The organism is Metabacillus malikii (assembly GCF_030813355.1).
Lineage (GTDB): Bacteria > Bacillota > Bacilli > Bacillales > Bacillaceae > Metabacillus > Metabacillus malikii.
Genome location: NZ_JAUSUD010000023.1, coordinates 1 through 57,254, shown reverse-complemented (window position 1 = coordinate 57,254; position 57,254 = coordinate 1). Strand labels below are relative to the sequence as shown.

The following is a 57,254-nucleotide window of genomic DNA, read 5'->3' as shown; positions in this document are numbered from 1 at the left end:
TGATTACGATTAAGGAAGATAAGATTGTAGTTGAAGGAGTGGGGATTTTTAAGGACGATAAATTAAAGCTTCAATTATCACCGGATGAAAGCATATTATTATCTTTTTTAATAGATAAGCGCTCTGAAGGTACTTATACAATGGAAGATTCCGACCATAATCGAACAGAATTAATATCTGTTCAAAACTTTAAAAGTGATAGCAAGTGGAGATGGGAGAAGGGGAAATTAGATTTGCGTTTTCAGCTAAAAATGACCCTTACACAGTTTCCAGATCGTTTTGATATTAAAAAAGTTGAAGATGTGATGAAGATAACAAAGAAAGTTGAGGACAAGCTAGAAAAGGATATAGCCGATTTATTGACAACTTTTCAAGAGGAAGAGGTTGACCCAATTGGAATTGGCAATATTGTCCGTTCAAAGGACAGGTCTTGGAAAAGGGAAGCCTTTTATGAACAATATCCTTCCATACCAATTGATGTAAACGTAGATGTAGAAATTATACATGCTGGCCTTGAAGGCTAATCAAAATAGGATGATGAGAATGAAATCAATCGTCAAAGAAAATAAAATGGTCTCGCCATATTTTTTGTTTTTCCTGATCCATTCTACACAGACTGGGGTTGCTGTTTTATCGTTTCAAGTCAATATTATCGGCGGTGCAGGTCAAGATGCGTGGATTTCTGTTTTCGCAACCGGATTATTTATGCATGTAATTTTATTTATGATGCTATACATCTTGAAGCATTCAAGTACAGGGGATATTCTTTCTCTCCACAGAGAAGTTTTTGGAAAATATCTAGGTGGACTGATTAGCATCACGATTGCAATTTATTTAGCATTGATTAGCTTAAATTCATTACATACCTACATCGATCTTTTGCAAATATGGGTATTTGATGGAATTGCAAGCTGGGAGTTTTCTTTGCTCTTTTGTGTACTGATTTACTATGTAGTGTCTGGTGGATTTCGAATCATTACCGCGATTGCCTATTGGGGCGTAGTTATACCAAGTTTTTTACTATTATCCATATTATATTTACTGAATTACGCAGAGATCTCTTATCTTACACCAATATTCAATTATCACTTAAACGACTATCTTATCTCTGCGAAGGAAGTACTCCCAGTATACATGGGATTTGAATCTGTGCTTATTTTCTATCCCTTTATAAGCGAACGCGAAACGTCACATAAATGGGGACACATTGCCACCCTTTATACGACTTTGCTATATACAGTCATAGCGGTTATCACTTTTCTATTTTTCACACAAGGGAAGCTGGAACATTTAACATGGCCAACCTTGACGCTCATTAAAATTATTCAACTACCATTTTTAGAACGCTTTGAATTTATTTTTATCTTCACATGGTTATTAGTTGTCATGCCTGTAGTGTGCATCAACCTTTGGGCAGCGGTTAGGTCATTTAAGCTAACGATACCAAAGCTTAAATCGACGTATATCTTAATCGCATTCCTTACCGTGTTTCACATCGTCAACAGCCTATTCATTGAAATCGGATTCTCACACTTACTAGATAAAGTCGTTACAACTTGCGGAATCACCTTTATCTTTTGCTACATCCCAATCATCTTTCTCATTACCGTCATCCGAAAAAAATGGAAGCAGAGGGACGGTTCCTCTGCTTCCATGGACTAGCAATGAAGCAGACAGGAAGCACGGGGACGGTTCGAAGCCACTGAAAAAGTATACTGATTTCAGATAAGTATCTACTCTTAAACAATTTATTGTACATTTAATGTGCTTATCCTACGTATAGTTTGGTTGGAGCTGACCTGAGAGACTCCTGCGGGATGCGTGGGAGAGCTGAGACGTGAGCAGGCGTTTGCGCTGAGGAGTACGAAAAGCGTAGGCGGCTTGCCCATCGACGTACAAACTGGAGGGGCATCGACTAAGACCAAAGGAATCACGATGAGCCGTATGGCGAATCGATGATGACTTATCGTAGGGAGGTGACCTGAAGTTTGCTTGTTCGTGCCGCAAGGAGCTATGAGGCTCAGCACCCACCCCGCGGAAAGCGAGTACTCGTGCTGCAATCAAACTGAACGTCAACTTTGTACGATAAATTCTATTTTTCTTTTAACAAGACTTTTTCAGTGGTCTCGGACGGTTCCTCTGCTTCAATTAAAAGAAACCTAGGAGGTACAAGATGGAAACAACAAACTATAAAGGCACAAATAAAATGATTACCGGGATTGTCTTTGGCGTAATAACGTTTTGGCTCTTTGCCCAGGCGATGGTCAACGTCGTACCAGCCGTTCAAAAAGATTTAGGAATTTCACTTGGAACATTAAACATCGCGATTAGTTTAACGGCATTATTCTCTGGGATGTTTATCGTGGCAGCAGGAGGACTCGCAGATAAAATCGGCCGCAAGAAAATGACCTATTTCGGACTGATTTTAAGCGTAATCGGGTCGCTATGCCTCGTTTTAGCACAAGGAGCTGTATTATTAATCATTGGCCGCATCATCCAAGGAATCTCAGCTGCATGTATTATGCCGGCAACGATTGCGCTAATAAAGGCTTATTTTGAAGGGGCTGACCGTCAGCGTGCACTTAGCTTCTGGTCGATCGGCTCTTGGGGTGGCTCAGGTGTGGCTTCCTTCGCAGGAGGATTCATTGCAACCTATCTCGGCTGGAAATGGATTTTCATTTTTTCTATTTTATTTGCCTTACTAGGAATGTGGCTTATTAAAGAGACGCCGGAAAGTAAAGGGCACTCATCAGGTGCATTTAAATTTGATTATACGGGGCTAGTCATTTTTGTCATCACAATGCTTGCACTAAACGTTTTCATTACATTTGGTTCAGACTTAGGATGGACAAGCTTCATCACGATAGCTCTTGTCGCAATCACAATCATTGGTGCTTTTATTTTCATTAAGGTCGAAAAAAGCAAAGAGGTCGTCCTCATTGACTTTGCGTTATTTAAAAACAAACCGTATTCCGGGGCAACGTTTTCTAATTTTCTCCTAAATGCGATTGCCGGTACTCTTGTTGTCGCAAATACGTATGTTCAAGTTGGCAGGGGCTTCAATCCATTTCAATCAGGAATGCTTTCTTTAGGTTATTTAGTTGCCGTATTGGCAATGATTCGTGTCGGAGAGAAAATTTTACAAAAGGCAGGGGCAAAATCACCGATGATTTGGGGCGCGCTCATTACAACAATTGGCGTCGCGATGATGGGATTAACATTTTTATCGGATTTTATATACACTGTCGTCGTTTTTATTGGCTTCGCATTATTTGGACTAGGACTTGGGATTTACGCAACACCATCAACAGACACGTCGGTTGCCAATGCGCCTGCAAACAAAGTAGGTGAAGCTGCAGGCATTTACAAAATGGCGAGCTCGCTTGGCGGAGCATTCGGTGTCGCCATTTCGGCAACCGTATATAGTTCAATTGCTGCATTTAGCAGCCTGGAAATTGCCGCAACAGCAGGGATTATCGTCAACGTCATTTTCGGTATCCTTTCCATCCTTTCGATTATTTTTATGGTCCCGAAAGATGCCGGAAAAGCAACAGCAGAAAAAACAACACCTAATCGTGAGCCGATACCCGGCCAGCCAAATCCAACACATTAAGTGTGTGAAAAAGTGAGGGAACGTTCGATGTTAATTGATGACTTAATGAAAACTTTAGAGGAAAAGGAAGAGCGGATGATTGAGATTCGCCGCTACTTGCATGAACATCCAGAACTTTCATTCCAAGAAGAAGAAACAGCAAAGTATATCAGCGATTTTTATAAAAATGTACCGGTCGACTCAATTGAAACGAACTTCGGTAGTGAACGTGGAATTGTCGTCACGATAAAAGGTGCAAAACCCGGAAAAACGATTGCAATTCGCGCCGATTTTGATGCCTTGCCAATTAAAGAGGAAACAGGTCTGCCCTTTGCCTCAAAAAACGAAGGAGTAATGCACGCATGTGGTCATGACGCTCACACCGCATATATGCTCGTATTAGCGGAGACTTTAGCGGAGTATAAAGACCAATTATCTGGAACGATCCGTATCATCCATCAACCAGCTGAAGAAATGCCTCCAGGTGGTGCACTCGGAATGATCAAGGCAGGTGTACTAGACGGAGTTGAGGCAATATACGGCATCCATGTGATGAGCACGATGAAAACAGGTCATATCTATTACCGAAGCGGGAACACACAAACAGGTCGATCATATTTCAAACTAATTGTACAAGGGAAGGGCGGTCATGGCTCCTCACCACATTTAGCAAACGATGCGATTGTAGCGGCAAGCTCCTTTGTCATGAACGTCCAAACAATCGTCAGCCGCCGGATTAACCCATTTGACACTGCTTCGATTACAATTGGAAACTTTGATGGAAAAGGCTCGTTCAACGTCATTAAAGATGCCGTTACAATAGAAGGGGACGTACGCACCATGTCAGTCGAAACACGAGATATCGTGGAAACAGAGCTCCAAAACTTTGCGAAAGGATTAGAAGCAACATATGGTGTCAAAGCGATTTTTGAATATAAGAATGATTATCCGGTCCTATATAATGACCCGGAAATAACAGAACAAGTAAGGCAAGCACTCGAACAGGCAGCAATAAAAGAAGTGGAGGGTGTATTAGAAACACCACCACAGCCGCCATCAGAAGACTTTGCCTACTATCTCGAAAAAGTACCAGGCTGTTTCTTCTACGTCGGAGCAAGCCCCGAATCAGGAGAGACCTATCCACATCACCATCCAAAATTCAACATAAACGAAAAAAGCCTCCTCATCAGCGCCAAAGCAATGGCTGCCGTCATCGCTAGGAATCAGGGGGGCGACTCTATTGCTACTTAATGTTTAACATCTAGCATCCTAAAGATAATAAAAAGACCGATTTAGGAGGAAATGAAGTGAGTACGATACACCTAACTGCATCAGAGAAAGCATATTTATGGACAAATTATATGGTTGATAGTATGGCTGTTTGCTGTTTAAAGTATTTTATCGAAAAATGTGAAGACGAAGAGATTCAGGAAGTGCTTAAGTATGCACTTGATTTGTCGGAAATACATACGAAAATAACTTCTGACATTTTTGCAAAAGACAACCATCCGATTCCATTTGGTTTCACGAACGAAGATGTAAATCTATCAGCACCAAGGTTATTTTCAGATGAATTTGTTTTGTTTTATACGTCTCACTTAGCGAACCTAGGATTGTCATTTTATTCTAAAGCCCTTTCGATGGTATCACGTAAGGACGTTCATGAATTTTATCGGGAATGTATCAGCTCTTCAACAGAGTTAAACTCAAGAACGAAGCAATTATTACAATCGAAAGGTTTATACGTCAGACCATCATATATTCCAGATCTACCCCAATCGGAAATGATAAGCAAAATGGGCTACTTAAAAGGATTTTTAGGCAAAAAACGCCCATTAACAGCATTAGAAATAGCAAATCTTTTCTTCAATATCCAAACAATAGAAGTAACGAAAACATTGTTAATTGGATTTGTACAAGTAGCGAAAGAAAAAGATGTAAAGGACTTTTTGACAAGAGGGAAAGAAATGAGTACAAAAACATTGAAAGAACTGCGCTCGTACTTAGAGGAAGACGAGCTATCAACTGCAACTCCTTGGTACACATATGTCTCAGACTCTACCACATCACCATTCTCAGACAAGCTGATCATGTTCCATGGCGCGATTCTATCAGGTGGTGGAATTGAACAATACGGGTTCAGTCTAGCGACAATCATGCGCAGAGATGTTGGACTTGAATACTCAAAGCTTATTGCAGAAATGATGACTTATGCGGATGATGGCATGAACTTAATGATTAAAAACAACTGGATGGAGCAACCCCCAATGGCTAGTGAGCGAAATTAGGGAAGCAGGCAGTTGGCGAAGCAGGGGGACGGTTCTTCTGCTTCCTAGCTAGGCAGACAAAGCAAGGTTGTGGAAACCAACCCGCAAGCTGTAGCTAAAATCATACAGAGCTCCATAACCTTGGGAACGGAATAGAACAACATATGGCCTGCTTATCACTCGAGTGCAGTTGAAATCATTTCATTCTAAAAAAATGATAAATAATAAAGCTTTATATACTAAATCCCATAAAAGTGACCGCCTAACGTCACTTTTTTCGTTCTTTACTTATTACATAGGCAGTTTTTATAGCGAACCAGGGTGAAATCTGTCAACTTTGCAAGTTTATCTCTCAAGATTCGGTAAAAATCTGTCAACTTTTTTAGAAAATCTGTCAACTTCAAACGAAAATTTGTCATTCGATAAAATTCGACAAACGAAGCAGGGGGACGGTTCTTTTGCTTCCAATAGGCGATGAAATGTTTTGATGAAACTAAAAAAGAGCGAAGCCTCATATAAAGACATTCACTCTTCTGCCAAAAATATTAAAACGCTTTGCGGTCGTTTAACGTTTAGAGAAAACTTGCTTTTTAGTTCCGCTTTTAAGAAAGACTAAAACCCACCATAATACCAATAATGAATATCCAACAACTGTGTAGATCGACCAAATAGCACCGTGCTGCAATTGACTAATGAAATGTGCAAATTCATTCATACTTTCAGCTCTGCCTATACTATTAATCAGACTAACGATTGGAACTGTCACAGCTAATAAAATAACTAAAAAGGATATTCTCCTATATTTCTTTTTTAAAACACTAATTATTGCAAGGCCTAAGGTTGAGACGAAAAACAAATAATAGATAACCCAGAACCAGTTAGGAATAGTCTCCAAATCTCTAACCCCCTATAATATCGTGGATTCCATTTTCTGTAATGATAACATATTATAACAGAAAAGTAGTGTTGTATTTTGTATAGCAGCATACTTTTTGAATCGGCCTTAACAGCTAAACAAAATTAAGTGCGGCATCATAAATGGCTTATCAATAAACCTCGAAAAAACACTCACTTTTAATCTCCTAACAAAAAGAAGGAATCTCAACTCGCACAGAGAACTAATTAACAACCTTGAAAAACTGGAGCTGAGAAATTGAATAAACGACAACACATCCGCAGAGAAGAAAAGAAATACCATGACTTTTGCTATGATAACTACAAACTATTTGCAGAAGGCTCTTGGTTACACAAACCAGTAAAAACCGTTATCGAGTTACTGCCACACATCGTACAGAAGGATAATGTCCGCGTTCTCGATTTAGGGTCAGGAGTCGGGAGGAACAGCATCCCGATTGCAAAAGCAATTCAAAATAGAAATGGGATAGTCGATTGTGTGGACCTTTTAGATTCCGCACTCGAAAAGCTAAATCTCTATAGTAAGGAGTTTAAAGTAAAAGAAACGATAAATCCGATAAAAGCCGATATTGGTCATTACAAGATCCCTCTAGATAGCTATGATTTCATCGTCGCAGTCTCATCGCTTGAACACGTTGAGTCCGAGGAAATGTTTGAAACAGTCATTGCTCAGATGGCACAAGGAACGAAAATGAGCGGAATTAACTGTTTAATTGTCAATTCAGAAGTAGAAGAAACCGAAATCGAATCTAATCAGAAACTTAAGGCATTGATGGAAGTAAACATGAAAACGGAAGTGCTGCTCGCAAAACTACGTGATGCATACAATGGCTGGGAAGTGTTAACGCAACTCGTTAAGCCACTACAATTCAACATTCAACGTGATGAGAAAGACGTCCTTCTAACAACAAATGCCATTACGTACGTCGCTAAAAAGAGGTGAGAAACATGGTCCGCTGCAACACGTGCAGACAATCCACAATCGCTACTTTAAAATAAAAATGTCTTAGAAGTAGGTATGGAACACATGTAATGCAAAAATTTTTTGGGAAAAGTCGAAAACAACAACAGATTTTATGAATCTAGTTCAGCTCTTCATTTTGTAATGGAAGAAAACGAGAAAATCATTGCCTGTGCCAGTGCATTCATTAAGAAGACCTCAGTAATAAAATTGAATAAAGGATTAATTAATATAAATTATTTTGAAAGGATAAATGTCTATGAAAGTGAAGCTTGAAAATATAATAGAAGGAATAGAGATGCAATCAGATGAAATCCGCTCATATCTTAATTTAGATACTGGGGAAATTGCTTTTGTCTCAGAAGATGCACGATTAATTGCAGAAGATGGAGAGGACTATGACCACTTATCTGAATGGCAACAGGATGAAGTGACGTTAGCCTTGGATATAGTAGACAATTTTGAAAAGTATGTAGAGCTTCCATCTCAATATGAAATCAATGAGTATGATATGATGGAAAGTTATTGTTATAGCTTAACTGATCTTAAACTTCAGGATGCATTACTCAAATCAATTCATGGAAAGGGAGCATTCAGACGATTTAAGGACAATGTCCAACGCTTAGGAATAAGTGAGAAATGGTATGATTACAGAGATATGAAATATAAGGAATTTGCTAAAGAATTTTGTGAAAGGAATGGTATTGACTATATTAAATGATAGTCGTTAATCATTTGGTTCTTATGTGAAATTCTTTGATATAAAACAAGATAGGTGTCTGATGATAATTAGCTGAATAATAAAGGAGGGGAAACGAGTGATTGTTATTGCACTAGACAAAAACTTCGTAACCCCTTGAATTTGATATTGCACTTGCCCCAGACGAAAGCTACACCTTCATATGCTTTAATTTCCCATATCTCGTAATCTCATCTATAATAAAAAAGATAGCCGAACAAAAGAGCGGAATCACTACACCAAGGCCAATAAAATACGCAAGCAGCCCAACCCCAACATGAATCACACCAGCTAAGTAGACTCGTAAAAACATAGCCTTCTCAGTTACAAAATCTGAAAAGGCGGATACAGGTATCCCAAACACAGATACACCTAAGAAAATACATAAATAAATGAAAACGAGACTAGGAAGTACAGCCAAATCAATAGCTAGTCCATCCTTAGTGAATATCCACTCATAAATGTACAGAAGAAGGAAACACACTGCCGAACTATAAAAAGCGACCTTCAATTTCCTTTTAAGTGAATCTTGATATAACTTTATCCGAATCTTCGGAATAGCAAACGTAAGCAAAATAAAAGATATTACTATCTGAATCGGTAAAGATTCCATCGACACCCAAACAATCGTAAATAGCAAAGCAAAAACTGAACCATACAAACAATATTTATACATAAGCATCACCATTTTTCTTTACAGTATATCAAACTAGTAATCATATTCCTATAATCGGAGGTACCACAAATGGAAATTGCTCTTTTTATCATACTCATCCCATTCCTCGTTCTCGCAACAATCTTTTCAAAGGGCAAAGGGGCAGTGTTGATAGCAGGTTATAATACAATGTCTGACAGTGAAAAATCACAATATGACGAAGTCGCTTTATGCAAATTCACAGGTAAAATTATGTATGGCGTAAGCTTTTGCATTCTGTTACTAGCAATAGCTGAACTATTGAATCTACATTTGCTCATGATTATCGCGGTCATTCTCCTTATTATCATTATTACCGTTGCGCTCATTTACACAAAGACAGGAAATCGATTTAAAACGAAATAAAGGAATGATACGAAATGTGGCAAGATAAATTAATCGAAATCGAAAAACTCGAAGCAAGATTTGGAGACAAATTAAATAACGGTGCTTCTGCACAAGAATTACGAATCTTCACCAAGGCCGTAAAAGAACGGCTAAACATTGATTTACTGCCAGAGCATCTGCAGCTGCTTAGAAATATAAACGGCTTGGAATTCAACGGATTCATCATATACGGAATCGATGAGGAATTTTTAGACAAAGCCCCAAATGCGAGTATCACAGGCTTAATCGATTCAAATGAAATTTGGTATGAAAATGAACACCAAAAACAATATTTGTTTATCGGTGACAGCACATCACCTGGTACGTTTACGATTTCGTATCAAAAACATATCGCGAATTAGACAAACCATCTGGTAGTGAAGTAGAAGAATATGCAGCATTAGACGAGTTAATTGATAAGTTACTAGCAGATGCATTAATCTGAAAAGTCGACACTTCCTAACAGAGTCCAAATAAGTTACGTATATTGCCGCGTACCTATATGGACTCGCACTTCCCAAAGTATCACTAGAAAATCTTAATCTCTTACACTCCTAATAAAACATCCATTTCTTTCACAAAAACTGCATTACCCGTTATCTCAATCTCAAATGATTCATTACCTTTTGAAACGTTAACCGCAACACGACCATCTTTTCCAATCTCATGTCCTTGTTCAACGACAAGGGTGAGGGAATCTCCAATGTTATTGTTTATGTATGTCGCATAATAAGCACCCATTACTCCTGAAGCAGTACCCGTTACGGCATCTTCAATCGTTCCTGAATAAGGAGACGAGAAGTGGCGTGCGTGCATATCAGTATTTGAATCAAAGGTTTCCAAACAAAACGGATGCACAGACGATTTCGGCATTTCCGTTAAAATACTAGGAAACTCCTTATTGCGAGGCATCATTTTTTGAAAAGCATCAAGCTGTTTAATCGGGATGAGCAACGTCCACGTGCCTGTACTTCCATAGACAATTGGTAACTGTGGGTGAAGGTCTGAAGCGTTCAAACCGATTGCGTGCATTAAAGCTTCTTTTGAACCTGCAAACTCTTTAAATTGTGGGGCAGCTTGTTTCATTGTTATATAGATTTCATTCTCATCGGTTGTATCGAGGTTAATCGGCAGGATGCCAGCATTCGTTTCAATTGTTAGGTCTGTTTTATCACCGAGTAGGCCTTTACTTTTTAAGGCGTAAACCGTTGCCATCGTCGCATGCCCGCATAAATTCATTTCATGTCCTGGAGTGAAAAACCGAATTCGAAAGTCAGCGCGATCCGATTTAACTGGAAAAGCCGTTTCATTAAACCCGACTTTAAACGCAATCTCTTGCATTTCATCTTCTGTTAACTCATCGCCAGTTAACACGACACCCGCAGGATTCCCTTTATTCGGTGTGCTGCTAAACGCATCATAATGATAAACTTTTACCTGTTTCATGTTTAATACCACCTAAACAAAAGATTTTTTACCATGTAGTTTCTTAATTAGCAGATAAATAAACTCCAATAATTCATGCATTTCTTGAAAGAAAATATGATTAAAAGAGTATGATTGCTTATTCATCAGGAGTAATAGGTTATTTCACCTTTAAATAAGCTCATTAACTATCTAATTCGGCCTAATTTTACAATTTCCTTCAATTGGCAACAGCTTTTTAGTCGTTTATAATGGATTTAAGAATAGTAATCTAGTAATAATCGTGAACAATAAGAAGGACTTAAAAAATCAATGAAACTTATGATAACTTAACTCGTATTGATAAGTAGTTAAACCACATCCTAGGGGGCTATTATGTCTAGAAAAGTTTTTGGAATCATCCTAACCATTATCGGGGCACTGGCAATGATTATCAATGTACTGTTTTTAAAACAAACCGATACCTATGACACAGTCCGCATCATCTCATATGCAGTATTTATTATCGGAATTCTGTTTATACCGGATTACACAAAGCCGAAGTCTAAACAAAAAGAGTAACAAGGTACATAAAAGATGCGTTACCACTATTGCGGTAACGCACTTTCATATCAACGTCGCTTCTCAAAAAAGCTCAAGGAAAGCCGTTCATTAACAGTGACTTCTCTGACGACTACAAAACCATTCTTTAGATAAAAGCGAACCGCAGGAGTATTTTTTGACCCTGTTGCAACCTTAACCAAGCTCGAGTCAACATGACCTTCTAAAAAGTCAAAAAGCTCTTGTGCAATTCCTTTTTTAAAATAGTTTGGATGTACAACGAGACGATGAATATCTATTATATTGTCATCTTTTTTAAACGATATAAATCCACACAATTCTTCATCTGAAAAGTAGCCAAAAAACGATTCCCCACATTGTTGTAAAGTACTAACTGTATCCTTTAACGGGGGAATGTCATCAAACCCTATAATTTCTGCTTCGACTTTATAGGAGGGAAGTTGAATCGCTAAGACTTTTTCAGCGTTTTCCCGGTTACTTATGTTTATCTCTTTAATCAAGGTCATCCCTCACACAACGAAAATGATAGTTCATCAATAATTATAGTAATCAACGCTGTGCAAGTACATAGACATAATTAACTTAACTTGTAGCAGCATCCTTCTGAAACCAAACAAACACATTCGTTACCCATTTAGACAAGATTCCTCCGACAAAGTACCATAAAAACAACTGGAAATAACTAGATTCATTTGATAATTGAAATAAGTGCAAGGCGGATAAAATCGGCTTAAAGACAAATGCAAAAAGTGCCGCCAAAATGGTCATGAAGATATAATAGTTCTTTTGATGATTAACTGTCCATTGATAGACGAGCATATAAGTAACAGGTATGAGTGAAGTATCGAGTCCAAAACTAATCGGAAGAATGGGAAGGACTTTATAAGGATATTCCCAGTGGCCCATTCGAGTGGAGTACGCATCAATATAGGTCGATAATACGTGACAACTATACCCAAAGAAGCCAATTTGAAAAGCTTTACGTCGATCTAATGTGAAAAACAAAATGACTAACGGTACAACTAAAAACAACACATTGACCCAAAATTGCCAAGTAGTAAGACCAGAATACGTCTGCCAATATTCATTCCAATTTCGTGCTAATTCCTTAGAATGTTCTTTCAGTGAATCCAACTCGTGTGATTGTTCTGTATTCATAATCAACCTCTTTTAGAAAATATTTACATCTAACAGTATCATGTCTTATTAAAATGTATTTATTCCTCTTTTTTCAAAAAAATGTAAGAGGACAAGGAGTCTGCTAGAAATAAGAGTATTTATTGAGTTTCCATTCATCAATAAAATGTGAAAGCTCTGTTAAGTTTCATCAAATTAGTTGTATCTTTTAAACTTTAAGAATATAATAAAACTATCACGTTATGGTTTGGAGGTTTTCTATTTGGGACTGAAAAATTAAAAATTGGAGAACTCGCCGAAAGAACGGGTGTGACGAAGCGCACGATTGATTATTATACAAATTTAGGTTTGTTAAAAGCAGAACGTTCAGCTTCAAATTACCGCTATTACGACAGCTCAGCAGTTGAACAATTAAACAAAATTGAACAGTTAAAAGCAGAAGGCATGTCATTAGATGAGATAAAACGTAATATGATTGACGATCACGCAGAGGAAATTGATGTATTAGAGCTGCGGCTAAAAATCGCGGGACTTGAGAAAGAAGTATCCGAAGTGCTATCTCAGCTAGATAACGGTAATCTCGAAAATCAAGAGTTCGTAAAAAAGAATATTTCAAAAGAGAGTCTCTCATTAATTCAATCTTTGTTACTATTACTCAATTAACTTGAGATTGGTTTTTGAGGCTCAAATAAACAGGAGGTGTACGTCTTACTTTTGTAAGACTACTTATTGACGACGCTTAACATATTTTTGATTATTTTATTAATTGCATTAACAGGATTTTTCGTTGCGACAGAGTTTGCCATCGTGAAAGTTAGGATGTCAAAAATCGACCAATTGATTGCTGAAGGAAGAAAAGGGGCAAAGGCTGCGAAAAAGGTCGTTACCCATTTAGATGAATATTTATCAGCATGTCAACTTGGTATCACGGTAACAGCTTTAGGATTAGGTTGGCTCGGGGAACCGACTGTTGAAAAAATCTTGCACCCATTATTTGAGAGCTTGAGCCTTAATGAAAATGTTACACACATCTTATCATTCGGGATTGCGTTTGCGCTCGTTACCTTTTTACACGTAGTTGTTGGGGAGCTAGCACCTAAAACAGTCGCAATTCAAAAAGCAGAAACGGTAACGTTATTATTTGCAAATCCGATTATTTGGTTCTATCGCATCATGTATCCATTTATTTGGTTCTTAAATGGTTCAGCGCGTGTCTTAGTCGGCATGTTCGGTCTTAAGCCAGCATCTGAGCATGAATTAGCCCACTCAGAAGAAGAACTACGTATTCTCCTTTCTGAAAGCTATAAAAGTGGAGAAATCAATAAAAACGAATTAAAATATGTGAACAACATTTTTGAATTTGATGAAAGAATCGCCAAAGAAATCATGGTACCACGAACAGAAATCGTGACCATCTCAATAGATGATACATCTGATGACATCTTTGAAGTCATTAAAAACGAAAAATATACGAGATATCCGGTTGTCGACGGTGATAAAGATAACATTGTCGGATTCTTAAACATTAAAGAATTGTTAACAGAGCGCTATACAGCTGGTGACCGATTCAAAGAATTCTCAATTAAATCCTATATCAACCCAATCATTACCGTAATCGAATCAATCCCGGTCCATGACCTATTGTTAAAAATGCAAAAAGAACGAACACACATCGCGATCCTCATTGATGAGTACGGCGGTACATCAGGCTTAGTAACCGTTGAAGACATCCTCGAAGAAATCGTCGGCGAAATCCGTGATGAATTCGACGAAGATGAAGTAGCCGAAATCCGTAAACTAAATGAAGGTCACTTTATTTTAGATGGAAAACTACTATTAGAAGATGTAAACAATCTACTAGGGACAAATTTCATCGATGAAGACATTGATACAATCGGTGGCTGGTTCCTCACACAAAAATTCGACCCACATGTCGGCGTCGAAGTAGAAGAGGACGGCTACTTATTTAAAGTCCACGAAAGCGACGGACACCACATTCACTATTTAGAAGTTATGAAAGTGAAGGGGAAAGTTCTCTCGTTTCAGGACGCGTAAGAATGAAAGGATAGATTTTCAGGAGGTATATCCTGAGAGCTATCCTTTTTTTTGTGGGGAAGCACTAAAAACTTTAGCAAAAAACAGAACTTTTTTAGTACACTTCCGTCTAAACAGTGACTTAAAAAAAGGGGGATTAAAGACTGTGAATAGAGATAAAAACAAAGCAATCATTGCTTGGTATGAGGAATTCAATGAATCCATCTTCAAATTTATTTTTATGATGGTACAGGATTATCAATTGGCAGAAGACTTAAGGCATGAAACGTTTATAAAAGCGTTTGTTCACTATGATTCGTTTAGAGAAGAATCCAGTCCAAAAACTTGGTTATACTCTATAGCACATAATGTTACGGTAGATTGTCTCCGTAAAAGAAAACCAATTATATTGCTGAAAAACACTTTTCAATTGCATAAAGATCCTTCTAAACTACCTCACGAACACTTGGAATTAAAAGAGGATTTAAATGAGCTATACCATGTACTTAGTGCATTAAAAGAATCACATCGAAAAGTCATCATTCTTAGGAAAATAAAAGAGTTTTCTATTGAAGAAACGGCATTAATTTTAGGTTGGTCTGAAAGTAAAGTAAAATCGACACTTTATAGAGCGATTCAAAGATTAGAAAAAGATATGCTGAAGGAGGGCTATTTTAATGAAAAAACAGTCTGAAGTATCTATATTTGACAGTGATTTAAAGAAACTAGAATCTGAGTTTGTTTGGCATCATGCGAAAAGCCCAGACCTAAAAGCAAAGTTACTAAAAGATATGAATAAGATCGAATTAAGAAAAAAGGTTACGATTCCACTTGGAATTTTATTAAGAATAAGTGCAGTTGGAGCTTTATTGTTGATCGTGTTTATAATTGGAAAGCATGAACTAATAGTTAATCAAGACGCGAAAACGGGCAGTGGCACTGAAAGTATTGAACACTATTTGTTAAAACAAGAACAAGCCAACCAAGATACAAAAGTTACATATACAGCTAGTGAACAAAATCAATTTGAAGGGCTAGATGGAAACGAGGCAAAGATTCCCTTAACAATTGATTCATCTATACCAAGGGACTTACGAGATGATGTCGAATTTATAAGTGGTGAACCAGAGATTACTGTAAGTAAGAGCGATGGACAACTATTTGCTGAAGCAACCTACCCTTTGTTTAACGGAGAGTCTATTACGGTTAAAGCTATTGAAAATTTATATGGTTCAATAAATGAAATAAAAAAAGTACTAGAACCAACGAAATTAAAATCGGAAAAAATCTCTATATCTCATTTAGACGCACTTCTATTTGAAAATGGGGATAAAGCGCAATCTGAATTACTCCTTATTACAGAAGGGAATTTATATGTAATAAAAGGTGGAAATGAAGACTCAGCTTTAATTAAAGTTGCTGAACAAATAGAATTAAGTAAATAATTGTTTGCCTTTGAATACTGATGACTTCTCATGAGGAAGGTTATTATTTAATAAAAGTTTTGGAGATAGGAGAAGAATGAAATGGAATGTGAAAATTCTACTACTTTATTCGCAAATTTTAAAAACTGCTTAAAAGTATTGAGGTTATTAAGATGATTCGGTTTATTATACAATTCAGTGTAGTCTCCATATTTCTTTTATTTTCCACAGTTTTTGCTTGGTATGAGGGAAGTGCCATTTTAGATAATCCTTGGGAATGGAAATATTCTACACCATTTACACAGCTATTGTATGGAGTTGTAAGTAATAAAAACGATATTTCACAGCTGGATTACTTTGTTTATGCTGCTAAATTTCAACCCACTTTCCCGATAATAATGGTTTTGTGTTGTTTATATTTGGTGATTCTTATTGGGTTTTATATCTTGAAGCAAAAAAATTATTGGTTTGCTTATTATCTATACTTTTTAAGTGGAGTATTATTTCTATTTTATTATTTCACTTTGCATTCTCCTACTATAGGTGGTCACCTACTGGCTTCGATATTTTTAATATGTGGAATATCTTGCGGATTAACTTCCTTACTAGTGCATCTCAAGTTAATTAGGAATAGCAAGTTACCAAATTAAATTATTGAGCAAGGCAATACCTCTGCTTATTTTATAAGAAATGAAAATTACTTAAAATAAAATTTAATAATATAAAAGGAGATTCAAATTTAATGAATCTCCTTTTAATAGTATTTAATCAAAAACATAAAAAATTCGTGACGAACTACTTTTATATCGCGTCTAAGTATGTAGTAAAGGGGGGAGAAAGTTGGAAAAAGATGAACTAACAGATTGGTTTGATCAATATGGTCAAGCAATTCTTACTTACATACTTTTAATGGTAAGAGACTATCAGCAAGCGGAGGATTTAACTCAGGAAACTTTCATAAAAGCGTTTAGAAACCAACACAAATTTGAGCAAAAATCATCAGTGAAAACGTGGTTATATGCGATTGCGCATAATGTGACAATAGACTATTTTCGAAAAAAACACCCATTACAACATTATTTAGGTTTAACCATGAGAGAAGCAGATGACAAGCCTATACCGGAGCAAATTGTAACAATGAATGTTCAAAACGAGCAATTATACAAGGCAATTCAACAATTAAAACCAACATATCGGCAAGTCATTATACTAAGGAAGCTAAAAGAATTTTCGACAACAGAAACAGCACGCATCTTAAACTGGTCAGAAAGCAAAGTGAAAATGACACTAAAAAGGTCATTAGTAGAATTGAAGACTGAATTAGTAAAAGGAGGGATCACGATTGAACTTTTCCGATGAACAATTTAGAGATTTAGAAGAAGAACTTAATTTAACAGAAAAATCGAAAGCTCAACTTAGAAGTAGAATTATACATTACGTTGATCAAAGTAAAAAGCGAACGTTCAAAGCATATAAATGGATTACTGCTACTATATGTATTTTGCTTATTTTCACATCTCCATTCTATTCGAAGACAATGGCAAAAATCGTTGAGAAAATTTTACCAATTACAATCAATTCAAGTTATTCAAATGAACAAGATCATTCTGATATAACCACCCAAGTTTTTGAATTAGTCGAAAAGGAAGGGTATACAGTTAATTCTGTTGGGGCATTACCATCACCATTTACAATTGATATATCACTCTTTTTGGACAATACCACTTTGAAGCAAGCTAAAGAATTCCTCGAACCAAAAGTAACAAAACTATTGTCTGATAAAGGCTATGATGAATATAAGTTAAAGTTTATAGAAGCACCTGCAATGTCTGAAACACATTCAGAGGAGGAATTTAAAGAAAAATATCATTTAGCTGAGAAAGTACATGAAATTGTAAAGAATGTATTTACGTCACATGGATATGCTGAGGAAGTTGATGATATATTAATAGGGTTTGAGTCTAAAAATTTTACAATTGAAGTACCAAACCATGTTCAGGAATTAACTAACATAGCAGCGGATATAGAAAAAGAAATAGAATCAAAACATTTAGATGTAAAAGATATTGAAGTTACTACTTACAATCTTGAACATCGTAGACAAGATAATCGCTGGGGTACTATCGCATCTGATATTTATCATTAAATGGAAGGAAAATCGACCTATCAACTGACAGGATTTTCTTATAAGGTAGAGAAAGGGCATACTGATGTTAAGATGAAAACGGACTTTGAGGAACAGCCTTCAGAAGAAATTAGAAGTTATATTGAAATGAAGATACAAGAATATTTTTCTTTACAGGAAACTAAAGAACAAATAGAAAATGATAAATATACAATTCGGTTCTTATTAAAGAATGGCGAAGCTTTTTTGACTATTAAAAATTGAATACAGACCAAACGTAATCTTAATGGATAGTGTTTACTATAGTTCCAAATAAAGAGATTGTGTTTGGTTTAGGTAGAAGGTGCGATACATCAATAAGGAGGTATCGCATTTTTTATTTACTAAAGTTAGTATTATAACACTTTAATAATTACCTAGAATAACTAAATATATTATGTTAATATATACCTAAAAATGGAATAAAGTAGTTTATATTATAGTTGTAAAATGAGGGATATTTGTTGCTAAAGAAGAAAAAGAATATTTCGTTATATTAATTGCAATACTCCTACCACTATTAACAGGTTGCCCAGGTCTGTCAGAATATGGCCTTGAACTACCCGGAGTATATTGAGATATCATCAAGAATATATACTATAGGGTGCAAATACTTCAACAAAGGAGTATAGAATTTCTTGTGTACTAAGGAAGAAGTTTAGTAGAATAACACCTTAAAATAATACAATCCTCCATCCAATATGGATGAAGGATTCATAGAAGGAGATTGAAATCTAATAAGGACTTGGTCATCGACCTTCCATTGCTAAAGATGGTTATTGGTTACAGGTAACGATGTAATAGGTAATTGGATGATTGGTTTGCCATTCGCCATTACAATTCTACTTGAGAACACAAAAAACATCTCCTTCTACGCCTTGAAGCGGAGTCTCACCACTTCAAGGTTTAGAAATACTTTTCACTATCAAAATCTAATTCTACAGAGTAGTTTTTCGCATTAATTAAATTTGACAATCGATTCGCTTGACGCTCAATTTCTAAACCTTTTAACCGATACGCTTCTGGATCAAACATCGCCACTTTAAGAAGGGTTACACCTTCACTATAAGAAAATGAAAACTCCTCTTTAGGTGCTGCACCATATTCCTTATATTTACGAGCTTTTGCCCGTAACTGCGTAGCAAGTTCGATTGCTTCTACAATCGTAAATGATTCATCATTAAAAACAATTTCGTTTTCAATATTCGCTTTATACATAAGTTTGTCAAGCAAACGAAAATCCTTGCGAACTTCTTCTAAATCTACTTCGACTTCAGTCAATCTGCGAATCTGTTCTGGTATGTTACTTCCTTTTTCAATGTCTATAAAAGCGACACGATCCATTTCTTCTTCTAACTCATGGATTCTTTTCGATAATACGCTCTTTAACTTAACAGCTTCAGCAAGAGAAATCTTAGGCATGGCATAAGCTCCTTCTATCATTTACATATTCTGTGATATGAGATTACTATTCTATCAAAAATCTTTCAACATTAAAATTTTTAATACAAAAAGATTATGAAATTATGTGCTCAAACGCAGGGGGTTGGTACTTCAGATAGGAGGTATCGCTTTTTTAATTGCACTTAAGGTGGAGTAGTTAAATAGATAATATTTGTCGTCAATATTGACCAATAGGAATGTATGTTCTATAATTTTACAGTACGAACTGGGAATTAAAGGGGGAATTGGATGTACCATCCACGATTAAGAGGAGATTATTACGATGTAGGAAAACATTATGGAAGCATTTTATATAAGAATGGATTTCGATTTCCTGATGTTTCGAATGAAAAGATGGATTATGGAAATGATAGTTTACCGTATCTACAAGACTTCTATCCAGATATAATCAACGAGATTAAGGGATTTGCTGATGCTTGTCACACTCCGTTTGAGCAAGTAGCTGCTTTTATTCTATCTATCGGGATCTTCGATATAAGTGCCCAATGTAGTATATTCTCTTATTATAGTAATGGTGAAATGATTGTTGGCAGGAACTATGATATGTTAACGAGCGTTAAGAAGTTAACAGAAAGCTCTTTAGTATGCATGAAAAATAAATATCGTTTTGTCGGTCATTCTGATGTGTTTATCGGAAAAGTAGACGGAGTAAATGAAAAGGGTTTATTTATTGGTATGACCTTGGTACCTGATGAAAAAGTTAGACCTGGTGTTAACTTTTACTTTACTGTTCGATATATTTTAGAGCATTGCCAAAATGTAAAAGAAGCAATTGAAGTACTTAGACATTTTCACACTTCTCTTAGTAATAATTATCTCATTGCTGATAAAAGTGGCGAGATGGCTGTTGTTGAAATCGGACCAAATCACTTTAACGTACGGACACCAAATGCAAATGAATCATACATAGTTTGTACGAACCATTTTAAACATCAAACGTCTCAACCAATTGCCACATGGAGTAAAACGACCGAGCGAAATACAAATATCGTAAATGAGTTAAATAGTAAAGAACAACTAACAGAAGAGCAAGCAAAACAAATTATGTCAAATAGCGAGGGTTTCGTTTGTTTGAATTTGAAGAAATACAATTTTGGAACTCTGTATTCACTCGTTCTAAATCTAAATAAGTTAGCAATCAAAAGAGCAGAGGGAGCACCAAACAGGACAAAATATAAAGATGATAATAGATTAATAGATGAAATATTGAAACTATAGTAGTTTATCCATTAAAGTTAATGAACTAAGTGAGCGGTACTTTAATAAAAGTATCGTTTTTAATATTTAGTAAAATATTAACAAAAAGTTCCGCTCTATGTGTAAAAAATGTTTGACACTAAATTGAGGATTTATTATGATAAAGGTGTAAAGGATATTTTACAGGTAATTTATGGGGGTGGTTACTCTTTGCAAAATAAGATTAAGGAGTATCGTGAAAAAAAAGGGATTTCACAAGGAAAGTTAGCTGAACTTTGTCATGTAACGAGGCAGACGATAAATGCGATAGAAAATCATAAATATGCACCAAGTTTACAATTAGCTTTTGATTTAGCAGAGCAACTTGGAGTAAAGATTGATGAACTTTTTTACATTAAATAGAAATTGAAGAGGTGTGTAAGATGGGGAAATTAAAGAAATTTAGTATTATTTTATCTTCTTTGTTATTGGCGGTAATTTGTGGTTTCGGCGTGTTTGAATGGTTAAAAAATGGAATCATTAGCCTCAATGCAATATTTGCAGGATGTCTTTCGTTAGCATTTTTATTTAATTCATTAACCTGGGGAGATATGCAAGGAGACCATGCAAAGGATGAATTGGACATGCACATAAAAACGCAAAGTGCAAAAATAGGTTATTTTATTTTAATGATTCTTTCTTTAATAATCTTAGTCATTTCCGAGGGGGTAGGTGTTGTGAATAATTTCAATGAAATTAAAAATCTCCCTTTGGCATTGGTTGTATGTTTAGCCTTTACCGTTCTTCCGATAACAGAGTATCTATATGCAAAAAAGTATAAGTAAACAAAACTACACGATCGATTTAATATTTTATTAGGACGCAGGTTAATTTTATAAATATAGGAAAATTCTGTAACCCCTTTGCCGTATCCTCGTATTACTATATGTAATCTATAATAAGAATAGAGAAACTAAAGTGGGTAACATCTATTCTTGGTAATTGTTTTAATGGGAACTAGAAGGATATTACGTGTAAATATGATTAGAACCGGATACCCAAGATGTGCAATTAGCAGTATGTAGTAGGATTACAAGATGATTCTGTCCAACTAATGAGGTCTTACCTATGAGGAGGAATTCAATGCATTTAGGTACTCCAATCGCAAAAGGAAATACAGCAGAAGTTTATCTTTGTAATAACAAAATTATCAAAGTGTTTAACGATTATTTGCCAGATACGGAATCGATAAAGGAAGCGAATAAACAAAAATATGCTTATTCTTGCGGGCTTCCGGTACCTAAGGTTTTAGATGTTACTATAATTGCCGGAAAACAGGCAATAATTATGGAATATGCGAAGGGAGAAACGTTAGCTGATTTATATTTAAAGGATAAAAACAAAGCAGTGTTTTACCTTACGATTTCAGTCGAAGTGCAGCAAGAAATTCATAACATTATTCCAATTGAAATCGAGAGTATGCATGATAAATTATCCAGACAAATTCAGGCCGTGAATTCTTTAGATAAGCGACTAAAATCGCATTTAATAAGAAAATTGGAATCGATGACATTTGAAAATAGGCTATGTCATGGTGACTTTCATTTATATAATTTGATTAAGACCGAGAACCAAGTAGTAGTTATTGATTGGGTAGATGCGAGTTCAGGAGATATTCGTGCTGATGTATATCGCACATATCTTATCTATTCACAATATTCAATTGAATTAGCAGAATTACATTTGAAAATTTACTGTGATAAGAGTGGATTGGTAAGAGAAGAAATCTTTCAATGGGCACCTATTATTGCTGCTGCAAGATTATCAGAACATGTCACATCGGACCATTCAGAACGACTTATGGAGATTATAAATAAATTATGCTAATTTAAGAGTTTATTAATCACATTCAAGTATTAAATCACATGGAAGATTTTAAGTTAACGTTGTGAAGTTAAGTAATTAAAAGATTAAAAAGATACGCATTTAAATAATCAGCATTGTTTTAATATGAAATATCACTTTTCTATTCAACTTTGATATATATACGTAATAAATTACTAAAAATAGGATGATTATGTAATGATTATTAGAGAAATTAGAACTTCCGATGCAGAAAAATTAACATCTCTTATCCAGCAGGTTGAGGAAAACTCTCAATATATGCTTTGGGAAGAAGGAGAAAGAAGTCTTCAACCTGAAAATCAACTAAAGATGATTGAGATAATGAAGAAAAGCGAAAATTCTACAATCCTTATCGCTGAAGATGAAAATAAACTAGTAGGCTATTTATTAATTAATGGTGGGAAATCTAGGAGAAACAAACATTCTGGTTATATTGTTATTGGAATTCATAAAAAGTTTAGAGGAAAAGGAATTGGAACATTATTATTTGAAGAATTAAATCAATGGGCTTTCAAGCACAACCTACATCGCTTAGAATTAACCGTCGTCACTCGAAATAAAGCAGCCTTAGCTCTATATCAAAAAATAGGTTTTGAAATCGAAGGAACAAAAAGAGATTCACTGTTTATAAATGGTGAATACCTGGATGAATACTATATGTCAAAAATATTATGAGTTACATATCTTAACTGGTAAGTGCAATAAGATATACTTTTATTGTTTTCGAAATAGTTTTGGTAAAATTCCTTCCTTAAAGTCGATTTTGATTAGGCATATAGCTTACATTTGATTAATATAAAGGAAGATTTATTTATTTGAGGAGGATTAGTAATGTTGTGGGATAAACCTAAATGTATGGTTTGTGATAAAGAAATTAATGAAGATGACGTTGTTTTAGTGAAAATGCGTTACCCTAAGCGAAAGGGATTTACAGAGATAAAAGCATATTTAAGAAACGAAGGCAAATTCATTTGTGAAGCTTGTTATAAAAATAAATCCTAATAAAACTTTTATTTTAAGAACGATAACAGGATAGTTCAAAAAACTAAATAGATAAAGAGGAAATAGATTGAAAAAAACGATATTACTTTTTACCATACTAGCTGTTCTTTTCATGACTTCAGGTTGTTTAAGCGAATTGAATGGACAAAAAATAACTGTACAGAAACGAACCGGTGAAGAAAATATTTTTGAAGACTTTAACGAAATCACTCAAAAAAACCAGGTAAAAAAAGCGATAGATATCGTTAATAACGCAAACTGGGAACATGTAAAAGTTGAAATGGCAGAATATGCAGACTACCAATTTCAATTTCCACCAAAAAATCGTAAATCTAATGAACATAAAATAGCCTCATATTTACTATGGATTAGCCCAAATAGTGAAAATGTAGAGTTACATACCGATAGCGATAGACACGTGAAATTAAATAGGCAAGATTCAGCAGACCTATATGAAATTTTAACAGGAGAAGCGTTGATAAATTAATTTCATAACTATAAAATTATTTTTCTTCAACTAACAAATAATTTAAGGTTAGGGATTGCTGCTGCATTTATTTACGTTAACTAAATATTATTAAATGAGTTGGACACAAGGTTTGAAGATGAACACTCGATTCTAAAGTGCATTAACCTAATATTTGGATACAAGATAAGTGATTAAACAAATTGAATTCAGTCGACTTGTGAACAGATGAAATAATTCGATATCAGGGGCGTTATTTAAATAGATAAAGTAAGGAGTAGAAGAGCTTGGCCATTTTTGCAGAAACCTTACGGACAATTTCTACCGTCATACTAATTATTAGTTCCGCTATCTATTTATTGCATTTGGAAAAAGCAAAAAAGCAACAAAAACTATCAACAGTGGATTTTATCATGTACATAATAATTCAGGTTGCTTATTGTTTGTGTGCAATCAGTTTATTGATTTTTGTATTTATTTTGTGATTCTTTTTTTAAATACTCACTTTTAAACGAATTGCTGCGATGCTTTTGCGAAGTATTATCGCTTTTTTATTGCACTATAGATGCAAGTACACTGAAAAAATTTAAGAGTAGGAGATAGATAATGACGAAATACATATTATTAGTTTTCCCACTTATTTTTTACGGGGAAAGCCTTTGGTTTTATTATAGAGAGGGGCATGTTGAATCTTTAATCCTAGAGGTTCTTCTCCATTTTGCTATTATCTCAATTTGTATGATTTTTCTATTAAAACGCACAAGATTACAAAATGTATTTGATTGGTTTATTGGTATCTGTTTCACTGTGTATTTTTGCATATTGTATCAAAATACGGTTGAATATACGCTCTATTTGGAAAATGCACATTATTCATTAGAAAATTTAAGCTTCATAGTTCATTCTGTAAATTTATTACCTATAAAAGGAATGATAGATGTTATCCGTTATAGCCCAGATGCTTTGTTTCAAATAATTGGGAACCTAATCATGCTTACTCCATTTGCCTTTGCAATGCTTTATTTCAAGTGGGCAAACAGTGCCAAACAAACGATTTTGTACTCATTTCTTTGTACTACTGGAATTGAAATCGTACAGTTAGTACAGAGTATGTTAGGGACCATGTTTGACATAGGGATGGGAAGAAGTACTGATATTGATGATGTAATATTAAATACAACAGGTGCTGCGATAGGTATTGGCTGTTATTTTCTATGGAGAAAAATTGAGCAATTTTTTAGTGGAACGAAAAAAAAGTCTTATGTCGCTAATTATATGAAATAGACAATTTAGTTAAATCAGTTCTATGGGTATTCATACAAAACTGGTCTGGTGGCTTGTTTTAAAATCGATAGACAAATGTATCTTGAGAACGGAGGCACTCGAGTGTTTTTATACCATATGGTCATTCAAAACGAGCTTGGGGGAAATATAAGTCCGAACAGGGTTTTAAAAGAAGGATTAAATCATAGAACAGCAACAAGATGGTATTCAAGGGGTGCTAATTTCTTTCCAGAACTAACAGAACGTTGTAGACCTGTAAATGTACCAAAGTGGATTGATTTTAATGTTGCTTTCGGCGCAGATTTGGAACCACATGAAAAACCATATTATCGTTTCCCTGTATTTAGTGAAAAGATTTTGGTTTTTAACTTTGATCTATCAAGTGATTTATTTTCTTATATTGAAGATAGCTATGATGGAGGCAGGGGCTACTTTGTTGAAGGATTACCATCAAAAGAGAATTTAATGAAACAGTATTGGGATAGTATGCTTCCGTTGTCAGAGTATTTAGAGCAGAAACCTTATAATAATCCTGAACTTTATATTTTTGAAGAAGTTCCAGCAAAGTTAATTAGCTATATAGAGTAAAAGAATGTTCAACTAAAGGGTACCAGTAAAAGAAGGTAACTTTATTTCTATCAAAATTATTAGAAAGGAGAGTTTATGACAACAAAGCAATTAATACAAAAAATAGAGGAACTTTCCATGAATGCCTTACCTGCATTGCAGACGAATGTTTATGATGGTTGGATCGTACGGTTTGCAGATGGATATACAAAGAGAGCAAATTCAATCAATCCTATTTATTTTTCTAAGGAAGACCTGAATAGCAAAATAGAAAGCGCTGAACAGCTCTACCGTAAAAGAAATTTAAAGGTTGTATATAAGATGACTCAACAGGTATTTCCTGAAAACTTAGATAAAACTCTCGAAAAGCATGGATATTTCATTGATGGGTTGACAAGTGTTCAAATGTTACCATTGCGTGATAGTAATATTGAAATAGGACATAAAGCAATTGTTTATGACACTTTACACGATAATTGGTTGATGAATTTTTATAGATTGAATAATATCTGTGAAAAAGACCAACGTACGTTAAAGCAAATGTTACTTAATATCATACCTAAGTCTTGTTATTTTTTGTTAAATGATGAAAACGATGAAACACTTGCTTGTGGAATGTGTGTATTAGAAAGTGAATACATCGGCTTATTTGATATAGTAACAACTGAAAAGTACAGAAATAAAGGTTTTGGAAGTAAGCTTGTTCAACATATTTTACAATGGGGTAAGGATAATGGAGCAAAATATGCTTATCTTCAGGTGATGTTAAATAACCTTCCAGCATTAAAGCTTTACTCAAAATTGGGGTTCGAGGAAATATATAGATATTGGTATAGAATAAAAGAATAACCGATTTCCCATTCGAGTAACTGGAAAAGTTATTTATAGTCATTTTACACCTGTTGATGACATCAATAATGGATTTGTTAGAGTTAACACAGTGGAACCGCAAAAGATTCAATCAAGAAATGAAATGCCTTTTGAAGAAATTGATAAATAAAAATATTTAAAACTCCCAACTATCGTATTTACTAATTTTATGACACAACTAAAGGAGCAAGTTTCTTAAAGAAAGACTTTGGATCTTTAAGGTATGTAAAAGAGGGGGATATTATGGGGTTAATGAATCCTGCTGGAATGATAATAGTTTTAGTGGTCATTTCTTTGATTGGAATTCTGATATATAAGATTGTTAAGTCTATGAAGAAATCAGATGATGATTCAAAAGATGTGAAATTAAAAGAACTAGAAACAAGAGTGGATAAATTAGAGAAAAATAATTAGGTGTATTTTTTTGAACTAAGGATGCGATACTTCAATAATAAAGAGGTATCGCATTTTTTGTTGTCCGAAATATACAGGTTACTTGAAGAAAATAGGGTATTTTATAAATAACTGAAGAAAGGAGACTAGATATGGAGGAAAAAGAGAAAATCTACTACGAACGAGGTACGGATGAACTAAGGTTGAAAAATATCATTGCCCATAAACTTGTTCAAGAGTTTAATCATTGTCCAATAGAAGATTCAGAAAGAAAAAAGGAAATTATCAATGAATTATTCGGTAGTGTCGGAGTAAATCCGAGTATTGAGCATAATTTCCACTGTGACTTAGGATACAACATCCATATTGGAGACAACTTCTATGCTGGTTACAACTGTACGATATTAGATATGGCAGAAGTAAAGATTGGTGACAATTGTATGATCGGTCCCAATGTTGGAATATATACGGCTGGTCATTCAATCGAACCAAAAGACAGGTATAAAAGTGGTTATGGCATACCAATTACAATTGGTAACGATGTTTGGATTGGCGGAAGTTGTGTTATTTTAGCTGGAGTCACGATTGGCGACAATTCAATTGTTGCTGCCGGTTCTGTCGTTACAAAAGATGTTCCTGCTAATACAATAGTGGCTGGTAATCCAGCAAAGATATTGAAAAATATATAAAGTTAAATCAGACAAGTAATAGAGGTTTTAACACATATGGAGTATCCTTGCTGAAAAACGCACAGACTCTCATGGTGATGCGGGTTGCAGTTGGGTAATAAATACACGACATTTATCATTTCTTCGATTAACTGTGTATCGAACATAATAATTACAACAAGCCTTTGGAATTAGTTTAGCTCCAAAGGCTTTTAATTACGATCACAAAGATTATGTTTGCTCCGTCTGTACCTGCATTTTTTGCGGCTTCTCTAACTAACGGAGCAGGACAGAACACAAGTTGAATGGATGGGTTAATGTTTCAGAGCATTTCGTTGTTGAGAGACGTTTTACCCCGGCTACCGTTAAGAAATATTTTCATATCCGATTGACCTTATAATACGAACGTTTCAGTTTAGTTCAATTAAAATAAATCGATCACTTTAAAAAAAGTGTTCATTTTTTTACTTTCAAAAAGGATTTGGATAATAAACAATAATAATATAATGTAAATGGGTAATTTTTTATTGAAAAACAATAAACGATGTATTAAAATTATTATAATTAATATCGATGTGATGCTAACGAAAAGAAAAATGAGTGTAACAGAATTATCTGAAAGAGTTGGAATAACAATGACTAACCTTTCTGTTCTGAAAAATGGAAAGGCGGAGGCGATTCTATTATCAACTTTAGAAGCTATTTGTAAAGCTTTGGAGTGTCAACCTGGTGATATTTTTGAATACCAGAGTGAATCGACTTCAAACACAAAGAATAGATTTTTTTTAGGGGGAGAGATATGGATATTTCAAAACGTATCTTACTAATAGGTAATTTAGCTTACTCCATGCCAAATTTAAGGCGTAGTTTATGAAATATTCTTTATTTAGATTTTTCGACGTTTTTGAGGCGTTTGCTATCTACCTAATCTGTTTTGCTTCAAACTTAATATTTATTTATGTAAAAACTTTGAATTTAGAAGGTTCTTTTATTTTAAAGTCTTTTGTTAAAAGTATTATAGACTATCAATTTATAATAAATATTTTTCTTACATTTATTGTAATAGTCTTTCACTATCAATTTTTAAACCGTAGGAAAACAGAAATAGCCTGCCGAATACTTGTAGGAGATACAATGGTCAATATTATAATCCGATATATCTTGAATAGTCTTACTATATTATTGTTTAGCTTTTTACTATCACTTTCATTAAACTTCTATTTACGGCTGAATGTAACCAGCAATCTCTACTTAGTATTTATTTTTATTATATATATATTAATTAGTGCAGGTCAGGTGAAAAAAGAATGAGAATTTTACAATTTTTTATAACGAGAATATTTTTAAAAAGATGGATACTTGTTTTGGGTATGATAATATTACTTTTTTTAGCTAATTATCTTTCTTTTACTACTGCTCGTTCAATTATTTCAACTTTTCAAGGTTATCAAGAAATAGAAACTCTGAATAAAGAAGGGACTTTTATAGCTAATCTGGACCCAAATAGTGAAGCTGATTTTGATAAAATTAATATAGATGATACTCAAAAAGTATATGAATATTTAAACAAAAATTATACTTATGCTTTGCAAGCCGATGGTTTTGTCACTTCATTACATAATAAATATGAGATGAAAGTTTCTATCAGTTATATCAACGAAGAGGCTTATAAGATAAATCAATTTAGATTATCTCAAGGAAACCACTTAAACTTCAATTATAAATTTAATAATGAAAAAATACCTGTTTTAGTAGGTGCAGGTCTAGCCACAAACTATCCTATAGGGTCAAATATTGAGATTACAGATCCTGCCACCCAACAATTAGTCATTTTAAAAGTTCAAGGAGTCTTGAAGGAGAATACTCATCGTTCTAATTTTTATGCTCCCAATTCAAAGAACTATTTCAATTTTTCAATTTTATTACCTGTTAATGAAGAATTTATTCAAAGTGCTGGTCTTGACTTCCACGTTAATGGTTTGATGGACATTGCGCTTCTTGATTCGACTGAAGAGATAGCAATAAATTTAAAGGTACATATCCAGGAAAATCTAGGTTTAGAATTTAACTTTTTTAATCAACAAGAAAACTTTAATTACTTTGAAGATTACTATGTATATTCATTAAAAATCATCTGTACTATCACCTTTATTTTACTCATAATCATTGTTTGTCTAGCTACCTGGAATACTTTGATAAGTATTCGATTAATGATAAAAGATTTTACAATCAATTTATTAGTTGGATTAAGTTATTCAAAACTAAGATCAATTTTTTATCGTTATTTTGGAATATTGTTTTCTATTAATTTAGTCATATTATTTGTGATAACCGCTTTCAATAGGTACGGCTTTTGGTTAAGAAAAGACTCAATTTTTGCTACTTACGGAATATTTGGCTTAATAAGTATGGATTGGATTGCTTTACTTATTGTTCTTTTTATAGATTTTATTATCGGGTTTACGATTGTTGAACTTACGCTAAGAAAAGTTAAAAGTATTCCGATCTCCATGGGGGTGTTAAAATGACTAGTTTAATTAAACTAGAAATCCAGAAAAAAACATTCAAGAAGAAAGGTTTTTCTATTTTAAATGATTTTGAGTTGAAAGTTGAACCTGGGGAAAGACTTTCTATTATAGGGGAGTCTGGAGTTGGAAAAACTTCTTTGCTTAATATTATTGGTCTACTTGATACACAATATCAAGGGAGCTATAAGCTTTTTGATTCATCTGTTAAGGAATTATCACGAACTAAACTAGCTGAGTGGCGTAATCAAAAAATTGGTTTTGTTCTTCAGGAGTCCGCACTAATTCATTCTCTGACCATAGAGGATAATATTAAATTGCCCCTTATGTATGCCAACATTGAAAAAGACCCAACTGTCCAAGATCACTTTAAAAGAATTATTAATAAAATTGGAATTGAGTCCATTTTGAACAAAAAACCGCTTGAGTGTTCTGGTGGCCAACGATCTAGAGCTGTTTTTGCTAGGGCTGTAATTATGAATCCCCAAATAATTTTATCAGATGAACCAACTGCGTCTTTAGACTTAGCAAATAAAGAAAAAATGATCAATCTACTTTTTGATATGAATAAAGAGTTTAATACTACACTTATTACAGTGACTCATGATTTAGATTTAGCCAATCGTCATCAACGAGTAATTACTCTCGAAAGGAATGAATAAAATGGGATTCTATACAATGATCATGTCATTCATACTTGGTATATTCTTTACCATTCTTGGTGTTTCTCGTAGGAAACGTAACTTTTTATACAAGTTTTACCTAGTTCTAGGAATCATTCTCATTCTTTTTGCTGTTTATCTAGCAAGGCCTCATTAAGAATCATAGTTATATAAATCATAAATGAGTTATATTTGGTATCTGAGTCTGAATTTGTTAGAAATCACCTGAATTTGCCAATGCATAACAATATAATCAAGAAAGAGTAGTGTTGTTTGCTTATTAATTTAATTACTACCGTCAACACTTATTTTTAACATAAAATTTCAATGCTTCTTAAAATAAATTGGAGATAACTGTTAATGTGATAATTTTCCTTATTTTAGAATTTAATAAACGCTCAACTTACGATGAAGAGATGTCTAATCTAATTGAAGGAAAAACTGTTAACGAGATTAGTATAATGGATCTAGAAAAAGTAATAGGCAGCTTATATCACTGATACTAATAATCTAGAATCAATACTTAAAGTTTAAGCTCAAAGAAATGGAGAATTTCGAACGTCCAGTCTATACTTTTTTCCTTAAAACAGGTAAATACAGTACCTAACGTTTATGATATAAGAATTAGAGAAGAAATGGTTATCTTTTGTGGTCATTTATGTTCTGTTAGGGATGACAATTTACATTACGAGGTTGTTAATGATTTATTTGAAAACCACCGCATAGAATAAAATTCCTTATTTATTAATCGAACGGGTGCGATACCTCACCAAAGAGGTATCGCTATTCATATTGAACTAAAATGTAGAATCGTGAAAGAAGGAATATACAATTCGAATGGAGAATATTCAGTCGTAAGAAGGTATTGGAGCAATTAATATTATATTGAGGAATTATTAAAACGTCTTCTCATAGGTATATTGATTATACTGATTGGAATGTATTTTTTAACTAGTACTGGTGATTAGATATTCCACTTATCAAATAATGGTGGAGCAAATGTACAAAAAGAAAAAGCTAATTCGAGATATACAATAGTGCCGTTAGGTTAGTATTCAATGAAAGTATGGTGTACTAATGGATGTAAAATCATTATGGGATTTAAGGGTTCAGGAATTTTATCGGAAAATGTTCAGATACTACTCCATAATTGGTGCGAATGTTGTTTATTTTTTTTTGATTATTGGTAGTATCTTTATTTATTATTTTCATTCATTTCTTCAATGGATACCTCCTCAAATCTCAGTTGAAGGAATTTTATCGCTATTTGTAACCTTCCTTTTAATACCGACAAAAGTTCGTACATTTATGAAAAGGGCTGATATAATCTTTTTGTTGCCATTAGAATGGGGATTAAAGCCGTATTTTATTAAATCACTTGTATATAGTTTTGTTATTGATGTTATGAAATTGCTTAGTTTCATTACTGTTTTCATATCCCTATTTTTACACACAACAAATATAAAACCTCTCCTTCTTCTTTTTATAGTGGGGATTGCCGCTAATAACATTTTAATGAAGTGGACAGAACAATGGTTAGAGAATCATGTGCAATTTGTGTTACATAGGTTGAATAGGTTTTTTTCAATATATTTAATGTGTTATTTTATGTTAAAAAATGACTGGATGTTCGTGCTTATTTTAATGAGTGTAAATGTCGTCTATTTCATTTTTTCTATAAGAAAAAATAGAAGTCTGAATTGGCAGTGGCTAATAGAGGAAGAAGAAAGTGCCTTATTAAGAAACTTTAAATTTATAAATATGTTCATAGATGTCCCTAATCTTAAACGTTCTTTTCGCAATAGGCGTTTACTTACTATGGTTGTAAAAAGATGTATCCCATATAGTCAGAGCCGTACATTCGTATATTTATACTCACATTTGTTTGTAAGATATAATGATTACTTTTACCTTTATATAAGACTGACCGTAATTGGTATCTTTGTTAATTATGCTGTGCCAACAAGTGGTTGGATTTTTAATCTCCTAATTATATTTATAACTGGATTTCAATTAATTCCTTTACAACATGAAATGAAACAAAGTGTATTACTTTATCCTATTTCTAAATCCCAGATGAAAGATTCTTTCTTAAAGTTTGTCTTAGTTATATTATATGCACAATCATTTATTCTATTTTTCGCCATGTTCATTCATCCTTCCACTGCTAAAATGTGCGCGATCTGACGGGCTGATCATTCGTCCTCTTGGTCCCCCCAGATCGCTTGGGCCTTTTTTCTTAATAGTAATAAGGCTGCAGCTTCTGCCAATGCTTTCTCTTTTTTTCGCAAATCTTTTTCTAAGGTTCTTGCACGCTTTTTTTCCTCTTTCAATTCCTGATTCAGCTGCTTTGATTGGCTAGATTCACGGCCATTTGCATTTAGGCACGAAACTCGCCATGCTTCAATTTGTTCTTTATATAGTCCCTTTTTCCGACAATACTCTGCAAGTTGTGCACTATTCATTGTGAAGGTTTCCATGACAACGAGAAACTTATCTTCACTACTCCATTGTTCAGAACTTTGTCCATCTCCAGGTGTAGGGTTCCCAGCCATTCTAGCTCCCTTTCTCCACTTGTAAAGTGTGGGTTCCGTAATGCCCAACTCGTTACTTAATTGGCCTACAGTTTCATTATTAGGGGGCATCATTCTCTTAACAATTGATGCTTTCTCTTCCTTTGTATATCGTTTACCATTATTATTTTTCATGTCGATCAACCTCCGTGTATGATTTAAACTATACACTAAAGTTCCCTACGACATCTATCCTAACAGAGGGGGACATCAAGAAAATTATTAATGTTAATTGCTTTCATATGGTCTTTTCCTTTAAGTTTGTATATGCTAATGACGCCAGGTATATTTCTACTGTTTGGAATTACTTGTTTTTTTTATTTGTTAAGTTATATTCAAATGAGGAAAAAAAGGGGATATAAGGATACTTCTTGTACTAACGGATAGCTTTACTTCAACAAGGAGTAAGGCTTTCCTTATTCCACTAACGGTGCAGAATAGTTTAAACAAGGGTGTTACAGTTTTATGGTAAAATGGAGGAAATACTCTGGAAGTTGCTGTCATGTTAATATTAAATACCGAGTATGTTAACTACATACGTGGGAGAATTAAAGCTAATAATAAATTTCTTGATATTATAAACTCTCAAAATTACTTAGATGTTGTGTTAAGAGGGCACCTTTTTATCGAATCAAAGATTGTGGAAATGTCCAAGGGAAATTAACCAATCCTAGTGTTTTAGAATTAGGTAAAGTTTCTTTTTCGTTAAAATTATAATTAGGTGCTGTTTTAGGATTATTATAGCTAGAAGATTTGCCAGCTTACAAGAAAATAAAATAAATAGGTTACGTAATGAGACTGCTCATAAACTTACCTTCGAAGTTACTGATGAATAGGTACAAGATTTAATTTCAACTCAAGATCCATGTCAGTTAAAAATCTCAAACTTTAATGATGGTGATGATTTAGCTTTTCGTTTTCTACTTATAGAATCAATATGGATATTATTTTGCTCTATAATTTTTGAAATAATTTTCGTTATAGTTCTTCAACTATAGAGGTAGGTTTGTTGAAGAGGTATTCGTAACAGGATAGAAGGTATTTTATTAATCTTATTGGGGTGACTTTATTGTGGAAAGCATTTGGCAAAAAGATAATGACTATGGCAAATTAGAAACGTTAACAGATGTGATGATAGAAATAGCAGAAGAAAAACTGAAGGTTAAGCTACCAAATTCCTACATAAATATCTTGAAACAACAAAATGGTGGTTATATTAAATTTAATGCACACCCTTCAGATATACCAACATCTTGGGCTGAAGACCATGTTAATGTTGACCATTTTTTTGGAATAGGATTGGGTAAGGAAAAAGGAATATTAGAAAGTGAATATTTAATTAAAGAATGGGATTTACCTGAGAATGTGGTAATAATATCAGGAGATGGACATTCATGGATTGCACTTGATTATAGGAGTAGGAAAACCGAACCTTCTGTTATTTTAATTGATATTGATGAAGAACAGGTTTTTGAACTGGCTCCAAACTTTGACTCCTTTCTAAATGGGTTATATGAAGAATCCATAGATTTTGAAGAAGAGTGCACAGACGACATACAACGTCAATGGACAATAACTGAAATCAACGATACATTTTCAGCTAATAATGAATTTGAAATAGCTTACGCGTTAGATTATCTTTCATCAAATGACTCTGAACAAAAGCAATTGATTGAGCAGAGCTTAATTAAACTGCTTCAACATTCTAAATTAGAAGTAAGAGAAACCGCAGCCAATTATGCTTATCATTTTTATGAAAACGGAATACTATCAACGAGTTGTGTAGAAAGTATTGTGAAATTTATACGGAATGACAATGAAATAGAATATTTTGCTGATATGTATTTTGCAGGTTTGTAGGATAACAAAGATTAATGGACAATTATGTTATTTGATAATTGTACTAACGGATAGGATTACTTCAAGTAGTGGTAATGCATTTTTTATTGTACTAACGATGCAGAATAATTGAAGAAGGAATAGCAGGGGGTGAGTGGAAATGAGTTTGGCTTCCTACATTGGCTGTAATATAGAAATACCGTGTAATGATGATGAATACTCAGATGATTTTTTTTATATTGGCAGTTGTTTTGCAGGTGAGGATGAGATGATAAATGTAAAAAAATATCAGTTTACTACACCTTATGTTTATGAAGTATCAAGTCATTGGGGAATAGAGATTACGGAATATATGACCCAAAAAACGTGTGTGGAATCAAAAAAGAAGCTAATAGAACTTTGTGAAATTATGGATAGTTCCCTTGAAAAAGGAGATTTTTTTGAACTGTATAGTTGTTGGGTAGGAGAAGAAACTGAAAAGCGGGAGGGTGAGATAACCCTCCAAATCAATAACTTTGATATTGACCAGATAGAAATACCCGAAAAAACGTTAGTTAGATTTGAAAAATGAGGTTTTCTTCTTCAAGTAAGGGTGTGATAATCGAAGAAGGATTATCGCTTATTCACAAAAACAAATACTATATTCGATAAAAAAAGATAATGATGATGGTGAAATGCTGGCTTATAATGAAATGTTGGCAGATGTTAAAGAAATGAAGGGAAATAAATTTGTAAATAAGTACGTAAATATAATAAAAAAACTTGCATTACAGTTTGAAGACGAAAAGTTCAATGATAAAAGTGAAGTAGAAAAAATGTCAGGATACAATAATGCAATTTTCTCTATTTTGAAGTGTATTAACCTAATTTATTAGTATGATTTAGTAGGTTAGTCATAGGGTAATCAATTTTGTCTTATTGCACTAACGAAGCAGGTTAGTGCAACAAGAAGGAAATTTGTTCTTAACCTAGAATTGGTTAATTCAACAAAAACTATATTATTTTTGGGGGTAAAGATGGGATATATAGAAGATTTACGCAAAGTGGTTGGGACGCAGCCTCTTATATTAGTAGGCGTTGCTGTTGCTGTAATTAATGAAACTGGCGAATTTTTATTACAAAAGCGAAGAGATGGAGTTTGGGGTGTCCCAGGGGGATTTATGGAATTAGGAGAATCTACTGAGGAAGCTGGTAGAAGAGAAGTTTTAGAAGAAACAGGGATTGAAATTGGTAAACTTGATTTAGTAGGTGTTTTTTCAGGAAAGCAGCATTATGTAAAGTTACAAAATGGGGATGAATTTTATCCCGTTACAATTGCCTATGTTACAAAGGAAATTAAGGGTGGGATTTTAAAAGCAGACGGTTAAGAAACAACCGAAGTGAATTTTTTTAAAATCAATGAATTACCCGAAGGACTTAGTCCTGTAATAAAAAATTTAATTAAACAATACTCGCTTTCATTATAAATATATGTTGTCTTAGGGTTCTATATCAATTATCGAACAAGTATGTGAATAATTGGCTTAAACAATCGGGTAGCGATACTTCACTAAAGAGGCATCGCATTTCTAATTGTACTAAAGAAGCAGGATTGTTTAAGAAGAAATGGAACTTTTATTGTAGGAGCTTCGTATGTGAAATATCAAAGGTTTAAGTTAGGGGCTGTTTTCTATGTTTGATATTACATTTTTATTTATTATGGCTTTTGCTGGTGGAACTATAGCTATCATTGGTATCTCGGTTATATTAGGTCGAAGAATTACGGAACCGAAGAAAGAACTCCAACAGAAAGTTAAAAACCTCGAAGAAGAGGTTAGGAAGCTAAAAAATGAGAAATAGAAACCTAATTTATTTATCTATCAGGGGCGTTTCTGCAATGGCAGTAGAGTCGTTTTTCGGACTATCGGGGCAGAATAGTGGAATAAGTCGGTTGGGTTATTATGGTAATATTGGATAAGGGGGATGGAATTGAATAAATTATTGATGATGTTAGTTATGTTAATTCTATTTACTGGTTGTTCTAACATGACAACCAAGAATGAAGAGAATACAGATTTACTAATTTCCGATGCTTTGACCTCTATTGGTGGAGTTAATGAAAGTTTTGATAGGCAAAAGTTAAGTTATGAAATCACTATTATTAATAAGGGGAATGTTCCAATAATTGATGACTCTATCAAAGTAATTTTAACTGAATGGATTAATGAAAAACTAATAGAACATGAAATAACAGAGAAAAGATTTAATGAAGACAACATAATAGTTAAGGGCTATGTTGTTTTCGATTCCAAAGGTTTGACTAAGAACGATATTGTAGAAAATAAATCCTATATAAATGGAATTAATATCGAGACTATGAATGGTAAGGAAATACTAATTGAACATAAATATGATTAACTTGTGAAGAATTACACTTAAACTAACGGGTGCGATACTGCAATAAAGAGGTATCGCATTTTATATTGGACTAAAGGTGCAGTTTAGTTGAAGAAGGAAAGGATTGTATTTACATGGAAATATATTGTTATTATGCCATATTGGAGTGTTAAAAGTGATTAAATTTTTTGAATATAACTGGCAAGTACGAGATGAATGGCTTAACTGGTGTAATCAACTAACCACAGAAGATTTGCTTAAAGAACGTCTTGGTGGAGTGGGAAGTATTTTATATACCTTTTTTTCATATTATTGACGTGGAATATAGTTGGGTTCGTGCTATTAATGGGAAAAAAGATTTTGTTGTTCTGTTTGATGATTATAATACACTGGATAAGGTTAAATGTCTCTCTAATAAATTTCGAAAAGAAATTAATGAATTACTGAAAATAAATTTAGATGAATGTGTGAAAATGACCTTGTAAGTGTTGCTTGGAATAAAGAAGTTATATATACAAAAGGAGAAATAATACACCATATAATAGCTCACGAAATTCACCATATTGGTCAACTGTCTGTCTGGGCTAGAGAATTAAAATTAAGCCCAATTTCAGCTGATTTTATAGGCAGAGAACTAAAATCTTTCCATTCTTAGTTATAATTAAGGTCCATTTTTTATTACTGGTAAATTCATTCCTTATTGTAAAGGTGCAGGCTGATCGAATAAGAGTATAAATAAAACAGATGATTAAAGGGGAGAGAAATTATATTGAAAACTAACAATGTTGATGTGATACAAATTAGCATTGAAGATAAGCATATTCTTAAAAATTTATACCCACTATATCTTCATGACCTCTCACAATATACTGTTGAAGATATAGATAACAATGGGCAATATGACATAGACTTCCTCGACGATTTCTGGGAGAAAGAAGGTTTAATACCGTATTTGATAAAAGCGGAAGGTAGCATTGTCGGGTTTATTTTAGTTCAAACGGGAGCTTATGCACCACCAACAGGAGAAGACTTTTATGTAAGTGAATTTTTTATACTAAGGAAATATCGAAGAAAGGGTATTGGAAAAAAAGTTATTAAAGAGTTTTTTAATTTGTTTTCGGGTACATACCTACTTGGACAGCTTCCTAATAATATCCCAGCAATTCAATTTTGGAAGAGTGTTTTTAGGACTTTTAATATTGAATTTGAAGAGTTTAAAAATATGGAATTAGGTTCACCTTACTTTATCAGCGATTCAATGTCAATTATTAATAAATCGTATTCAACGAAGGGTGCAAGAGTTTAAAAAGAGCTGTCATTGAGAGCTTTTTGTTATTGAACTATAGGAGCAGTTTACTTAAATAAAGGTCTATTGAAATATTCATTAAAGTAAATAGTCAGGAGGGAATTATGAAAAAGAATTTTCCAATCATTTTAATCTTAACTTTTATGTAAATTAGCTGTTCTACTGAGGAAGATAGAGTAAATAGTAAATTGAAACCCGATGTGGAAGATAAATATAGTAATTGTTATTTTTGAGAACAAAATAACTTCTGAAGAATACCAAAGTAGTATCAATAACGACTTAATTGACGCGAATAAATTATATGAAAAAATTTATTCTGTTTCCTATATTAACTTAGAGGAAAATTCATCGCATGATTATGCATATAAAGAAACTTTATCCTTAAATGAAATGACTTTCTTATGATTATAGTTTTTGACAATAAGGGGATAGTTCTTCGTACAAATAATGTTTTAGATTTAGAAGAGTTTATTCTAAATTAGAGTTTCCTCATTATAGAAAGTGTGCGATACTTTAAAATAATTATCTTTTTTCTTATAGTACGAACAAAGATTGTTTTAAAGGAGATGAAGCTATTTGAGTATAGAACAAGGATTAAAAATAATGGAGTGGGTGGCTTTTTATTTAATGCCTTTCTTTTGTATAGTTTTTGTATTAAATTGCGTGAGTTTAGCAAAAAAAATAAGGATAGGTGAGAATACTGCTAAAAACACGATTTGGATAACAATTACATTTTTATTGATAATTTACTCAATAATGAGTGTAGCAGCAATGAATTATTGATTTTTTACCCAAGAACATTTGAACCTGACTTTCACCTTTAGCGACATCCAGACCACAACTGGATTCATAAATTATCTCCTCCTAGTGTAGTGGATTGACTGGTAACCTCTATCTAACTTGTCATTCATATCTTCGCTTGTTATACGGGGTCCTCATGTCCCAACCAGTCTAATCATGTGTTAACAAGTAGAGGGCGAACAGTTTAGTTGTCGGGATCAAGTCCCACGGATGCTTCCGTTCTATCCCGGCTACTATCAATCTATAAATTAAATAAAAATAGTCATCCAGGTTTCTCTGGTAGACCTTATAATACGAAAAGGAATCCTTCAACTAGAGGTATCGCATTTCTTATTATATTAAAGGAGCAGATTTTGTTGAAGAAGGAATTAACCTGTTTTATAGGGAATTAAGTCAGTAAAAGGTTTATTGGAGGTATATATGAATAGAAAGTATTTCTGGATTTGGATAAGTATTATTGCTGTTTTGTCATTTTTCACAGGGGAAATGGTCACATTTATGATGCTTCTTTTAATTTTACTAACACTTAATGAAATTAGCACAGTTTTGAAAGATTTTTATGATGATTGGAAGAAAAGAAATTAAAATTACACTATTTCTTTTCGCTAACTGGTGCGACACTTTAAGAAAAAGTATCGTTTTTTCCTTATTGTAAAGACGCAGGTTACTATAACTGTGAAACTTGAATAAATAACAACCGACTTATTATATGAGGGGTGTGTTATGACAAATCAAAAGAATTTATTAGCTTTGTTTTTAGTATTTTCTATTTTATCAGGGTGCGTAGCTGATGGTGGAAAAATATCGGCAAAAGATGTATTAAAACAAAATTCAAATGCTGATATTTTACAATACGATGGATTTATTTATAGTAATATTTCAGAACTTGAATGGTTTAAAGAAGAAAAGGAAAGGTATATCAAACATAATTTATTAGGTGAAATCAAAAAACAATCAACTAGTAGTTTACGATTTAAGGATTTGACTGCTACTAAGTTGCCTATTGGTGCAAAGTTATATTCGACAAGTGAGAATGAAAAAGATTTGGGAATATTAATAGTCGAAGACGAAGAAATAGATTTGTATTATATGAAATTGCTTGAAGGTTAATAATAAATGAAAATACTTAACCTAACAGGTGGCGATAGCTGAACAAAGCTGTCGTTTCTTTAACTAGTAAAGTAGGAATATTTTATAAGAAACCAATAAAAAGGCAGATATTTATTGTAAACTATTGTTAAAGAAGTCTAATTTAGGGAGGTATACTGAACGGTATGAATATTGGAGATGCATTATTTCAGTTGTTTTATCTTGCATTTATTGTACTAATTGTTGCTTTAATCGTGTCATTTTTCCGATCTTATAAGAAGCGAAACAATCAGCTTGATAGAATTGAAGAGAAAATCGATGATGTGAACCAACAATTGAAAAAGGATGCTAAGTAAGGCTTGGATAATTAAATGTAGGATAGCGATTGTACTAAAGGAAAATCGCTTCTTGGCTAACGATGCAGTTTAAGTTGATAAAGGGGATAACATATTGCTAACAGAAAACGTACATATTGCTGTGCCAACAGCATTTTATGAAGATGAATCTTTAAATGTTCAAGGAACAATAAGCCATATAAGAGGCCTGTATAAACAAGGAGTAAAATCTGTTCTTGTCTCTGGAACTACTGGAGAACAGCACAGTCTAAACCTCCAAGAAAAGATTGAAATAATAAACGGATTAGAATTGGAAGAAGAACTCATTAATAATATGGAAATCATATTTGGTGTGGCTTCAATTAGACAGAAAGAAGCAGAGGAATTAGCAGAAAAGATTCGTCCCACAAGAATATCAGGTATTATGCTTGGGTATCCACCGTATGTGATACCGACACAAGAAGAAGCATTCGTTTATACAAAGAAGATTATTGATCTAAGTAATAAACCTACTATTTTATATAACAATCCAAAAAGAACTGGATTTGATTTATCAGAGAAGAGTATTATTCAATTAAGTAAGATTGACTTAGTGATTGGAATAAAAGATGCTGGAAACAAAGAAAAAGTTGAACGAATTAAAAAGGGTTTGCATAGAAATGATTTCTATTTTTATGCTGGGGGAGAAGTGGATTTAGAAGAAAAAGTATCATATGGGTATAATCGCCTTTCTTCCATTGCTGGGAATGTTGCCCCTACAGAATTTAGACAATGGTTTCAAAAAATTCTTAATAAGCAAAAAGTAAATAAACAAGAATATGAAATAATAGAAAATATTATGAAACAAGTTTTTCAAGCAAATACTATTGTGAGCCTGAAAAAAATCATTAATGATAAGAGTATTCCAATAGGGATTTGTAGAAAACCAATAGGTAATATTTTAGACTGATGACGAAAGTGTATATCCAAACATGTAATATTTTTTTAATTATTTCACATAGACTAAATGCTAGCTTAAGTTTAACAGAGAGTTGTCACGGCAACTCCTATTTTTTTGTGCTCACAATGAAGAATAGTTCAACAAATAATGGTATTCAATACTAAAAGGGAGTTTTTTGAGGAAAATACCAAAGTCATGTTTAAGAAAACAAACATTATCTTGGTAACACTAGCATTATTTATTACCATTTTAAATCATTTTAGGTCAAAATATTCTGTTTTTCTTATTAAAAACGGAACAGAATAGTACAAGGAATTATATTGTTAACGTAGCAATAGAGAGAAATGTTGAGGAGGAATAATAAAATGAACAACTCTTACAAGCTGCAAATTTGATAGGAAAAAGATATCCTTACGTCAATAAATATTTTTACAAAGTTTTTATTGTTTTTTCTAAAATACGCAAAGTTAGTAGTATACTAATAAAGTAATCAGAATGACTTCAGTAATATAAGGTATATTATATTTGTTGAATAGATTTTCTTTTAAGATAAGAAAAGTAGGTGAACAAAGTGGGAAAATATCAATTGGATACGAAAGGTCAAGTAGCAGTGACAAAGTTTCATGAAAAACAGTCACCTGCCAAGTTTGACAAAAAGCAGCATCTTGAAAAAATGCGTGCGGAGTTTTTGAAAAAGAAGCAAAAACAAACAGATAAATAATTGGAATGAAAACATAGGGGAACGAAAATCTCTCTATGTTTTATTCTTTTTTAAAAGGAGTTTTTCACAAAACAGTGACAACAAACTCATCATCAGATATCCATTCCTCATTAAATTTTACAGTATCAGATTATTCACCACCAGGAATTTTAAAACTCTATTTGGATAGTCCATTTATATCAACCAATTTACCCGCTCTACGATGTATAAGCCAGTTTCTTGAACTAAGTGGTAAGATATACTCCAACAATGAGGTATCGAATTTCTTTTGTACTAATGGTACAGGGTAATTTAAGAAGGACTAATTTAGATATTTAAACTTTAAAATATGGAGCTGAAATAGATTGAAAAAAAAGTTAGTTTTCTTTTTCATCGGAACGATTTTACTTTTAACCTCTTTACCAATTGGTACAAAAATGGCCATAGAACTTATTCATACGCAAAAAATGAATCAAGACTATAAGATTACAAATGTAAGTGAAGGTTTTCCTCCTACTGACTCTACTTATATTTTTAAAGACCATATTGTAGAGATAGAGGAAACGATAAAGGATAAGGAAAGTTACATAGACCCTTGGAATAATAAGGTTGTTATTGCAGATTTATCGATAAAATTAGATGGACAAGAAATAGATACAATGAATGATTATCCAATAAGACTGGAAGAAGAAGGTTTGAATAGATATTATGGGGAAATTGCTTACTTAACATTAGAAGATAAAAAAAATGATAAGACCCAATTTGTCATACTCTTGAAAAAGACCAGGGAATTACTGAAAGAAATGCCAAACGGAGATATAGTTGGTGGGGTGCCTGTTGAAAAATTAAAGTTCACGCTATATACATTAGATGAAAAAGGTACGTTGAAAAATAAATCTTTTAGCTTTTCTGAACGAGACGCCCTACAAACAGAACTGCTGAATGCTGGCTTTGTAGTTCCTTATTCAATAGGTTATTATACAGACGCTTGGGAAGGTTATCCTTCACTATTATTTCCTTTCATTTTTCCATTTGGAACATTTGTAGTTGGTGTTATATTGATAATTTTCTATATACCTATTAAAAAAGTAAAAAAATAAAATGTAAGAACAGGAGAGATTTTGTTCAAAAAATAGAGAGCAGAAACTAAAAATCGTTTTCTGTTTATTTTTTTGAACTCAGGATTTATTTTCAAGATATTAAAATATTTTTAAAATGTTGAAACTTTTATTGGTGATAGAGTCCACTAATAGGTGAAGGGGGGATAATTGATGGAAGCAGAAATCCACCGATTAGTTAAAAAGGCAATCAAAGGTAACAAAAAAGCATTTGAAAAGTTGGTTCAACATCACTATGAACAAATCTACCGAACCGCATATCTTTATGTACATAACGAAGCAGATGCATTGGATGTGGTTCAGGAGGCAACCTATCAGGCTTATAAATCCATTAACTCGTTACGAAATCCAGAGTATTTTACGACCTGGCTCACCAGGATTGTGATTCGATGTTCGGGACAGGTGATAAAGAAAAGGGACAATGTCATTCCGTTGAGTGATGAATTATTATCAAGTTTACCAGATGAATCGAATTCTAATATTGATAAGTCTTCACAACTTCTAGATGCCGTTTTGCAGCTAAGACTGAATTATCGTACAGCCATTATATTATTCTACTATTACGATTACTCGATCAAAACAATTAGTCATGTGATGGAAATTCCAGAGAATACCGTAAAAACATATTTGAGTAGAGGAAAAGCAGAGCTAAAAAAGATTTATAAAAGTGAGGAGGACAAATGCCATGGATAACAAAGAAATCAATGATGCAATTGACCAAATACCTGTCCCAAAAGAAAAAGTGTTTAGCGCCATTTCCAAAGGGATAAACAAGGATGTGGATCGAGGCTTTGGAAAGAAAATGAAAGTTTTTACTGGTGTAGCGACTACTGCTGCTATTCTAGGAATCACGATGGCCTCCGGATTTTTTAATCCTACCATGAATAAGGTACTGGCTAATGCCCCTTTAATAGGTGTCATCTTCCAAGAATTTAACGATTCAACAGGTGTTGATTTAGCTAATCAAAATGCCGTTACTGAATTGAATCAATCTATTACAAAAAACGGAGTGACTGTCAAAATGACTAGTGCATACTTTGATGGCAGTGTGGTGTCAATTACGGGATTTGTAAACGATAAAGTTGAAAATGGGAGAAACGAAAAGGGTGAAGTAAGTTTTGATGTTAACTTTGAGCATAATGAAGGGGATCATGATCCTTGGCTGGGTGGACGATCAACGGATATAAAGAAGGTAGACAATGGGTATAAATTCCAATGGAAAATGAACTATCCATATAAAACAATTAATGAAAATTTTACTCTCCCTATAACGATCCATAACATTAATGGTATAGAAGGAGAATGGAATTTTAATATACCTATACAACAAAAAAAAATTATTACACTTACCACAAATCATGAGGAAAAGTATCCAGAAGAAGAAGTCAGGATTAATATAAAAGAAATTCAAACCGCGAAAGCCACATCTACACTTATTTATGAGACTGTGGGAAAATACAAAGGTGATGACATAATTATTTCAAAAGCAGTTGATGATAAAGGAAACGTATATCAATTTGGAAATCGAACAGAGCTCGAAGATTCCGCACAAGAAGATGGCTATCATCGTACCGTTCGGACAGAGATGACCAAGCTAAATTCAAGTGCGACTTCACTAACTTTTTATCCATATTTAAACATAGCAGTCCCAAAAGGTGAGCGACTATTAGATGAAAAGTCCTTTTCGATAAAAAGTGAGCGCGAAGATTTTGGCCTACAGGTAAACAATGTAACACAAGCCGGAGAGCAATTAGTAATAGACTACCAAATCACTGGTCTTTCGAATAACTTAAGCCAGAAAAGATTAGAAACTATTCATCATAACTTGGAATATGCATTTTGGTTAGTGGATGACAAATATAAATCAAAAATTTACCCGGAAAATCCATGGCCTCCTAAAAACCACGGAATTCCCTTTAATAAAGTAAAAATGATTGATAAAGCAACAGCACACTACCAATCTACATTTGATTTAAACGGAGAAGAAAAAATAGAGAACTTTAAGCTTGAAAATACAATCTTACTATTTAACTTTTCAACCTTTGTTTCAACTAAAGAATTAAAACCATTTACTGTTGATCTTCCAGTCGTGGAAGAATAATCATTTACAATAGTTAACTATAAGGACAAAGAGGGATTCTATAAATTCATTGAATAAGTAGTAAATCGGGACGATGACTTATGTAGTCAACGTCTCTTTTGTACTAGTTGAAGTTTGTTAAATATTGTACATAAACCATAGGATGCGATTTTTTAACAAAGAGGTAACGTTAAACCACATCTAGAAGGATAGTAAAATAAGAAGGACATATGGCTATATAAATAGAATTAAATGGAAATGGGAATTTATTTTGGGGGAGATTACTTGTCTATTAAGGCTATCTTTCTAGATTTTTATGGAACTATTGTACATGAGGATGGTGAAATTATCTCAAATATTTGTAAGCAGATAAAGAGAAACTCAAAAACAGAGGCAACATTATCGGAAATTGGTAGCTTTTGGTGGGATGACTTTTCTAAATTATTTCAGAATAGCTATAGCGAGACTTTTCAATCACAAAAGTATTAGAGACTATCTCTATAAAACATACACTTTCTCACTTTGGCTCGACATTAGATGAAAATGCATTAAGTGATTTAATGTTTAAACATTGGATGAAACCTACTATTTTTAATGATTCATTGGAATTTTTCAAACGAAATACAATTCCCGTATATATACTATCGAATATTGACACTTTTGATGTGAAAGCAGCAATTGATTTTCACAAATTAACGGTCAGAGAAGTCATTACAAGCGAAGAGGTAAAATCATATAAACTACGTCCAAATGTTTCAAAAAGCTCTAACATTAAGTAATCTATCAAAAGATGAGGTTCTTCACGTTGGTGATTCTCTTTCAAGTGATGTGAGTGGAGCCATGAATATGGGGATTAAAAGTGTCTGGATTAATCGAAATAACAAAGAAATTAAAGGAACTAAAAAGCTGAATTATATGATTCATAAACTAGATGAATTACTTAAACTCGATGTGATTGCAAACATGACGTAAAGCCCCGACATCAACTAAAGAGTGCGAATGTTGAACAAATGTATACTTCTCTTCTGGTTGATGTTGAAGCATGTAAATGGTATAAGAAGCGTACTTTGTAACAAATGTACTCTAAAATGTTTAACCGATTAAATATTAATATTTATGCAGTTCAGCTATAAGTGCGAACTAACAGTTTTCTTCAACTATAGAATCAGTCTTAAGATTAGATAGGGAATTGAGAATACCAGAGTGACAAACTATATGAAATCGGAGGAGTTAGATGACAAAAGATAATTTCCATCTATTTACAACTATCGGAGCTACATTATTTGTAATCGGTTTTATCCTATTGTTCTTCAGCACTAACTTTGGTACTGCAATGGCTGACAATTGGCTTATGAAACAAGGTGAAGCGGATACTTCTATGTTTCATATTAGGATTGAAAGCTATATAACTAATTTTGTAGTTTCTGGGGGAATACTTTTTGGTATTGGACTTTTCACTCTTATCCTAACTAATTTTATAAAGATGATTTTTACGAAAGAGTAGTCAGCATTGTCAAACAAGAGGTCAGTGTTGAAAGAGATAGTCTTATTGAAGGGTCCGATACTTATTATATGAGTGTCGTATTTATTCATTATAGGAGCAGCATTCCTGGATGAAGGAGGGACATTCGTTGAGTGATAAACTTATAATTTTATTAAAGTAATATGTTTTGTTGTAATTGCTCTTTCCAGTGTAATGATAGCCTAGGAGCTTATGAATATCAGACAAATTCTACATTCTTATGGCCATTAAGAGCTATTAATTTCACTAGCCTGATGCTCCTAGATGAGATAAAGTGTTTTTCTTCTTTTTGAACTAAATATTTAGATTAGACAAATTGGAAATCTCATATGAAAAAAGAAATTACATTGTAAATTTGTTAAAAAGGCTGTGTTTAATATGAAAGTTTCGTTAATTGTTGCGATGGATAAAAATAGAGTGATTGGTAAAGAAAATGATATTCCTTGGAGAATTCCGAAAGACTGGGAGTATGTTAAACATACGACAAAGGGACATCCAATTATATTAGGTAGAAAAAACCTTGAATCTATTGGAAGAGCTCTACCTGACAGAAGGAATATCATTTTGACGAGAAAAAAGGATTTTACCTTTAATGGTTGCGAAATCGCTCATACAGTAAATGATGTTTTTGAGTTGTGTAAGAATGAACAAGAAATCTTTATATTTGGCGGAGAACAGATTTATAGAATGTTTTTGCCTTATGTTGAGAAAATGTACATGACAAAAATCCATGATGAGTTCGAAGGAGATACGTTTTTTCCAGAAGTGAATTATAAAGAATGGAATGAGGTATCTGTTAAAAAAGGGATTAGAAATGACAAAAATCCGTATGAATACTATTTTCATATTTATGAAAGAAAAACTTTATTAAACTAATGGGAAGCGATACTTTAACAAAGGGTATCGTATTTTTTGTTGTACTAAAGGTGCAGAATGGTTAAAAAGGACTTGGGGATTATTACTATATTTGTAACAGACTATGGAATTAATTCGTCTAAATTAAGAAAGGTAATTGGGGGGAAATATAATCGATGAAAAAAATGAGTTCGTTTATTATTTTATTTTTATTATTAATTGGTTTATATGGTTGCCGACAAAATGGTGAAACATTAAAAAAGATAACAATTGATTCAATAGAGAGTAATTCCGAAACATTAGTTATTGAGGATGCAAACACAATTGAAAAGATTAAAGCAGCAGTAGAAAAAGCAGAAAAAAATCGGGTTGAGGAGGAAATAAGTGAATAGGATCCTATTTATTGTCATTGTATTTTTGCTTGTTATGAGTATTAATGGTTGTTCAAATGAGACATTTAAAGAGACCAAGGAAAGTTGGGAAGAAAGTCCGACACTTGTAAAAGAAGTCATCGTTACCGATGATGGGCAAACGGATGAATTTATTTACCGTATTGGAGACAATGGGAAACTTGGATTTGGTGAGTATGGACCTTTTAAAGCAGGTGAAACTCAAAAATACATGTGGCATTTTTGGGGTAAACAGGAAACACTAACACAACCATTTAAGGTCATTGGAATCAATAAAGAATCAGGTGAAGAATTAACTGTATTTGAGTTTTCCACCAATAGTTCACTTGCGCCAAATAATGGGGCAGACCATCACATTCCTTCCATGATGACATTACCAAGTGCAGGTATATGGAAGTTAGAAGTATATTTTGGTGAGGGAATATTTGGTCATGTTATTGTGAATGTAAAAGATGATTAGGAACAATCTTATTGAGTATCGGGCAGCGGTACTGCAATTTTAAGGTATCGCAACTATATGGCTATCAAATTATGAGGTGGCTTTATTTAATAGACCGAAATTAAACTATGTTTCCGTAAATATAAAAGAAGTATTGTTCAACTAAATGGTGCGATACTTCAACAAAGAGGTATCGCAACTTCTTATTGTACAAACGAAGCAGAATAGTAGAACAATAAATAATAATATCTGTGTAGCTAAATTGCATACTAGGACGTGATTAAAACGGATAAAAGGTTATTGGAGATATATAACGAATGGGAAGCTAAATTAAATAAGGACGAGTGGTATTTTTGTAATTCTTTCGAAGCTATAACCAAAGGTATGTCTTCTGAAGAAGCTTATAACTACATTCCAAGAGTTATAGATTTATTGTTGGAATTAGACGATGACTTTTTAATATGGGAAACTATATACTTTTTAATTGAACTGTATAATATTGCTGACACCACTCAGATACATCCATATCTTGAAAGTAAATGGTCTGTTTTAACCCAACATTTGAAGAATTATCCAGAATCGAATGCTACACCATTTAAAGAACTTAAGACACAGTTGAGACTAAAAGATTGATTGTTTATCTTCTTCAACTTTCAGGTGCGTGAGTCTAGGGGTTAGGTTGCTGCTGCGGCCAATTTTACTTTGGAGAGAAGGGGAAATAATGGTAAACCAGAAAGTGTTATATGATGTAATGAGACATCAAGAGTGGGTACCTCCTCATAGTGACGAATGGTATTCTCAACTAGGCGGTAAATACAATTATCCTTGGAAATCTGAATTCGAAGAGCCAACAGCTGAAATGGTGTTGTCGCAAAAGATTGATTCATATGTAAATGAAAATTTTCGTATACTTGATGTTGGATGTGGTCACGGTGAGTTTACATATCAATGGTCGTCAAAAGTAAAGGAAGTTGTAGGAATTGATGTTATAGAAGAGTTTATTTATACAGCAAATATAAATAAACCCTCAGATTCATTAAGGTTCATAACTGTTAATGCTAATGAAAAAGTACCTTTCCCCGATGATTATTTTGACTTAGTATATTCGAAAAAAGGACCCTGGATTTCTGTATATTCTGAAGCTAATCGGATTACTAAGCGAGGTGTGTTAGTGATAGGTCTTTATCACGGAGGAACTGACGGAGGTTTAAGAGACCTCTTCCCTGGTTTATATCATCCTATGCCTGTAAATCCTTACGACTTAGAATATATATCAAGGAAATTTGAATTTGATAAAAGTGAATTAACTGATTTTAATATCGAAGTTATTGAAGAAGTAGAGTACCTTTCAACTCCAGAAGATGTTTTAATAAAAAAATGTTTTGGTCAAAACGAGGCTTTAAAAGCAGTAGCTTGGAAAGAATGCTTAAAAGATATTGAAGAAATTTTCTATAAAAATGCTACGTCTAAGGGGTTAAAAGTAATTAATTATTATCACTTAATCACTGCTAGAACTAAATTAGGATAACTAATAAAATAGGTTTCTTCATTAGCTAAACGTGTGCGATACTCACAACAAAGAAGTATCGCATTTTCTATTGTACTAAGAAGCAGAGGGGTGTTTATTATTGTTAATGATTTTAAGAGTGATTTTTGCAGTAATCGTTGTTTTTATCGCAGGATATGGATTGATTACTAAGAATTTTGATTTCCAATCATATATGATGTTTTTCTTAAGTTTAATGATGTTAGTTATGGGATTAGAAGAATTTCGGAAAGAACGAAAAGTTATGGGTTGGATTAGCATCGTTACTTTTGTCTTTTTATTATTTGTATCACTTCTAGGCTTTTTCTTGAACTAAAGATGCTATTGTCAAACAACCTAGAACTGTATAAAAGCCCGCTATTGGAAATGAAATGATGGAAGTTTATATTAAGTTCAGATTTATTGAAGACAAAGATGGCCCCTTTACCTGTTGTGTTTCTTTTCATAAACCAGATCGTCCAATTACATACCCCGTCGTAATGAAAGTACATAACACAATAGAATAGAAATTCTGGGCAAGTCATTTATATTTGAAATGACAGAGACATACGACTCATTACGAATGGGAGGTAGAATACTTATGATTGTTAAAATTGAATTTTGTTATGAAACTGATACGGAGTATATGATTTGTCCTGCAAAAGTTGGAAGAAATGTTCGCCAATTACAAAGAGACTTTGATAAATGGTTATATAACAGGGAGAACAATCATCCTTATTGGGAGTTAGCCCATGTAGACGAAGAAGGTAACGAGTTTTATGGAGTTTGTTTTAATGCAGATGCTTTTGTATATTGGCTTAACAATGTAAGGTTTTATAAAGGAAAACAGGTTGCAAGATTGATAGATTCCCCAAACAAACGACCTAAAAAGACTATCAGGTTCTAATATACATAGGGGTATCCTTTTTTTGGAGTTCCTCATTGCTTTGTAAAAATAAAATTTAACACACCTATTTTAAAATGAACGATTTCCCCCAGTTAGCCGTATTACATATAGACATTATGGTATGGAGTAGATTTCATGGATGAAAAGGAATTAATACAAAAGGCGAAAAAAGGAGATACACTGGCACTTTCTAAACTGCTACAACAGAACTATTCGTTCCTCGTAAAATATTTATTGAAAGTGACCCTTCATCCACAAATCGCAGAAGATTTAACACAAGAGACGATGATGAAGAGTATTGAAAAGATCCAACTGTACAATGGGGAATCGAAGTTTTCTTCATGGCTAATCACGATTGCAACAAACCTTTACATCGATCAGCAGCGTCGAAAGAAGCGGGAGAAAAGCTGGCAAGAACAAGCGCTTCGTAAAATGAAATGGCAAGCGAGTAATATGAATGAAGAATGGGCCGATGTCCTTGATGTACTTGCTACAATTAATGAAGAAATTAGAATGCCAATCGTCCTAAAGCATTATTATGGATATTCTTACAAAGAAATCGGGAAAATGATGGGCATTGCAGAAGGAACCGTAAAATCTCGAGTTTCAAATGGTCTTAAAAGTATACGAAAGGAGTTGTCTGAACATGAAAGATGATCATTCTACTAAGAGAGAGCAAGTGTTGGATACTGATGAACAAACGGTCAAGCAAATAGTAGATGGTTTAGACAAAATTTACCAATGGAACACGGTATCTACACCAGACCTACAATGGTTTCAACAAAACGTTGAATTACAACAAAAGAGAATACGAAGAAGGCAATGGAAAGACCTCATCACGTTTATTTCTGTTGCAGCTATTGTGCTTTCAGTCGTGATTGCGATCGTTTATCGTCAGCCGATTCTTTTTCTATACTTTCAGCTAGTTGGAATTATTCTCCTGCCCATATCAATTATCAAAACAAGAAAGCGGGTCGGTAATGAATGAGTTCAAACGAAATACCATTTGGATTTTGGGTCTTGATTGCCTTCATTCTAATTTGTCAGGGCTCATGGATGTTTTGGGATGCGCGAAAGAGAGGTCATAATGCATGGCTATGGGGGTTTTTAGGACTAATTCAATTTCCAACGTATCTGCTTATCTATCTTATCTTTGTAAGGAAAATATTTAGAAGAAAAGTCTCAGGAGCAAATTCCTGAGATTTTTTATGCTTAAGATATAAAATCTTGAGATGTGGATAAGCGCTTCTACATCCAGCGCCTAGCCCCTCGGGATAATAACCACTAATGAAACTTGTCTTCCAATCATTTGCGTCTTATTTGACCTAGGCTAATCAAGGCGCCCTTAACTTTTGTTATTTTGAGTGAACGATTCGACGAACGTAATCGTATTAAGGGTAAATAGATAACTTGGAGGAGAAGAACATGATCGAACAGTTAAATGATATACCTTGGGCAGCGATTGCCCCACTAATTGTCTTACATTTGATTCTTATGATTACGGCACTCGTTTCTTGTATAAGAGAAGAAGAAACGAGAGGTCCAAAATGGATGTGGATTCTGATTATTCTTTTTATCAACTTAATAGGACCAGTGCTTTACTTCGTAATCGGAAGGAGAAATGATTAATGGAGCTATTAAAGGCAAACGATTTAGTAAAAAGATTTGGAAAGATGACAGCTGTGAACGGAATCAATTTTCATATTGAAGAAGGCAGATGTGTTTCCTTACTTGGACCAAATGGAGCAGGGAAAACAACGACATTAAAAATGCTATCGGGATTGTTGCAACCGACCTCAGGCAGTATGGAATTTAATGGGGAAAAAGCAAAGGATTTAAGGCCGTTTATTGGGTATTTACCACAATATCCAGCTTTCTATAATTGGATGAGCGGGAAGGAGTTTCTTGTTTTCACAGGCCAACTAGCAAAACTAAGTCGTAAAGAAGCCGAAAAAAGAAGCGAAGAATTGCTTGAAAGAGTTGGATTAACAAATGCGAAGAAAAGGAGCATAGGGGGTTACTCTGGTGGAATGAGACAACGTCTCGGATTGGCACAAGCACTGATTCATCGTCCGAAATTACTCATATTAGATGAGCCTGTTTCAGCACTGGATCCACTTGGGAGACGTGAAGTGTTAGACATGATGCGGGAGATTAAACAAGAAACAACGATTCTCTTTTCAACCCACGTCCTCCACGATGCAGAAGAAATCAGTGATGACATCCTGATTATGCATGATGGGGAAATTGCTATTTCAGGGAGTATTGGAACTGTCATTAACAAATATCAACAGCCTATTCTACAAATTGAATTTGAGTCACAAGTAGACGACTGGCTCAAGACTATCGAGAGTTATAGTTTTATATCAGAAGTTACCATTGAAGGACATAAAGCCAGCATCGTTTTAAACGATATTGTGAACGGTAAACAAACGCTATTAAAAGAAATCGTCGATCGAAAACTTCCGGTTCGGAAATTTGAGATCGCGCAAACGACCTTAGAAGATTTATTTATGAAGGTGGTGAAGGCATGACCCAGTTTACAGTTCTATATCGAAAAGAAGTAACAGAAATGATCAGAAATTATAAAATTTTATGGATTCCGATTGTGTTTATATTGTTAGGTGTGATGCAGCCAGTTAGTGCGTACTATATGCCACAACTTTTGGACACGTTTGGCGGGTTACCAGAAGGAACAATCCTTGAAATGCCGCTTCCAACTGGAGAAGAAGTATTAATGCAGGTTCTCTCAAACTACGGGATGCTAGGTGTCCTCATTCTTGTCTTAAGTGCAATGGGAATCGTTTCAGCAGAAAGACAGAGTGGAGTCGCAGGGATGGTCATGATAAAACCAGTACCATACTCCTCTTATATCTTCGCAAAATGGGCGGGGTTAATCACCGTTACATTGATATCATTAGTTATCGGATATATCGCATCTTGGTACTATACGGGCTTACTTATTGAGACCGTCGAGTTTGAACGTATGATTCAAAGTATAGCAGTATACAGCGTATGGCTAGTATTTGTCGTCACAATGACGCTCCTTTTTAGTACGTTAATGAAAGGAAATGGCAGTGTCGCTTTTCTTACAATTATTGTCGTATTTGCCCTTTCAACGGTTACATCCATTTTTGAAAAGTATATGAAGTGGAGTCCGGCAACAATGACTGAACACACAGGAAAGGTATTGATGTCAGGAGAATTAGATTCTAGTTTCTTGCTAGCTTTTATTACTACGATAGCCATGATCATCGTCGTGCTCATCTCATCGATACAAATCTTTAAGCATAAAGAGCTATTGGACTAGATAAAAAAGGTCTCCTACTTAATTTGTAGAATAGTTGAATGGAGCAACAATATGGAACGTTGCTCCTTATAATTAAAAATACTTCTCGGAAAATTCCTTTCGTAGTCTACCACTTAGCTTTGTATTTTTTAAAAGGTTGCGGTAAAAATTCTTCTATTCACTTATCGTATTCTTACAATTCCCATGCTTTTAGAAATGGGGCATATCTAGAAAAGATGGAACTTTATTAATATAGAAAGTAATTTATATGAATGCATTTGAGAAATTATATATTTTTTGAAAGTGGGTTCAATAATCAAATGAGAATATGTTTTATATCAGGGGCACTATTCGTATCTATTTCATTATTAATTGCATGGATAACAGATTATTACGAATTAGTTGTTTATATAAATTTAATTGTAGGTTTAATAAGTTTAACTATAGCCTTATATATGCAGATTGGAATGGTTTGGTTTTACCGTTATAACCAGTTTAGGAATAATCATGATTATGCAGATTATAAGGGGAGAAATCGACTTAAATATAAGTTCTTTGCATTTGGTGTACCGAATGTAGTGTTCGGTGAGATAGTAAACAGATTATTTGATATTTGGACTTAGATGAATGATACATCTCAGGCCCTAGCTAAAAATGGATCCCAGGTCCGCTAACAAGAACACATTGGCATTTTACAATGGCAATATAAGGAATGACACATGTGTGAGGAATGAAAAGTTAAAATGAACTTTTTTTAGGAAATGTGTTCTTACTTATATAAGTTTTCTTTGTTAGGGGGAGAGAATTATTTTAGCAAACTATTTTAGAAGAATAGGTGTAATAAACTCTATTTTAATAGCCATAGTCTTCTTTTTGTGGTTTAGTGTTTTTTTTATAAATGGTTTAATCGGTGCTTATGCTTGGGCGTTACTTAAACTGGTACTTCCTATTATAGGATTCATTGGCATAGTAATTAATATAGTAGTATTTATTTACGGTCGCATAAAAAGGAAAAAGAATCATAAACGATTCGTGAATTTTATTGTAAATCTGGTGTTAGCTTTCCCGATTCTAATGACCTTGAATATTATCCAGCTCATCTATCCAAGTGATATAGAGTATGTTAAACCTTCGCTCACAGCAAAATGGCCATTCGGTGAAGAAACTGTTGTCGTTTGGGGCGGTGATTCGCTTGAAAAAAATTTAATACATGTCACATGGCCATCAGAAAGGTGGGGTTATGATTTAGTAATGGAGCCCTATGATATAGGCAGTAAAAATAACGAGGATTATGGGATTTGGAATAAAGAAGTTTATTCTCCGGTTTCGGGTGTTGTGATTGCTGCTTACGATGATGAAAAGGATATTGCCCCTGGTTCAGAAGACTTTCTTTCACTAGAAGGTAACCATGTTTACATCAAAATAGATGAAACCGATACGTACCTTTTACTCAATCACTTAAAGCAAGGAAGTGTGACGGTAAAGGAAGGAGATCGGGTCGTTCCAGGAGATGTAATCGGACGTATCGGGAACAGCGGGTCAACATCAGAACCGCATTTGCATATTCATCATCAAAGACAAGACCCCACAAAAGTTCTCCATCCTATTTTAGCAGAGGGTCTACCATTATATTTTGATGGGATTAATGGCAACGCTATGCCAGAAAAAGGAGATATTATACTACCTGATCCTGAATAGATATGGGAATCATTCTAGACTGATTTATACTTTTACTATTGAACAATCGTGCGCATTTCTTGAATAAGAATGCGTCTTTTGTGCGCTTGGCAGCGTATCGGACTAACGGGTGAAAGTCCCGAACACACCGTAGTGGCGGAAGTGTATAGCTGACAGGTAGTGCATTGTCG

At 33.8% G+C, this 57,254-nt stretch carries 72 protein-coding genes and 3 pseudogenes (1 of these 75 running past the window's edge); 68 read left to right on the top strand and 7 right to left on the bottom strand.

Annotated features, from left to right (window positions below; all coding sequences use genetic code 11):
• The 6 genes from J2S19_RS18610 to J2S19_RS18585 all read left to right on the top strand — a co-directional run.
• Positions 1-524, top strand: partial view of a Ger(x)C family spore germination protein gene (locus tag J2S19_RS18610; protein ID WP_307344854.1) — the final stretch only. It extends 559 nt beyond the left edge of the window; the window shows 524 of its 1,083 coding nt (coding positions 560-1,083); the start codon falls outside the window, past its left edge; its stop codon occupies positions 522-524.
• Positions 525-543: 19 nt separating this feature from the next.
• Positions 544-1,662 (top strand): GerAB/ArcD/ProY family transporter, encoded by a 1,119-nt coding sequence (locus J2S19_RS18605; protein ID WP_307344852.1) that lies wholly within the window; start codon positions 544-546, stop codon positions 1,660-1,662.
• Between the two features lie 159 nt (positions 1,663-1,821).
• On the top strand, positions 1,822-1,959 hold the full coding sequence (locus J2S19_RS18600) for a hypothetical protein (protein WP_307338887.1): 138 nt from the start codon (positions 1,822-1,824) through the stop codon (positions 1,957-1,959).
• Between the two features lie 214 nt (positions 1,960-2,173).
• Positions 2,174-3,613: an MFS transporter gene (locus J2S19_RS18595; protein WP_307344850.1), complete on the top strand. Its 1,440-nt coding sequence runs from the start codon at positions 2,174-2,176 to the stop codon at positions 3,611-3,613.
• A gap of 27 nt (positions 3,614-3,640) precedes the next feature.
• The gene (locus J2S19_RS18590; RefSeq protein WP_307344847.1) at positions 3,641-4,843 is read left to right on the top strand and encodes a M20 family metallopeptidase; all 1,203 of its coding nucleotides are present in this window, start codon (positions 3,641-3,643) and stop codon (positions 4,841-4,843) included.
• 56 nt (positions 4,844-4,899) lie between these two features.
• Positions 4,900-5,880 (top strand): DUF3231 family protein, encoded by a 981-nt coding sequence (locus tag J2S19_RS18585; protein WP_307344845.1) that lies wholly within the window; start codon positions 4,900-4,902, stop codon positions 5,878-5,880.
• Positions 5,881-6,424: 544 nt separating this feature from the next.
• Here J2S19_RS18585 and J2S19_RS18580 read toward each other — a convergent pair.
• The gene (locus tag J2S19_RS18580; protein ID WP_307344844.1) at positions 6,425-6,754 is read right to left on the bottom strand and encodes a hypothetical protein; all 330 of its coding nucleotides are present in this window, start codon (positions 6,752-6,754) and stop codon (positions 6,425-6,427) included.
• A gap of 258 nt (positions 6,755-7,012) precedes the next feature.
• Here J2S19_RS18580 and J2S19_RS18575 point away from each other — a divergent pair, with 258 nt between their 5' ends.
• Together J2S19_RS18575 and J2S19_RS18570 are read left to right on the top strand one after the other, a co-directional pair.
• Positions 7,013-7,717: a class I SAM-dependent methyltransferase gene (locus J2S19_RS18575; protein WP_307344842.1), complete on the top strand. Its 705-nt coding sequence runs from the start codon at positions 7,013-7,015 to the stop codon at positions 7,715-7,717.
• 277 nt (positions 7,718-7,994) lie between these two features.
• Complete coding sequence (locus J2S19_RS18570; RefSeq protein WP_307344840.1) at positions 7,995-8,456, top strand: UPF0158 family protein; 462 nt, start codon at positions 7,995-7,997, stop codon at positions 8,454-8,456.
• A gap of 169 nt (positions 8,457-8,625) precedes the next feature.
• Here the strand turns inward: J2S19_RS18570 and J2S19_RS18565 are convergent, their stop codons facing one another.
• Entirely contained in the window at positions 8,626-9,150 is a 525-nt protein-coding gene (locus tag J2S19_RS18565; protein WP_307344838.1) for a hypothetical protein, read from the bottom strand.
• A 69-nt stretch (positions 9,151-9,219) separates the two neighbouring features.
• Between J2S19_RS18565 and J2S19_RS18560 the strand changes: the two genes are divergently transcribed.
• Positions 9,220-9,534 carry a DUF3784 domain-containing protein gene (locus J2S19_RS18560; RefSeq protein WP_307344836.1) on the top strand — a complete coding sequence of 105 codons (315 nt, stop codon included), beginning with the start codon at positions 9,220-9,222 and terminating at the stop codon, positions 9,532-9,534.
• A gap of 14 nt (positions 9,535-9,548) precedes the next feature.
• Positions 9,549-9,917 carry a YrhA family protein gene (locus tag J2S19_RS18555; protein WP_307344834.1) on the top strand — a complete coding sequence of 123 codons (369 nt, stop codon included), beginning with the start codon at positions 9,549-9,551 and terminating at the stop codon, positions 9,915-9,917.
• Between the two features lie 184 nt (positions 9,918-10,101).
• Here the strand turns inward: J2S19_RS18555 and J2S19_RS18550 are convergent, their stop codons facing one another.
• The gene (locus J2S19_RS18550) at positions 10,102-11,001 is read right to left on the bottom strand and encodes a PhzF family phenazine biosynthesis protein (protein ID WP_307344832.1); all 900 of its coding nucleotides are present in this window, start codon (positions 10,999-11,001) and stop codon (positions 10,102-10,104) included.
• Positions 11,002-11,355: 354 nt separating this feature from the next.
• On the opposite strand from J2S19_RS18550, the gene J2S19_RS18545 reads away from it, so the two are divergent.
• Positions 11,356-11,541 carry a hypothetical protein gene (locus J2S19_RS18545; RefSeq protein WP_307344830.1) on the top strand — a complete coding sequence of 62 codons (186 nt, stop codon included), beginning with the start codon at positions 11,356-11,358 and terminating at the stop codon, positions 11,539-11,541.
• Between the two features lie 50 nt (positions 11,542-11,591).
• On the opposite strand, the gene J2S19_RS18540 is transcribed toward J2S19_RS18545, so the two are convergent.
• Together J2S19_RS18540 and J2S19_RS18535 are read right to left on the bottom strand one after the other, a co-directional pair.
• Complete coding sequence (locus J2S19_RS18540) at positions 11,592-12,047, bottom strand: GNAT family N-acetyltransferase (RefSeq protein WP_307344828.1); 456 nt, start codon at positions 12,045-12,047, stop codon at positions 11,592-11,594.
• Positions 12,048-12,123: 76 nt separating this feature from the next.
• Positions 12,124-12,699, bottom strand: coding sequence for a CBO0543 family protein (locus J2S19_RS18535; protein WP_307344826.1), 576 nt, complete (start codon positions 12,697-12,699; stop codon positions 12,124-12,126).
• A 288-nt stretch (positions 12,700-12,987) separates the two neighbouring features.
• Here J2S19_RS18535 and J2S19_RS18530 point away from each other — a divergent pair, with 288 nt between their 5' ends.
• The 8 genes from J2S19_RS18530 (at position 12,988) to J2S19_RS18495 (ending at position 18,525) form a co-directional block, all read left to right on the top strand.
• A complete protein-coding gene (locus tag J2S19_RS18530; protein WP_370875177.1) occupies positions 12,988-13,341 on the top strand; it encodes a MerR family transcriptional regulator in 354 nt (117 codons plus the stop codon).
• A gap of 66 nt (positions 13,342-13,407) precedes the next feature.
• Positions 13,408-14,733 carry a hemolysin family protein gene (locus J2S19_RS18525; RefSeq protein WP_307344824.1) on the top strand — a complete coding sequence of 442 codons (1,326 nt, stop codon included), beginning with the start codon at positions 13,408-13,410 and terminating at the stop codon, positions 14,731-14,733.
• Positions 14,734-14,878: 145 nt separating this feature from the next.
• The gene (locus J2S19_RS18520) at positions 14,879-15,406 is read left to right on the top strand and encodes an RNA polymerase sigma factor (RefSeq protein ID WP_307344822.1); all 528 of its coding nucleotides are present in this window, start codon (positions 14,879-14,881) and stop codon (positions 15,404-15,406) included.
• On the top strand, positions 15,390-16,157 hold the full coding sequence (locus J2S19_RS18515) for a hypothetical protein (RefSeq protein ID WP_307344820.1): 768 nt from the start codon (positions 15,390-15,392) through the stop codon (positions 16,155-16,157). The genes J2S19_RS18520 and J2S19_RS18515 overlap by 17 nt, the downstream gene beginning before the upstream one ends.
• Positions 16,158-16,309: 152 nt before the next feature.
• Positions 16,310-16,786 carry a YjdJ family protein gene (locus tag J2S19_RS18510; RefSeq protein ID WP_307344818.1) on the top strand — a complete coding sequence of 159 codons (477 nt, stop codon included), beginning with the start codon at positions 16,310-16,312 and terminating at the stop codon, positions 16,784-16,786.
• 190 nt (positions 16,787-16,976) lie between these two features.
• Positions 16,977-17,495 (top strand): RNA polymerase sigma factor, encoded by a 519-nt coding sequence (locus J2S19_RS18505; RefSeq protein ID WP_307344816.1) that lies wholly within the window; start codon positions 16,977-16,979, stop codon positions 17,493-17,495.
• A complete protein-coding gene (locus J2S19_RS18500) occupies positions 17,479-18,282 on the top strand; it encodes a hypothetical protein (RefSeq protein WP_307344814.1) in 804 nt (267 codons plus the stop codon). Before J2S19_RS18505 ends, J2S19_RS18500 begins: the two co-directional genes overlap by 17 nt.
• The gene (locus J2S19_RS18495) at positions 18,283-18,525 is read left to right on the top strand and encodes a hypothetical protein (protein ID WP_307344812.1); all 243 of its coding nucleotides are present in this window, start codon (positions 18,283-18,285) and stop codon (positions 18,523-18,525) included.
• Positions 18,526-19,206: 681 nt separating this feature from the next.
• On the opposite strand, the gene J2S19_RS18490 is transcribed toward J2S19_RS18495, so the two are convergent.
• Positions 19,207-19,722 (bottom strand): hypothetical protein, encoded by a 516-nt coding sequence (locus J2S19_RS18490; RefSeq protein ID WP_307344810.1) that lies wholly within the window; start codon positions 19,720-19,722, stop codon positions 19,207-19,209.
• A gap of 270 nt (positions 19,723-19,992) precedes the next feature.
• On the opposite strand from J2S19_RS18490, the gene J2S19_RS18485 reads away from it, so the two are divergent.
• The 16 genes from J2S19_RS18485 (at position 19,993) to J2S19_RS18410 (ending at position 33,469) form a co-directional block, all read left to right on the top strand.
• Complete coding sequence (locus J2S19_RS18485) at positions 19,993-20,982, top strand: C45 family autoproteolytic acyltransferase/hydrolase (protein ID WP_307344808.1); 990 nt, start codon at positions 19,993-19,995, stop codon at positions 20,980-20,982.
• A gap of 189 nt (positions 20,983-21,171) precedes the next feature.
• Positions 21,172-21,363, top strand: coding sequence for a helix-turn-helix transcriptional regulator (locus tag J2S19_RS18480; RefSeq protein ID WP_370875176.1), 192 nt, complete (start codon positions 21,172-21,174; stop codon positions 21,361-21,363).
• Between the two features lie 20 nt (positions 21,364-21,383).
• A complete protein-coding gene (locus J2S19_RS18475; protein ID WP_307344804.1) occupies positions 21,384-21,785 on the top strand; it encodes a DUF2178 domain-containing protein in 402 nt (133 codons plus the stop codon).
• 298 nt (positions 21,786-22,083) lie between these two features.
• Positions 22,084-22,827, top strand: a complete 744-nt coding sequence (locus J2S19_RS18470) for an aminoglycoside phosphotransferase family protein (protein WP_307344802.1) — start codon at positions 22,084-22,086, stop codon at positions 22,825-22,827.
• Between the two features lie 195 nt (positions 22,828-23,022).
• Positions 23,023-23,520 (top strand): GNAT family N-acetyltransferase, encoded by a 498-nt coding sequence (locus J2S19_RS18465; protein ID WP_307344800.1) that lies wholly within the window; start codon positions 23,023-23,025, stop codon positions 23,518-23,520.
• A gap of 156 nt (positions 23,521-23,676) precedes the next feature.
• Positions 23,677-23,847: a Fe3+ hydroxamate ABC transporter substrate-binding protein gene (locus J2S19_RS18460; RefSeq protein WP_307344798.1), complete on the top strand. Its 171-nt coding sequence runs from the start codon at positions 23,677-23,679 to the stop codon at positions 23,845-23,847.
• A 67-nt stretch (positions 23,848-23,914) separates the two neighbouring features.
• A complete protein-coding gene (locus J2S19_RS18455; protein WP_307344796.1) occupies positions 23,915-24,334 on the top strand; it encodes a YhfM domain-containing protein in 420 nt (139 codons plus the stop codon).
• Positions 24,335-24,919: 585 nt separating this feature from the next.
• A complete protein-coding gene (locus tag J2S19_RS18450; protein ID WP_307344793.1) occupies positions 24,920-25,597 on the top strand; it encodes a VanZ family protein in 678 nt (225 codons plus the stop codon).
• 102 nt (positions 25,598-25,699) lie between these two features.
• On the top strand, positions 25,700-26,185 hold the full coding sequence (locus tag J2S19_RS18445) for a hypothetical protein (protein WP_307344791.1): 486 nt from the start codon (positions 25,700-25,702) through the stop codon (positions 26,183-26,185).
• 75 nt (positions 26,186-26,260) lie between these two features.
• A complete protein-coding gene (locus J2S19_RS18440) occupies positions 26,261-27,013 on the top strand; it encodes a GNAT family N-acetyltransferase (protein ID WP_307344789.1) in 753 nt (250 codons plus the stop codon).
• A 264-nt stretch (positions 27,014-27,277) separates the two neighbouring features.
• On the top strand, positions 27,278-27,448 hold the full coding sequence (locus tag J2S19_RS18435) for a hypothetical protein (protein WP_307344787.1): 171 nt from the start codon (positions 27,278-27,280) through the stop codon (positions 27,446-27,448).
• Between the two features lie 131 nt (positions 27,449-27,579).
• A complete protein-coding gene (locus tag J2S19_RS18430; protein WP_307344785.1) occupies positions 27,580-28,116 on the top strand; it encodes a sugar O-acetyltransferase in 537 nt (178 codons plus the stop codon).
• Between the two features lie 491 nt (positions 28,117-28,607).
• Positions 28,608-28,922, top strand: a complete 315-nt coding sequence (locus J2S19_RS18425; protein ID WP_307344782.1) for a helix-turn-helix domain-containing protein — start codon at positions 28,608-28,610, stop codon at positions 28,920-28,922.
• Positions 28,923-29,402: 480 nt separating this feature from the next.
• A complete protein-coding gene (locus J2S19_RS18420; protein WP_307344780.1) occupies positions 29,403-30,623 on the top strand; it encodes a peptide ABC transporter permease in 1,221 nt (406 codons plus the stop codon).
• Entirely contained in the window at positions 30,620-31,282 is a 663-nt protein-coding gene (locus tag J2S19_RS18415) for an ABC transporter ATP-binding protein (protein WP_307344778.1), read from the top strand. Before J2S19_RS18420 ends, J2S19_RS18415 begins: the two co-directional genes overlap by 4 nt.
• Positions 31,283-32,359: 1,077 nt before the next feature.
• Positions 32,360-33,469 carry an ABC transporter permease gene (locus tag J2S19_RS18410; RefSeq protein ID WP_307344776.1) on the top strand — a complete coding sequence of 370 codons (1,110 nt, stop codon included), beginning with the start codon at positions 32,360-32,362 and terminating at the stop codon, positions 33,467-33,469.
• A gap of 8 nt (positions 33,470-33,477) precedes the next feature.
• On the opposite strand, the gene J2S19_RS18405 is transcribed toward J2S19_RS18410, so the two are convergent.
• Positions 33,478-33,990, bottom strand: a complete 513-nt coding sequence (locus J2S19_RS18405; protein WP_307344774.1) for a transposase — start codon at positions 33,988-33,990, stop codon at positions 33,478-33,480.
• Positions 33,991-34,923: 933 nt separating this feature from the next.
• Here J2S19_RS18405 and J2S19_RS18400 point away from each other — a divergent pair.
• From J2S19_RS18400 to J2S19_RS18240, 33 genes and pseudogenes are all read left to right on the top strand, one after another.
• A pseudogene (locus J2S19_RS18400) lies at positions 34,924-35,397 on the top strand (SMI1/KNR4 family protein); the annotation flags it as partial.
• 457 nt (positions 35,398-35,854) lie between these two features.
• Positions 35,855-36,265, top strand: a complete 411-nt coding sequence (locus J2S19_RS18395) for a hypothetical protein (RefSeq protein WP_307344772.1) — start codon at positions 35,855-35,857, stop codon at positions 36,263-36,265.
• A 445-nt stretch (positions 36,266-36,710) separates the two neighbouring features.
• Positions 36,711-37,160, top strand: a pseudogene (locus J2S19_RS18390) (NUDIX hydrolase).
• A 205-nt stretch (positions 37,161-37,365) separates the two neighbouring features.
• A complete protein-coding gene (locus tag J2S19_RS18385) occupies positions 37,366-37,533 on the top strand; it encodes a hypothetical protein (protein ID WP_307344770.1) in 168 nt (55 codons plus the stop codon).
• A 129-nt stretch (positions 37,534-37,662) separates the two neighbouring features.
• A complete protein-coding gene (locus J2S19_RS18380) occupies positions 37,663-38,091 on the top strand; it encodes a hypothetical protein (protein WP_307344768.1) in 429 nt (142 codons plus the stop codon).
• Between the two features lie 154 nt (positions 38,092-38,245).
• Positions 38,246-38,725, top strand: a pseudogene (locus J2S19_RS18375) (DinB family protein).
• A 114-nt stretch (positions 38,726-38,839) separates the two neighbouring features.
• Positions 38,840-39,376 (top strand): GNAT family N-acetyltransferase, encoded by a 537-nt coding sequence (locus J2S19_RS18370; RefSeq protein WP_307344766.1) that lies wholly within the window; start codon positions 38,840-38,842, stop codon positions 39,374-39,376.
• Positions 39,377-39,952: 576 nt separating this feature from the next.
• Positions 39,953-40,159, top strand: a complete 207-nt coding sequence (locus J2S19_RS18365) for a hypothetical protein (RefSeq protein WP_307344764.1) — start codon at positions 39,953-39,955, stop codon at positions 40,157-40,159.
• Between the two features lie 438 nt (positions 40,160-40,597).
• Positions 40,598-40,762 carry a hypothetical protein gene (locus J2S19_RS18360; RefSeq protein ID WP_307344763.1) on the top strand — a complete coding sequence of 55 codons (165 nt, stop codon included), beginning with the start codon at positions 40,598-40,600 and terminating at the stop codon, positions 40,760-40,762.
• A gap of 138 nt (positions 40,763-40,900) precedes the next feature.
• On the top strand, positions 40,901-41,287 hold the full coding sequence (locus J2S19_RS18355; RefSeq protein ID WP_307344760.1) for a hypothetical protein: 387 nt from the start codon (positions 40,901-40,903) through the stop codon (positions 41,285-41,287).
• Between the two features lie 164 nt (positions 41,288-41,451).
• Complete coding sequence (locus J2S19_RS18350; RefSeq protein ID WP_307344758.1) at positions 41,452-41,622, top strand: DUF4083 domain-containing protein; 171 nt, start codon at positions 41,452-41,454, stop codon at positions 41,620-41,622.
• A 94-nt stretch (positions 41,623-41,716) separates the two neighbouring features.
• Positions 41,717-42,550 (top strand): dihydrodipicolinate synthase family protein, encoded by an 834-nt coding sequence (locus tag J2S19_RS18345; RefSeq protein ID WP_307344756.1) that lies wholly within the window; start codon positions 41,717-41,719, stop codon positions 42,548-42,550.
• Positions 42,551-43,112: 562 nt separating this feature from the next.
• Positions 43,113-43,262, top strand: a complete 150-nt coding sequence (locus J2S19_RS18340) for a hypothetical protein (RefSeq protein ID WP_307344754.1) — start codon at positions 43,113-43,115, stop codon at positions 43,260-43,262.
• A 344-nt stretch (positions 43,263-43,606) separates the two neighbouring features.
• A complete protein-coding gene (locus J2S19_RS18335; RefSeq protein ID WP_307344752.1) occupies positions 43,607-44,341 on the top strand; it encodes a hypothetical protein in 735 nt (244 codons plus the stop codon).
• Between the two features lie 171 nt (positions 44,342-44,512).
• Complete coding sequence (locus tag J2S19_RS18330; protein WP_307344750.1) at positions 44,513-45,052, top strand: sigma-70 family RNA polymerase sigma factor; 540 nt, start codon at positions 44,513-44,515, stop codon at positions 45,050-45,052.
• Positions 45,045-46,460 carry a DUF4179 domain-containing protein gene (locus J2S19_RS18325; protein WP_307344748.1) on the top strand — a complete coding sequence of 472 codons (1,416 nt, stop codon included), beginning with the start codon at positions 45,045-45,047 and terminating at the stop codon, positions 46,458-46,460. Before J2S19_RS18330 ends, J2S19_RS18325 begins: the two co-directional genes overlap by 8 nt.
• Positions 46,461-46,724: 264 nt before the next feature.
• Positions 46,725-46,928, top strand: coding sequence for a hypothetical protein (locus tag J2S19_RS18320; RefSeq protein ID WP_307344746.1), 204 nt, complete (start codon positions 46,725-46,727; stop codon positions 46,926-46,928).
• A gap of 261 nt (positions 46,929-47,189) precedes the next feature.
• On the top strand, positions 47,190-47,411 hold the full coding sequence (locus J2S19_RS18315) for an HAD family hydrolase (RefSeq protein WP_307344744.1): 222 nt from the start codon (positions 47,190-47,192) through the stop codon (positions 47,409-47,411).
• A gap of 262 nt (positions 47,412-47,673) precedes the next feature.
• Complete coding sequence (locus tag J2S19_RS18310; RefSeq protein WP_307344742.1) at positions 47,674-47,943, top strand: hypothetical protein; 270 nt, start codon at positions 47,674-47,676, stop codon at positions 47,941-47,943.
• A 396-nt stretch (positions 47,944-48,339) separates the two neighbouring features.
• A complete protein-coding gene (gene dfr, locus J2S19_RS18305; RefSeq protein ID WP_307344740.1) occupies positions 48,340-48,837 on the top strand; it encodes a DfrD/DfrG/DfrK family trimethoprim-resistant dihydrofolate reductase in 498 nt (165 codons plus the stop codon).
• A gap of 155 nt (positions 48,838-48,992) precedes the next feature.
• Positions 48,993-49,208 carry a hypothetical protein gene (locus tag J2S19_RS18300; protein WP_307344738.1) on the top strand — a complete coding sequence of 72 codons (216 nt, stop codon included), beginning with the start codon at positions 48,993-48,995 and terminating at the stop codon, positions 49,206-49,208.
• Positions 49,201-49,686 carry a DUF4871 domain-containing protein gene (locus tag J2S19_RS18295; protein ID WP_307344736.1) on the top strand — a complete coding sequence of 162 codons (486 nt, stop codon included), beginning with the start codon at positions 49,201-49,203 and terminating at the stop codon, positions 49,684-49,686. Before J2S19_RS18300 ends, J2S19_RS18295 begins: the two co-directional genes overlap by 8 nt.
• Before the next feature lie 279 nt (positions 49,687-49,965).
• Positions 49,966-50,298, top strand: a complete 333-nt coding sequence (locus J2S19_RS18290; RefSeq protein ID WP_307344734.1) for an ABC transporter — start codon at positions 49,966-49,968, stop codon at positions 50,296-50,298.
• 88 nt (positions 50,299-50,386) lie between these two features.
• The gene (locus J2S19_RS18285; RefSeq protein WP_307344732.1) at positions 50,387-51,193 is read left to right on the top strand and encodes a class I SAM-dependent methyltransferase; all 807 of its coding nucleotides are present in this window, start codon (positions 50,387-50,389) and stop codon (positions 51,191-51,193) included.
• Positions 51,194-51,299: 106 nt separating this feature from the next.
• Positions 51,300-51,527 carry a YczI family protein gene (locus J2S19_RS18280; protein ID WP_307344948.1) on the top strand — a complete coding sequence of 76 codons (228 nt, stop codon included), beginning with the start codon at positions 51,300-51,302 and terminating at the stop codon, positions 51,525-51,527.
• A 264-nt stretch (positions 51,528-51,791) separates the two neighbouring features.
• On the top strand, positions 51,792-52,097 hold the full coding sequence (locus tag J2S19_RS18275; RefSeq protein WP_307344730.1) for a hypothetical protein: 306 nt from the start codon (positions 51,792-51,794) through the stop codon (positions 52,095-52,097).
• A 135-nt stretch (positions 52,098-52,232) separates the two neighbouring features.
• Complete coding sequence (gene sigY, locus J2S19_RS18270; protein ID WP_307344728.1) at positions 52,233-52,754, top strand: RNA polymerase sigma factor SigY; 522 nt, start codon at positions 52,233-52,235, stop codon at positions 52,752-52,754.
• A complete protein-coding gene (locus J2S19_RS18265) occupies positions 52,744-53,085 on the top strand; it encodes a YxlC family protein (RefSeq protein ID WP_307344726.1) in 342 nt (113 codons plus the stop codon). Before sigY ends, J2S19_RS18265 begins: the two co-directional genes overlap by 11 nt.
• 437 nt (positions 53,086-53,522) lie before the next feature.
• Entirely contained in the window at positions 53,523-53,726 is a 204-nt protein-coding gene (locus J2S19_RS18260; RefSeq protein WP_307344724.1) for a PLDc N-terminal domain-containing protein, read from the top strand.
• Positions 53,726-54,631: an ABC transporter ATP-binding protein gene (locus J2S19_RS18255; RefSeq protein WP_307344722.1), complete on the top strand. Its 906-nt coding sequence runs from the start codon at positions 53,726-53,728 to the stop codon at positions 54,629-54,631. The genes J2S19_RS18260 and J2S19_RS18255 overlap by 1 nt, the downstream gene beginning before the upstream one ends.
• On the top strand, positions 54,628-55,407 hold the full coding sequence (locus J2S19_RS18250) for an ABC transporter permease (RefSeq protein WP_307344720.1): 780 nt from the start codon (positions 54,628-54,630) through the stop codon (positions 55,405-55,407). Before J2S19_RS18255 ends, J2S19_RS18250 begins: the two co-directional genes overlap by 4 nt.
• A gap of 299 nt (positions 55,408-55,706) precedes the next feature.
• Entirely contained in the window at positions 55,707-56,009 is a 303-nt protein-coding gene (locus J2S19_RS18245; RefSeq protein WP_307344718.1) for a hypothetical protein, read from the top strand.
• A gap of 409 nt (positions 56,010-56,418) precedes the next feature.
• On the top strand, positions 56,419-57,084 hold the full coding sequence (locus J2S19_RS18240) for a M23 family metallopeptidase (RefSeq protein WP_307344716.1): 666 nt from the start codon (positions 56,419-56,421) through the stop codon (positions 57,082-57,084).
• The last annotated feature ends 170 nt before the right edge of the window (positions 57,085-57,254 follow it).

Bases quoted from the DNA above. Each gene is read 5' to 3' on its own strand.
- J2S19_RS18485 (WP_307344808.1), top strand. From the start codon at position 19,993: ATGTACCATCCACGATTAAGAGGAGATTATTACGATGTAGGAAAACAT.
- J2S19_RS18440 (WP_307344789.1), top strand. From the start codon at position 26,261: ATGACAACAAAGCAATTAATACAAAAAATAGAGGAACTTTCCATGAAT.
- J2S19_RS18405 (WP_307344774.1), bottom strand. From the start codon at position 33,990: ATGAAAAATAATAATGGTAAACGATATACAAAGGAAGAGAAAGCATCA.
- J2S19_RS18465 (WP_307344800.1), top strand. From the start codon at position 23,023: ATGATTATTAGAGAAATTAGAACTTCCGATGCAGAAAAATTAACATCT.
- J2S19_RS18260 (WP_307344724.1), top strand. From the start codon at position 53,523: ATGATCGAACAGTTAAATGATATACCTTGGGCAGCGATTGCCCCACTA.
- J2S19_RS18570 (WP_307344840.1), top strand. From the start codon at position 7,995: ATGAAAGTGAAGCTTGAAAATATAATAGAAGGAATAGAGATGCAATCA.
- J2S19_RS18245 (WP_307344718.1), top strand. From the start codon at position 55,707: ATGAGAATATGTTTTATATCAGGGGCACTATTCGTATCTATTTCATTA.
- J2S19_RS18300 (WP_307344738.1), top strand. From the start codon at position 48,993: ATGAAAAAAATGAGTTCGTTTATTATTTTATTTTTATTATTAATTGGT.
- J2S19_RS18275 (WP_307344730.1), top strand. From the start codon at position 51,792: ATGATTGTTAAAATTGAATTTTGTTATGAAACTGATACGGAGTATATG.
- J2S19_RS18535 (WP_307344826.1), bottom strand. From the start codon at position 12,699: ATGAATACAGAACAATCACACGAGTTGGATTCACTGAAAGAACATTCT.
- J2S19_RS18255 (WP_307344722.1), top strand. From the start codon at position 53,726: ATGGAGCTATTAAAGGCAAACGATTTAGTAAAAAGATTTGGAAAGATG.
- J2S19_RS18330 (WP_307344750.1), top strand. From the start codon at position 44,513: ATGGAAGCAGAAATCCACCGATTAGTTAAAAAGGCAATCAAAGGTAAC.
- J2S19_RS18415 (WP_307344778.1), top strand. From the start codon at position 30,620: ATGACTAGTTTAATTAAACTAGAAATCCAGAAAAAAACATTCAAGAAG.
- J2S19_RS18285 (WP_307344732.1), top strand. From the start codon at position 50,387: ATGGTAAACCAGAAAGTGTTATATGATGTAATGAGACATCAAGAGTGG.
- J2S19_RS18315 (WP_307344744.1), top strand. From the start codon at position 47,190: ATGTTTCAAAAAGCTCTAACATTAAGTAATCTATCAAAAGATGAGGTT.
- J2S19_RS18595 (WP_307344850.1), top strand. From the start codon at position 2,174: ATGGAAACAACAAACTATAAAGGCACAAATAAAATGATTACCGGGATT.
- J2S19_RS18385 (WP_307344770.1), top strand. From the start codon at position 37,366: ATGTTTGATATTACATTTTTATTTATTATGGCTTTTGCTGGTGGAACT.
- J2S19_RS18420 (WP_307344780.1), top strand. From the start codon at position 29,403: ATGAGAATTTTACAATTTTTTATAACGAGAATATTTTTAAAAAGATGG.
- J2S19_RS18540 (WP_307344828.1), bottom strand. From the start codon at position 12,047: ATGACCTTGATTAAAGAGATAAACATAAGTAACCGGGAAAACGCTGAA.
- dfr (WP_307344740.1), top strand. From the start codon at position 48,340: ATGAAAGTTTCGTTAATTGTTGCGATGGATAAAAATAGAGTGATTGGT.
- J2S19_RS18355 (WP_307344760.1), top strand. From the start codon at position 40,901: ATGACAAATCAAAAGAATTTATTAGCTTTGTTTTTAGTATTTTCTATT.
- J2S19_RS18250 (WP_307344720.1), top strand. From the start codon at position 54,628: ATGACCCAGTTTACAGTTCTATATCGAAAAGAAGTAACAGAAATGATC.
- J2S19_RS18450 (WP_307344793.1), top strand. From the start codon at position 24,920: ATGACGAAATACATATTATTAGTTTTCCCACTTATTTTTTACGGGGAA.
- J2S19_RS18410 (WP_307344776.1), top strand. From the start codon at position 32,360: ATGGATGTAAAATCATTATGGGATTTAAGGGTTCAGGAATTTTATCGG.
- J2S19_RS18565 (WP_307344838.1), bottom strand. From the start codon at position 9,150: ATGTATAAATATTGTTTGTATGGTTCAGTTTTTGCTTTGCTATTTACG.
- J2S19_RS18435 (WP_307344787.1), top strand. From the start codon at position 27,278: ATGGGGTTAATGAATCCTGCTGGAATGATAATAGTTTTAGTGGTCATT.
- J2S19_RS18470 (WP_307344802.1), top strand. From the start codon at position 22,084: ATGCATTTAGGTACTCCAATCGCAAAAGGAAATACAGCAGAAGTTTAT.
- sigY (WP_307344728.1), top strand. From the start codon at position 52,233: ATGGATGAAAAGGAATTAATACAAAAGGCGAAAAAAGGAGATACACTG.
- J2S19_RS18605 (WP_307344852.1), top strand. From the start codon at position 544: ATGAAATCAATCGTCAAAGAAAATAAAATGGTCTCGCCATATTTTTTG.
- J2S19_RS18490 (WP_307344810.1), bottom strand. From the start codon at position 19,722: ATGCCTAAGATTTCTCTTGCTGAAGCTGTTAAGTTAAAGAGCGTATTA.
- J2S19_RS18310 (WP_307344742.1), top strand. From the start codon at position 47,674: ATGACAAAAGATAATTTCCATCTATTTACAACTATCGGAGCTACATTA.
- J2S19_RS18350 (WP_307344758.1), top strand. From the start codon at position 41,452: ATGAATATTGGAGATGCATTATTTCAGTTGTTTTATCTTGCATTTATT.
- J2S19_RS18590 (WP_307344847.1), top strand. From the start codon at position 3,641: ATGTTAATTGATGACTTAATGAAAACTTTAGAGGAAAAGGAAGAGCGG.
- J2S19_RS18425 (WP_307344782.1), top strand. From the start codon at position 28,608: ATGGGTAATTTTTTATTGAAAAACAATAAACGATGTATTAAAATTATT.
- J2S19_RS18280 (WP_307344948.1), top strand. From the start codon at position 51,300: ATGATTTTAAGAGTGATTTTTGCAGTAATCGTTGTTTTTATCGCAGGA.
- J2S19_RS18360 (WP_307344763.1), top strand. From the start codon at position 40,598: ATGAATAGAAAGTATTTCTGGATTTGGATAAGTATTATTGCTGTTTTG.
- J2S19_RS18475 (WP_307344804.1), top strand. From the start codon at position 21,384: ATGGGGAAATTAAAGAAATTTAGTATTATTTTATCTTCTTTGTTATTG.
- J2S19_RS18460 (WP_307344798.1), top strand. From the start codon at position 23,677: ATGTTGTGGGATAAACCTAAATGTATGGTTTGTGATAAAGAAATTAAT.
- J2S19_RS18495 (WP_307344812.1), top strand. From the start codon at position 18,283: ATGGAAGGAAAATCGACCTATCAACTGACAGGATTTTCTTATAAGGTA.
- J2S19_RS18560 (WP_307344836.1), top strand. From the start codon at position 9,220: ATGGAAATTGCTCTTTTTATCATACTCATCCCATTCCTCGTTCTCGCA.
- J2S19_RS18430 (WP_307344785.1), top strand. From the start codon at position 27,580: ATGGAGGAAAAAGAGAAAATCTACTACGAACGAGGTACGGATGAACTA.
- J2S19_RS18395 (WP_307344772.1), top strand. From the start codon at position 35,855: ATGAGTTTGGCTTCCTACATTGGCTGTAATATAGAAATACCGTGTAAT.
- J2S19_RS18325 (WP_307344748.1), top strand. From the start codon at position 45,045: ATGGATAACAAAGAAATCAATGATGCAATTGACCAAATACCTGTCCCA.
- J2S19_RS18510 (WP_307344818.1), top strand. From the start codon at position 16,310: ATGATTCGGTTTATTATACAATTCAGTGTAGTCTCCATATTTCTTTTA.
- J2S19_RS18265 (WP_307344726.1), top strand. From the start codon at position 52,744: ATGAAAGATGATCATTCTACTAAGAGAGAGCAAGTGTTGGATACTGAT.
- J2S19_RS18515 (WP_307344820.1), top strand. From the start codon at position 15,390: ATGAAAAAACAGTCTGAAGTATCTATATTTGACAGTGATTTAAAGAAA.
- J2S19_RS18555 (WP_307344834.1), top strand. From the start codon at position 9,549: ATGTGGCAAGATAAATTAATCGAAATCGAAAAACTCGAAGCAAGATTT.
- J2S19_RS18545 (WP_307344830.1), top strand. From the start codon at position 11,356: ATGTCTAGAAAAGTTTTTGGAATCATCCTAACCATTATCGGGGCACTG.
- J2S19_RS18550 (WP_307344832.1), bottom strand. From the start codon at position 11,001: ATGAAACAGGTAAAAGTTTATCATTATGATGCGTTTAGCAGCACACCG.